This is a genomic window from Serratia ureilytica (genome assembly GCF_017309605.1).
In the GTDB taxonomy this organism is placed as follows: Bacteria; Pseudomonadota; Gammaproteobacteria; order Enterobacterales; family Enterobacteriaceae; genus Serratia; species Serratia ureilytica.
Genome location: NZ_CP071320.1, coordinates 1654414 through 1712084 on the forward strand (window position 1 = coordinate 1654414; position 57671 = coordinate 1712084).

Consider the following 57671-nt stretch of genomic DNA (forward strand, 5'->3'; position numbering starts at 1 on the left):
TTTTTGCGCAGGTCATGGCCTTCCAACAGTAAAAGGCTGCGAAACAGTACCCGAAACTCCCAGGATTCAGCCTGCAGGCCGACAAACAGCAGCGCGCTGCTGTTCAGCCTGGCACGGACGTAAAGGGGAATGGCGTCTTGGGCGGAAGAGACTTTGGTCAGGTAGTCAAAAAAATGATCTTCGGTTAACACCAGCGATTTTGGCGTGGATAAATCCCCGAAGAGCTTGAACACGATCGGATGGGTCGCAGTGCCTTCGTCCGCCGGGCTGGCGGGGGCTCGGCTGACATAATTGGCATCGCAAATTTCAGCGTGTATATTCCACCTCAGCAGGCGGACTGTCGGCGTCGCGCCCTGTTCTTTGAGGGCATCGACCAGTAGATCGCTGGGATCGGTGGTGATGTAAACCGGGAGTTTATAGCCGGCCAAGATCCGCAGCGGATCAAGAGGGGTACGGGCGCGAATTTTTTGCCCCACCACTGAAACCAGTTCTCCTAGTGATGTGTAGATCTCCATTTGATCTAAACCTTTTAGCCGGTCCGGCACATCGTCAGGATATTTCTCAAGAATTCGCTCATAGACGTACTTGTAAAATTCCTGACGGGGGTATTTGTCTTGCCGCATCACGGCAAGATATTGTGCAATCTGCGGCAGACCCGCCACGTCGTGCCCACCTAACGGATAGTGGTAGATTTCCCCCCATTCACGTGCCAGTTCACGCCGCGAGCCGAACAGCGCTTCGTTCATGCTCGGGCCGAGGATAGGAGTGCTGTCTTGGCTGGTAATATTGTCGACGATCAGAGCCCAGGGATCCTTATTTTCGTCGGAAACACCGAATCCGGGTGGATACCAAATACGTGCATTATTCAACCGGGTAAAAACGACCGGGATCCACCAGTCCGGTGAGTCCATGATTTTTGCCCGCGCACTGGCGGTAGCGCGATCGACTTCGCCATGCTCCGCCAGCTGTCTGAAAAACTCCGGGATAAATTGCGTTGCCGCAGACATCGAAAGCTTGCCCTGCATCGCCAATACCGCCGGCACGCCCTCTTTGGCTAACAGGGGGCCCAGAGCGACCAGCGCGTCGCGTGCGGGATTGCCGGCACCGGCGCTTTGGCAGGAGCATAGGACGACCAAGCTGGGAATTCTCTCCAGCGCGCCCAAACGCGCGGCGAAATCTTCGCCGGTGACGCTGGCGGCATTCCCGGTCTCATCCTCCAACCACAACACGGCGCCTTGCTGCCCGACAATGCCGTGACACATGAGATAGAGAATGTCGGCTCCCTCTTCTATGCCTTCGATAATCGCCTGGAGCGTCGCGCTTCCGCGCCGCGTGAGCGTGGTTAACGGAACATGACGCAGCGCATTTTCAGCGAGCTCCTGCTCATGAGGAACGTTGATGGGCGGGAAGGTTTCCGACAGGTCCTGAGGATTGGCGATGGCTAATAGTGCCTTAATGCCTTGTTTAGGGCGCAACATTGGGAGGCGGTAAGTTCGGGCCGCCAGATAGCGCGAAAAAACGCACTGATTGCTGCGTAAGAGATGTGTGGCCGTATCGGTGGGATCAACCAGCGTTTCCCAAGGGAGGCTGTGTAATATGGATGCATTTGAATCGATAAGCAGGCGTATTTTTAGCGGGCTTTGCTGATGGTCGGAAAATGCCCGTGCGGACGTGAATGCATCACGCAGTGCGGGCTGCATAAACAGTGATTCCGATAATAACCGGCCCATTCTTTGCGGGTTGCGGGAGTAAAATGTCGGATCGTGGATGTTTAATGCCAACGGGATGAAAGGGGTAATATTTTCGCTTTCGTCAAAGCGCTGGCGAAAACTGGCTTGAAATTCATCGAGTGAATTCCGCTGAAACACGATCTCAAGTTCCGCATAGCCTTTCATGAACGTACCCCCGACAGTAGCGTTGTCGACAGCATTGACGACCAAAACGAGAGAGGGAGGCGGGAGTCTACCCAGCGTATTTCAGCACGTAGTTATTTAGATAACTGATTTTTTTATTTAATATTTTGCTGAGACACTGGGTGTTCAGAGCGTCGCCGACCAGTTCGTGACGGTATAATATACATCTAGCTTGAATAAGGATTTCTGTCCAATATGGCGCGGTGTTGATGAGGAGCGCTTCGCTACTGAAATAAAATAAGGGCGAAAATTAATAGATAAATAACGATAGGATGCGTTGTATCGATTTTTGCGCACAGCCATGCAACGCAAAAAGCAAAAAGCAAAAAGCAAAAAGCAAAAAGCAAAAAGCAAAAAGCAAAAAGCCCGCTCGGGTTTCCCTGCGCGGGCTTCTCTAAATATGGCTCCTCTGACTGGACTCGAACCAGTGACATACGGATTAACAGTCCGCCGTTCTACCGACTGAACTACAGAGGAATCGTGTGAACGGGGCGAATAATAGCGGGGCATCCGGGGTTTGTCAAAGCGCTAAACTGCAAAAAAAGCGCGTTTGCTGAGGGAATGAGCACCTTGCGCTGTTTTTCGGCATTTTCCATCGCTATGCGTTGATTTTTGCATCCCCAATCGTTTTGACGCCGCTTGCACACGCCTTTGCACGGCGATGGTGCAGGGCCGTTCTCCCACCCATACTTCCACTCGCGCTAACCGTATTGGCCAGACCCTGGTTAACGGCGCCACACGCCGCGCCGCAACTGATATGTAGGATGAATAAGCAAACAATATGTATTCGTCGTCACAATGGCTGGATTTTTGCTTACCCATTTTTGGGGAATGCGACTGCGCTCTCAAGAAAATTATTTTCCCCGTCTACACATAAAGTGACTGATCCGCGCCCCAGGGCGTTTCGCTACAACAGTGCTGAGGAAGATAACAATGTCATCGAAATTGATAAAAAGTCCGCTCGCTGCTTTGCTCATCGGTTGTTTAGGTACGGCGTTTTCCGCGCAGGCCGATATCGTCATCGGCGTCGCTGGGCCGTTCTCCGGGCCGAACGCCACCTATGGCGATCAGTATTGGCGCGGGGCTTCGCAGGCGGCGGCGGACATCAACGCCGCCGGCGGGATCAAAGGGGAAAAAATCAAACTGGTGCAGGGGGATGACGCCTGTGAACCGAAACAGGCGGTCGCGGTTGCTAACCGGCTGGTGGATCAGGACAAGGTGTCGGCGGTGGTCGGCCACTTCTGTTCCTCATCCACCATGCCCGCCTCCGAGGTGTATGACGAGGCCGGCATCATCGCCATTACCCCCGGCTCCACCAACCCGCAGATCACCGAGCGCGGCATGAAGACCATGTTCCGCATGTGCGGGCGCGACGATCAGCAGGGGGTGATCGCCACCAACTACATGCTGGATACCCTGAAGGCCAAACGCATCGCGGTGATCCACGATAAAGACACCTACGGCCAGGGGCTGGCGGACGCCGCCAAGGCGGCAATGAACAAGCGCGGGGTTAAAGAGGTGCTGTATGAGGGGCTGTCGCGCGGCGAGAAAGACTTCAACGCCCTGGTGACCAAGATCGCCTCGGTCAAGCCGGACGTGGTCTACTTCGGCGGTTGCCATCCCGAAGCCGGGCCGCTGGTGCGCCAGATGCGCGAGCAGGGCGTGACCGCCAAGTTCTTCTCCGGCGACTGCGTGGTGACCGAAGAGCTGGTGACCGCCGCCGGCGGGCCGCAGTACACCAACGGCGTGCTGATGACCTTCGGCAACGATCCGCGCCAGATCGCGGAAGGCAAGGCGGTGATCGCCAAGTTCCGCGCCAGCGGCTTTGAGCCGGAAGGGTACACCCTTTACTCCTACGCTTCGATCCAGGCGATCGCCGCCGCCTTCAACGCCACCGGCGGCAAAGACAGCGCCAAGGCCGCCGAATGGCTGAAGTCGCACGATGTTGACACCGTGATGGGTAAAAAAGCCTGGGATCAGAAGGGCGATCTGAAGGTCTCGGATTACGTGGTCTATCAATGGGATGACAAGGGCAAATATCACCAACTGTAAACGGCCGAACATTGAGGGTGTGACCCTATGACCGACGGGCCGCCGCCTTGGCGCGCCCGTTCCGCGACTACCTTTGGGCCGCGTCGGACTGCGTTGGCGGCCTTACCAGGCGAGACTGCTCATTATGGATGTATTCTTTCTGCAACAGCTGATCAACGGCCTGACCCTCGGCGCGGTGTATGGCCTGATCGCCATCGGCTACACCATGGTTTACGGCATCATCGGCATGATCAACTTCGCCCACGGCGAGGTGTACATGATCTCCGCCTACCTGTGCGCCATCGGTCTGGCGCTGCTGTCGTTCTTCGGGCTGCAATCGTTCCCGCTGCTGATCCTCGGCACGCTGGTATTCACCATCGTCATCACCGGGGTGTACGGCTGGGTGATCGAGCGTATCGCCTACAGGCCGCTGCGCAACTCCACCCGCCTGGCGCCGCTGATCTCCGCCATCGGCATGTCGTTAATCCTGCAAAACTATGCGCAGATAAGCCAAGGGCCGCGCCAGCAGGGCATCCCGACGCTGCTGAGCGGCGTGTTCCGCCTGGAATTCGACGGCGGCGTGGTGCAGATCACTTATACCAAGGTGTTCATTCTGGTGGCGTCGCTGCTCGGCATGGCGATCCTCACCTACATCATTCAGCGCACCCGGCTGGGGCGCATCTGCCGCGCCACCCAGCAGGATCGCAAAATGGCTTCGATTCTCGGCATCAATACCGATCGGGTGATCTCGCTGGTGTTCGTGATCGGCGCCGCCATGGCCGGGCTGGCAGGGGTGCTGATCACCATGAACTATGGCACCTTCGATTTTTACGTCGGCTTTATCATCGGCATCAAGGCCTTCACCGCCGCGGTGTTGGGCGGCATCGGCTCGCTGCCGGGCGCGATGCTGGGCGGGCTGCTGCTCGGCGTGGCGGAGGCGCAGTTCGCCGGCATGGTGAATTCGGATTACAAGGACGTGTTCTCCTTCGGGTTGCTGGTGGCGATCCTGATCTTCCGCCCGCAGGGCCTGCTCGGCCGGCCGCTGGTCGCCAAGGTTTAAGGAGAACGCCATGTCGCAATCCGTAATCAACGGCGGGCTGAACGTCAAACGCAGCCTGCTGGATGCCGTTTTGGCCGGGCTGATCGCCCTGATCGTGTTCGGGCCGATCGTCGGCATCGTGCTGAACGGCTACAGCTTTAACTTCGAGCCGCACCGGCTGGTGTGGATCATCGTCGCGGTGATGGCCGGGCGGCTGCTGCTGAGCCTGTTCCTGCAAACCGCGCCGGGCCGCAAGGTGCTGGCGCGCTTCGACGGCGGCAACGACGGCGTGTACGTACGTCCGCTGGGCTATAAATCCAATCTGCGCTGGTTCCTGCCACTGATGGCGGCGATCGCGCTGCTGTTCCCGTTCGTCGCCACCAAATATCTGCTGACGGTGGCGATCCTCGGCCTGATCTACGTGCTGCTCGGACTGGGGCTGAACATTGTGGTCGGGTTGGCGGGGCTGCTCGATCTGGGGTACGTGGCGTTTTACGCCATCGGCGCCTACGGGCTGGCGTTGGGCTACCAGTATCTCGGGCTCGGTTTTTGGGCGATGCTGCCGCTCGGGGCGCTGATGGCGGCGTTGGCAGGCGCGCTGCTGGGCTTTCCGGTGCTGCGCATGCACGGCGACTATCTCGCCATCGTCACGCTCGGGTTCGGCGAGATCATCCGGCTGGTGCTGAACAACTGGATGTCGCTCACCGGCGGGCCGAACGGCATTTCGGTGCCGGCGCCGACAGTGTTCGGCCTGGAGTTCGGCCGGCGCGCTAAAGACGGCGGGGTGCCGATCCACGAGTTTCTCGGCATCGATTACAATCCTAATCTCAAGTTCATCTTCATCTACGCGATGCTGTTTTTGGTGGTGCTGCTGGTGCTGTACATCAAGCACCGGCTGACGCGCATGCCGATCGGCCGCGCCTGGGAGGCGCTGCGCGAGGACGAGATCGCCTGCCGCTCCCTCGGGCTGAACCACGTGCTGGTGAAGCTATCGGCGTTTATGCTGGGCGCTTCCACCGCCGGGCTGGCGGGGGTGTTTTTCGCCACTTACCAGGGGTTCGTCAACCCGACCTCGTTCACCTTCTTCGAGTCGGCCCTGATCCTGGCGATCGTGGTGCTGGGCGGCATGGGCTCCACCCTCGGCGTGGTGCTGGCGGCCTTTGTGCTGACGGTGGCGCCGGAGCTGCTGCGCAGCTTCGCCGAATACCGGGTGCTGCTGTTTGGCGTGCTGATGGTGGCGATGATGATCTGGCGGCCGCGCGGTCTGGTGCGCATCAGCCGCGCCAGCTTTGCGGAACGCAAGGGGGTGGCGCCATGAGCGACGCCATTTTGCGGGTGGAACACCTGATGATGCGCTTTGGCGGCATCAAGGCGCTGAACGACGTCAATCTGGAGGTGGAGCGCGGTTCCATCACCGCCCTGATCGGCCCCAACGGCGCCGGCAAGACCACGGTGTTCAACTGCCTGACCGGTTTCTATCGCGCCACCGGCGGCGCGATCCTGCTCAATACCCACAAGCGGCCAACCGATGTGATCCAGGTGCTGGGGCAGAAGTTCCGCGCCGGCGACTGGATACGCCCGAAGCGGCTCGGTTCGCGCCTCTATTACAAGATGTTCGGCGGCACCCACCTGGTCAACCGCGCCGGGCTGGCGCGCACCTTCCAGAATATCCGCCTGTTCCGCGAAATGTCGGTGGTGGAGAACCTGCTGGTGGCGCAGCACATGCAGAGCAACCGCAATCTGATCGCCGGGGTGCTGAATACGCCGGGCTACCGTCGGGCGGAAAGCGCCGCGCTCGATCACGCCTTCTACTGGCTGGAGGTGGTGGATCTGGCGGACTGCGCCAACCGGCTGGCGGGGGAGATGTCCTACGGCCAGCAGCGGCGGCTGGAGATCGCGCGCGCCATGTGCACCGCGCCGGAGATGATCTGCCTCGACGAACCGGCCGCCGGGCTGAACCCGGTGGAGACGGCCGCGCTGAGCCGCATCATCCGCTTCCTGCGCCGGGATCACGGCATCACGGTGCTGCTGATCGAGCATGACATGGGCATGGTAATGGAGATCTCCGATCGGGTGATCGTGCTCGATCACGGCGATGTGATCGCTCGCGGCACGCCGCAGGAGATTCAGCACAACGAGGCGGTGATCGCCGCTTACCTGGGCGCGGACGAAGAGGAGCTGGCGGGATGAGCGAAGCGATGTTGGAATTTCGCGAGGTCGATGTGTTTTACGGGCCGATCCAGGCGCTGCGCCAGGTGTCGCTGCAGGTGAACGCCGGGGAGACGGTGGCGCTGATCGGCGCCAACGGCGCGGGCAAGTCCACGCTGTTGATGTCGATCTTCGGTCAGCCGCGCATCGCCGGCGGGCAGATCCTGTTTCGCGGCGAGGACATCAGCCGCCGCTCCACGCACTTTGTTGCCAGCAGCGGCATCGCGCAGGCGCCGGAGGGGCGGCGCATCTTTCCGGACATGAGCGTGGAGGAGAACCTGCTGATGGGCACCATCACTGTCGGCAATCGCTACCTGGAAGAGGATTTACCGCGCATGTTCGAGCTGTTTCCGCGCCTGAAAGAGCGGCGCAACCAGCGGGCGATGACCATGTCCGGCGGCGAACAGCAGATGCTGGCGATCGCCCGCGCGCTGATGAGCCGGCCGAAGCTGTTGCTGCTGGATGAGCCGAGCCTGGGGCTGGCGCCGATCGTGGTGCGGCAGATCTTCGGGGTGCTGCGCGAACTGACCCGCAGCGGCATGACGCTGTTTCTGGTGGAGCAGAACGCCAACCATGCGCTGAAACTGTCCGATCGCGGCTATGTGATGGTCAACGGCCAGATCCGCCTCACCGGCAGCGGGGAAGAACTGTTGAACGATCCGCAGGTGAGAAAGGCGTATCTGGGCGGCGGCTGACAGCCGCCTGCGGGCAGGGAAGCCCGCGTTCATTTTTCGGCGTCGCGCTCTTGGCCATCGTAGTGCGAGCGGGCTGCCCTGAAGGCGTCGGCGGAGGAGATAATCCACGACCAGAGCGGTAGCATGTTGAGCAGCATTTCTTCCCCCGCCTCGGTGATGGTGTAAACCACGCGGGGCAGTTTTTCCTGATAATCGCAGCGCGATATCAACCCATCCCGCTCGAGATGGCGCAGCGTCCGCGTCAGCATTCTCTGCGTCACGCCCGCTAATTGGCGGCCTAGTTCGCCGTGGCGCAGCGGCCCGTGGGTGCCCAGGAGATGCAATACGCCCAGCGACCAACGGTTGCCCGCATGCGCGAGGATCTCGCGCTTCAATCCTTCATCGTCGTTGCTCAATGCTTCACAGAACGCTTGCGAAAATTGCAGCAGCGCTTCCCGATCGCTCGTCATATTCCTCCCCGGTATCACGCGTGTACCTAATTGAACCCGTTTTTGTCAGCTGTCAGGATGACGCAGTGTCAAGACAGGAGGCAAGCATGAAATCCACAAATCCATCCATCAATACCGTGCTCATACTCGGCGCCGGCGAACTGGGGCTGCCGGTACTGCGAGCGATGAGCCGGCAGGCTCGGTTATCTCCATCTTTAAAAATCAGCGTACTGCTCCGGCCGGAGGCCGCCCGCGCCGTGAGCGGCCCGCTCCGGGCGCGGCGGGATGAGCTGGCGCGGCTCGGGATCGCCGTGGTGGAAGGCGATCTGCAGCAAAGCGGGGTGGAGGCGCTGAGCGTGCTGCTGCGTGGCTTTGATGCGGTAATCAACTGCAGCGGCTTCGTTGGCGGGGCGGGCACGCAGATAAAGATCACCCAGGCCGTTTTGCAGGCCGGCGTGGCGCGCTACTTCCCGTGGCAGTTCGGCGTGGACTACGATGTCGTCGGTAAAGGCAGCGGGCAGCCGGTGTGGGATGAACAGCTCGAGGTGCGTCACCTGCTGCGCGCGCAGAGCGCAACGGAGTGGGTGATTGTTTCCACGGGCATTTTCACCAGCTACCTGTTTGACTCGGGTTTTGGCGTGGTGGATGCGGAACGCAAAACCGTGCGCGCGCTGGGCGATTGGCAGTATGCGGTGACGCTGACCACTCCCGAGGACATTGGCCGGCTGACGGCCGCGATTTTTTTCCATCGGCCCGCGTTTCGCAACCAGGTGGTCTATATCGCCGGGGACACGCTGACCTACCGTGAGCTTGCCGATCTTATGCAGGCGCACTGGGGCGTGGAGGTCAACAGAGTCCTGTTGGACAAAGAGCGGCTGCAGGCGGAGGTGCGGAATCATCCGCATGACGTCGGCGCGAAATACCGGTTGGCTTTCGCCCGACCCGACGGCGTGGCCTGGGATAAGGCGAACACCTTCAATGCGCGCCAGGGCATGGCCGCCACCACCGCCGGCCAGTGGCTGGCTTCTCAGGGTGGTTAATCGCCTGTGCGCCGCAGTCAGAACTGGCGCTGCATCCAGCGCACGTTCAGCCGCACCAGCGCGATGATGGCTCTGGAGAGCAGCCGCAGCCCGCCGGGCATGTCGCGGCGGCGAATGTCCAGCAGCAGCACGGTGCGCACCTGCGGGCTGTCGTTCCATACCTCGTGTTCGAAGGTATCGTCCCACAGCATGAACTCCCCTTCGCGCAGCCGGTATTCGCGGCCATCCACCTTCAGCACCGCCGCCGGCGCGCCGTCGGCGCGTTTGGGCATGTCCAGCACCAGATAGCCGCGCAGAATGCCGCGGAACGGGCCGCGATGGGGCGGCACCTGTTTGCCGGGCGCCAGGAAGGAGAGCGACGCGGACAGCACGTCCGGCGAGGAGGCGATCAGCGCCGCCAGCGTCGGGCAGCGTGCCAGGTTGCGGGGGATGGGCTGGCCATAGGCCTTCATGATGAACATGCGCCAGTCGCGCGCGTCGTTGGCGGAGATGGACGCCTGCTGGCTCATGATCTCGTGGAAGCGCGGGATATTGTGCAGATCGTGGGCGACCGTCAGCGCCTCTTCGCGGATCTGCCGCCATTGGGCGGTAAAGCGTTCGGCGTCGGGGAAGAGGGCCGCGCTGTCGAGCACCGGCTGGCCCTGGATGCGGCGATCGTAAACATTGCGCAGGGCAAGTACGGACCAATCATAAATCGCGGACATCATAATGACCTCGCCTCAGGAAACGCCAAAGGGACACTGCGCGGGTCTTCGGCGCGGCGCGTGGACGGCCGGGGAAGAGCGGCAGGAAAAATTGGTACGCTTCAATAGATTAGCACAGCATTTTGGCAACCGTGCGTCGGTGAGCGTGTCGATGGGCGGTGAAAAAAACCACACAATTAAAATGTGACGCGTATCGCATTTAGCGGGCCGGTTGGTTAAAATATCGCGACTTGCCCGCACCTGTCCGGATTTTTTTTACCATGGAACACGCTCCCGTTTCCCGCTCAACCGCCTGGTTGCGCGTGGTCATCCTCGCCGTCTCGGCCTTTATATTCAACACCACCGAGTTTATTCCGGTCGGTCTGCTGAGCGATATCGCCGCCAGCTTTTCGATGCAAACCGAACAGGTCGGCTTGATCATTACCATTTACGCCTGGATCGTCGCCGCCGCCTCGCTGGCGTGCATGCTGCTGACCAGCAAGATCGAGCGCCGCAAACTGTTGATCGGCGTGTTCATGCTGTTTATCGCCAGCCACATACTGACCGCCGTGGCCTGGAACTTTACCACGCTGGTTATCTCGCGCGCCGGCGTGGCGCTGGCGCACTCGGTGTTCTGGTCGATCACCGCCTCGCTGGCGATCCGCGTGGCGCCGCCGGGCAAGAAAGCCCAGGCGCTGAGCCTGCTGGCGGGCGGCACCGCGCTGGCGATGGTGCTCGGGTTGCCGCTCGGGCGGGTGGTGGGGCAGTTGCTCGGCTGGCGCATGACCTTTATCGGCATCGCGGTGTGCGCCACCCTGGCGCTGGTGCTGCTGTGGCGCCTGTTGCCGGTGCTGAAAAGCGAGCACTCCGGTTCGCTGGCCAGCGTGCCGCTGCTGTTCAAGCGCCCGGCGCTGATGGCGCTTTACATGCTGACCATCATTGTGGTGACGGCGCACTTCACCGCCTACAGCTACATCGAGCCGTTTATCCAGACCGTGGCCGGGCTGTCGGATAACTTCACCACGCTGATGCTGTTGCTGTTCGGCGCCGCCGGCATCGTCGGCAGCCTGCTGTTCAGCCGCTACAGCGAGCGTTTTCCTTCCGGCTTCTTTATCGGCGCCATTACGCTGCTGGCCTTGAGCCTGCTGCTGCTGTTGCCGGCCGCCGGCAGCGAAAGCCATCTGACGGTGCTGTGCATCTTTTGGGGCATGGCGATCATGGCGATCGGCCTGTCGATGCAGGCCAGGGTTTTGAGCCTGGCGCCGGACGCCACCGACGTGGCGATGGCGATCTTCTCCGGCCTGTACAACTTCGGCATCGGCAGCGGCGCGCTGCTGGGCAATCAGGTGAGCCTGCATCTGGGCATGGGCAACATCGGCTTCGTCGCCGCGCCGCTGGCGCTGATCGCCCTCGGCTGGTGCTTGCTGAGCGCCTACCGCAGCGAACGGCTGCAGCACCACCACAGCCGTTAACCTGCCGATTCGGGATGCCGCTGCGGCATCCCGCGCTACATTTTCCTGCTATAAAACAGGCTGCTGCAGCGTTTTATGCTTAACTTTTTTTCATAGTCTGCTAATTAAAAATTTAACTCCGACGCCGCTTCGCTAGCATAGAAAGTCATCAAAAATGTTAATGCGAGGTTAACGGTGAGTGACTCTGTAGCGGCGTCGCCGATCCATGCGCGGGATTTGGCGGCCAGAATCGACGCCTTGCCCGCGTCGGCCGGCCTGTGGCGCTTTATCATTCTGCTGTCGCTGGGCGGCTTTTTCGAACTCTACGATCTGTTCCAGACCGGCTATATCAGCACCGGCCTTATCGCCGACGGCATTTTCCACACCGGCGCGCAGGGCGTCTTCGGCGTGTCGGATCAGGCGGCCTTCGCCTCCGCCACCTTTCTCGGCCTGTTCGTCGGCGCCAGCCTGCTGAGCCCGTACGCCGATCGCTTCGGCCGGCGCGCCACCTTCATGTTCGCCCTGATCTGGTATGGCGCCTTCTCGCTGCTGCTGGCGTTTCAACAGCAGGCGGAGTGGGTGATCTTTCTGCGCTTTCTGGTGGGCGTCGGGCTCGGCATTGAGCTGGTGACCATCGATACCTACCTGACGGAGTGGGTGCCCGCGCATCTGCGCACCCGGGCTTTCGCCTTCGCGTTCTTCGTGCAGTTCCTGTCGGTGCCGGCGGTGGCGCTGATGTCCTGGTGGCTGGTGCCGCAGACGATTTGGGGCCTGAGCGGCTGGCGCTACGTGGTGATCGCCGGCGCGCTGGCTTCGCTGGTGATTTGGCTGGTGCGCAAGGGGCTGCCGGAGTCGCCGCGCTGGCTGGTGCAGCAGCGGCGCTATGCGCAGGCCCGGCAGGTGATGCGGGATATGGAGCGGCGCTGCGGCGTGGCAGCCACGGACTTCCCGTCGCGCCCGGTTGACGATGCCGAGGGCGCGCCGCTGCGCGGCCGCTTTCGCGATATCTGGGCGCCGCAGTATCGCGATCGCACGCTGATGCTGGTGGTGATGAATTTCTTTCAGGCCATCGGCTTCTTCGGCTTCGGCAACTGGCTGCCAGCGCTGCTGTCGGGCAAGGGCGCTTCGGTCACCCACAGCCTGCTGTACGCTTTCTTCATCACGCTGGCCTACCCGCTGGGCTCGCTGCTGTGCAGCTTCTACGCCGACAAGATGGAGAATAAGTGGCAGATCGTGTTGTCTTGCCTGGTGACGGTGATCTTCGGCTCGCTGTTCGCGCTGCAGAACAACCCGCTGTGGCTGATCCTGTGCGGCTTCTTCATCACCTGGTCCAACGCCTGGCTGACCTACAGCTACCACTCCTATCAATCCGAGATCTTCCCGACCCACATCCGCGCCCGCGCCGTCGGTTTCTGCTACTCCTTCAGCCGGCTGTCGACGGTGTTCAGCAGCATCATTATCGGCATTATCTTGCAGTACGGCGGTTCGCTGGGGGTGATCGCGTTTATCGTCGCCAGCATGCTGATCGTGATGCTGGTGATCGGGCTGTTCGGCCCGAAAACGCGCGGCATCGATCTGGAAAACATCTGACGTTTTGCGCCGGCGGCGACGCCGGCCTCTTCAGCAAAAAAACTCGCGATCATGCGAAAATTATTCCGTTATCACTGCCTTTGCGCCTGCCGTACTGTTAACCCGTCCAAAATCCAATTCGATACCGAGCGGGGAACACGTCATGAGCACTCTTACCGCGCCCGATGGCGCACGCATTTTCTATAAGGATTGGGGCCGCGGCCAGCCGATCCTGTTCTCGCACGGTTGGCCGCTGTCCGCCGATGCCTGGGACAACCAGATGCTGTTTTTCGGCCAGAGCGGGTTCCGCGTGATCGCCCACGATCGCCGCGGCCACGGCCGTTCTGATCAAACCTGGCACGGCAACGACATCAACCAATACGCCGACGATCTGGCCCTGCTGATCGAAACGCTGGATCTGCGCGATCTGATCCTGGTCGGCCATTCCACCGGCGGCGGCGAAGTGGCGCGCTACATCGGCCGTCACGGCAGCGATCGGGTGGCGAAGGTGGTGCTGGTCGGCGCCGTACCGCCGCTGATGCTGCAGACGCCGGTCAACACAGAGGGCACGCCGATGGCGGCGTTCGACGGCATTCGCAGCGGCGTGGCGGGCAACCGCTCGCAGTTCTTCAAAGAGCTGGCGGTGCCGTTCTATGGCTTCCACTGCGACGAGGTGGAGAGCAACGCGGGGCTGATCGACAGCTTCTGGCTGATGGGCATGCAGGGCGGCGTGAAAGGGCAATACGACTGCGTGCGCGCGTTCTCCGAAGTGGATTACACCGCCGATCTGCTGGCGATCGACAAGCCGACGCTGCTGGTGCACGGCGACGCCGATCAGATCGTGCCGATCGGCGCCTCGGCGCTGAAAGCCGCTAAGCTTATGCAACAGGCGGAGCTGAATGTTTACGCCGGCGGCTCTCACGGTTTGGCGCAGGCCGATCCCGATCGCTTCAACGCCGATCTGCTGGCCTTCATCCAGAATTCGCCGTTTTAAGGGGGCGCGATGAACCTGACTGTTATCGTCGCCCGCTGCGCGCAGCGGCTGCACGCGCCTGCGGTGCGCTGGGTGCTGCTGCTCGCGATCTGCGCCGCCTATATTCAGGGCGGGCTGGTCAAGGCGCTGAACGTTGAGGGCGCCATCGCCGAGATGGCCCACTTCGGCCTGCAGCCGGCGGCGCTGTTCGCCGTGCTGGTGACGCTGCTGGAACTGGCGGCGTCGGCGCTGATCCTGAGCGGTTTTTATCGCTGGCTCGGCGCGTTGGCGCTGGCCGGTTTTACCCTGATGGCGACGCTGATGGCCAATCCGTTCTGGCAGTTCGACGGGGCGGAGCGCGGCCAGATGATGAACGGATTTTTTGAACACCTCGGGCTGGCCGGCGCGCTGTTGCTGGTGGCATTTAACGATTTGAAGGAGCGAACGGATGGCTGAACAGACGGAAAACAAGGCGGCGGCGGGCGGCTTCGCGCCGCTGAAAATTCCATTATTTGCGGTGCTGTGGGGCGCCACGGTGCTCGGCAACGTCGGCAGTTTCATGCGCGACGTCGCCAGCTCGTGGCTGATCACCGACCTGTCGAGCAACCCTTCGGCGGTGGCGTTGATGCAAACCGCCGCCACGCTGCCGGTGTTCCTGCTGGCCATCCCGGCCGGGGTGCTGTCGGACATTCTCGATCGGCGACGCTTTCTGATCTTCGTGCAAATTCTGCTGGCCTGCGTCAGCGGCAGCCTGTTGCTGCTGTCGCAGACCGGCGCGCTGACGGTGGAATACCTGCTGGCGCTGACCTTCGTCGGCGGTATCGGCGCGGCGCTGATGGGGCCGACCTGGCAGGCGATCGTGCCGGAGCTGGTGCCGCGCGCCGAGCTGAAAAACGCCGTGGCGCTGAACTCGCTGGGCATCAACATCGCCCGCTCCATCGGCCCGGCGGCCGGCGGTTTGCTGCTGGCCAGCTTCGGTGCCGGCGCGGCCTACGGCGCGGACGTGATGAGCTATGTGCTGGTGATCGCGGCGCTGCTGTGGTGGAAGCGGCCGAAGGTTGAGGACAGCGGCCTGTCGGAACACTTCTTCGGCGCCTTCCGCGCCGGGCTGCGCTATGCCCGTTCCAGCCGCGAGCTGCACGTGGTGCTGCTGCGGGCGGCGGTGTTCTTCGCCTTCTCCAGCTCGGTTTGGGCGCTGCTGCCGCTGGTGGCGCGCCGCATGCTGGGCGGCAGCGCCGGTTTTTACGGCGTCCTGCTGGGGGCGGTGGGCGCCGGGGCGATCCTTGGGGCTATTGTGCTGCCGCGTCTGCGCCAGCGGCTGAACGCCGACGGGCTGGTGTTGCTGGCGGCGGTGCTGACGGCGGCGGTAATGGCGGCCCTGTCGCTGGCGCCGCCGCAGTGGTTGGCGGTGGTGCTGCTGCTGGTGCTGGGCGCCGGCTGGATTATTGCGCTGACCACGCTCAACGGCGCGGCGCAGGGCGTGCTGCCTAACTGGGTGCGCGGCCGCGGCCTGGCCATCTATCTGATGGTGTTCAACGGCGCGATGGCGGCGGGCAGCCTGTTGTGGGGGCTGGTGGCGCAGGAGCTGGGCGTGGCCGCCACGCTGCTGGTCGGCGGCGTCGGCCTGTTGGCGGCGGGGCTGCTGTTCCACCGCCTGCGTCTGCCGACCGGTGAGGCCGATCTGCAGCCGTCGAACCATTGGCCGGAGCCGTTGGTTAACACGCCGGTCGAGAACGATCGCGGCCCGGTGATGATTCAGGTGGAGTACCGCATTCGCGAGCAGGATCGGCCGCAGTTCTTGCGCACGCTGCTGATGCTGGAGCGGGCGCGTCGCCGCGATGGCGCTTACGCCTGGGGCATCACCGAGCACACCGGCGATCCGGAATGCATCATGGAGTGGTTCCTGGTGGAATCCTGGGCGGAGCATCTGCGGCAGCACCAGCGGGTATCGCACGCCGACGCCGATCTGCAGCAGGAGGCGCTGCGCTTCCATATCGGCCCTGAGAAACCGGTGGTGCATCACTTCCTGTCGCTCGACCGGCGTCAGGTGAAGCATTAACTGCACGGCCAGGCGGTGAGAAGGTGCTATGCTTTTGGTCGGTTCGGCGGCGCGGCCGCCGTAAGACGAATGTAGTCAGCACAGGGAGACATATTGATGACGGCACCTTCTGCTTTTGCCCGCGAGCTTGGGCTGCGCTATCCGATCGTTCAGGGGCCGATGAACGGCGCGTCGCCGCCGGCGCTGGCGGTGGCGGTGAGCAACGCCGGGGCGCTGGGATCGTGCGCGGCGGCGCTGTTTTCCCCGGCGGTGATCCTCGAGCGCGTGCAGCAGATCCGCGCGCAGACCGCCGCGCCGTTCAACATCAATCTGTTTCTGCTCGATGAGCAGCACCCGGATCTCGCCGAGCTCAAGCGCGCCCAGCACCTGCTGCGGCCGTTCCGCGAAGCGCTGGGGCTGAGTGAGCCGCCCATGCCGACCCAATTCGCCGAAAACAACCGCGAACAGATCGCGGCCCTGCTGGAGGCTGCACCGCCGGTGGTCAGCTTCACCTTCGGCGTGCTGCCGCGCGCGACGGTCACGCAGTTCAAGAAGGCCGGTTCGCGGGTGATCGGCACCGCCACCACGGTGGCGGAAGCCCGCGCCTGGGAAGAGGCGGGCGCCGACTTCGTCTGCGTCTCGGGCGCGGAGGCGGGCGGCCACCGCCCGACCTTCCTTGGCGATATCGAACAGTCCTGCGTCGGCCTGATGGCCCTGCTGCCGCAGGTGGTGGCGGCGGTGAAGATCCCGGCGATCGCCGCAGGCGGCATCATGAACGGGCGCGGCATCGCGGCGGCACAATTGCTGGGCGCGCAGGCGGCGCAGCTGGGCACCGCGTTTCTGTGCAGCCCGGAGTCGGGCATCGCCGAAGCCTGGCGAGCGGCGCTGCGCAACGCCGGCGATGACAGCACGCGCCTGACGCGTGCCTTCAGCGGCCGCCCGGCGCGCGGCATCGTCAATGATTTCATGCGGCAGATGCGCGCGGAAGAGGCGCAGATCCTGCCTTATCCGGTGCAGAACGCGCTCACCGGCGATATTCGCCAGGCGGCGGCCAAGGCCGGACGCGCGGAGTTTATGTCGCTGTGGGCCGGGCAGGGCGTGGGCCTGGCGCGGCCGATGCCGGCGGCGGAGCTGGTCGCCACGCTGGCGGCGGAGCTGGAAGCGGTGTGACCTCGTCGGCGCGATTTATTGCTGTGGCAATGTAAAAAGACGCCGGGGTGAGGCCTGAGAGAGATAAACAGTCCGGCGTGAAGGCCGGACTGCGGGTTTGCCTTGGCTAGACGAGAATATCGGCGGAAGCGTCGACATGCCCAATGATTTTGACAAGGAAATCAGGCAATTGATTGCCGGAGAGATTGATGGCCAGATCGGTGACATTCTGCTGCGCGTCATAATTCAGCGCCGCTTCATACAACGAGCCGCTTAAACTATCCACGAAGTGCAATTCGCTCCCTTCGGCCTTAGCCGTCTGGTTGAGCCACGACAGGTCGATTTTATCCACCGCCGTCTGGAAATCGCGGATCCAATCCGGCGCGGCGGCTTGGCTGTCGCCGGCTTCGCGGAAGACGAAGGTGTCCGCGCCTGCATTGCCCCAGAGCTGATCGGCGCCGCCGGCACCGTAAATGATGTCGTTGCCTGCACCGCCTTTTAACGTATTGTTCAGCGCGTTGCCCACAAGAATGTCGGCGCCGCTGCCGCCGATGATATTTTCAATCTGCGCGCCGTAGGCGATGGCGATATTCGCCTTCAAGCCGCCGACATCAGAGAATGCGCCTTCGTTAATGTTGATGCGCTGATCCTGGCTGTAGCCTGAAAAATCCAGCGTGTCATTGCCGCCGGCATCCCAGATAGCCGCCACGATTTTGTCCGTGGACGCCTTAACGCTCAAAAAGTCTCGGTCCGTATTCGAGTTGAAACCATAGGTGGTATCGCCGGTGCGCGTGGTGGTATTCGCGCCGTAAAGCTTCTGTATGGCGGTAATATCATCCAGCTGCGGCCCCGATGGCCAAACGCCTTTATAGTCAGCGCTGGTGTATTGTTCGTTAAAATAGCTCATCAGAGAATATTGATGGTCGTCTTCATAATACTTCGCCGAGTTGGCGTAGGTGGGGTAGGTGGCATTTGACGCATCATAATTGCCGGGATGAGAAAGCCCCAACGCATGCCCTATTTCATGAGTCAGCGTATCCCTGGCGTAGTTATTGGTTTGCGGATTGGAGGCGTCGTAGCCGTTATTGCCGCTGATCCAAATGGTGCTTTTTAGATTGCTCTGCGTACTTTCATACGAGGTGTAATTGCCCCCGCTGGCCGCCTTATAAAAACCAAACTTGATATCTGCATTTTTCGCGTCGTTGCCTTTAACCTCGGTGAACGTGATGTTGGCCACATCCGACCAGGATTGCAATGAAAGCTTGGTTTGGGCTTGCTGGGCGGCGGTAAGCTGCGCGGCGCCCGTCTTGTCGCTGCCCGTATAGACGGGGAAAGAGTAGGTCAAGGTAGCCGCATGGTCGGTCACGCCTTTGCCATTGGCGGAATAATGGCTCCTCAGCAGCAGATCTGAAACCTCTTGCGTGGTATATGACGGTTTACTGCTCCCCGCGTGATCGCCTCTTTCATAACGGGTTAAATAATCGGAAATCTTATCGGTCGCTAATGACATATCAAACTCCTTTGGACGTTGACAATATTGCACCTAACGCTCTATATGCTCGTACACAGGTTTGAAAATCAGGGGGTAATTAAAGTGATATCATTGGCTTGCCTCCTTGGTCCGGCTTGAATATTGCGTTCAAGCGGAATATATCCTTATCATTAATCACGGTGAGGAATTAATTGTGCACTGTGATTGAGTTAAAGCAGTATAAACACAATTATTTTATTAATGAGTTATTCTTATATGAATCTTTTACATAAGATATGAGTAAAAGACGTGTTTAAATAACTCGTTGGAATTAAATCTTTATTTAATATTTCTCTGTAATCGGCGCGCGGCGTTTGCGTCGCTGATTTATCTTTCTGCTTTTCCAGCTTTTTATCTGTGAAATGCGGTGAGTAGCCGCCATTGCCGTAACGCATAGAGGCGGCCGCACGCCGGCTGTCGTCATTAATCGGATACGGGATTATTGAGGGCGCCCGCGTACACCGATTAACTTGCCTGATACTTAAAAACTGTAGGTGCCCTGCGCCAGGACGAAGTTCATGTTTTTTAGCCCGGCATGGTGCTGCAGGCTGTTGCTGACGTCGAAGTAGACATAGGCCACCTTGAACTGAAGATCGCTGCGCGGTGTCCAGGTTGTTTCGACCTGATACTGGTTGCCGATAAAGCGCGAGCCTTGCGCGCTGCCTTTCACCGGGCGCATCGGCCCGAGGTATAAGGCATCCTCGCGGCGTTGCCGCCATAACGCGTCCCAGCTGAAGTCGATGGACAGAGTTTGCCACGGCGTGATCGTGACCGAAGGATGGATGGCGATCAGGTTCGCCGGCGCCACCAGCCCGTTCTCGGTCAGGTAGGGCAGCTTGGGGTACATGGCGTTAAAGGTATTGAGCTGCCCGTCGTGACCGTTTTTGTCGCCGCTGGCGATACCGATTTTGCCGCCAAAGCGCGGCCGCCAGCGCCAGTCGTTCGCCGTATAGCCGGCGTGCGCCGACGCCGACCAGGCGCGGATGTCGCGCTGTTCCGCGCTGCCGAACTGCCAGGCGGCCTCATTGTCCCAGTCGAAGCCCTGCGCCGCGCCGAAAATGCGCGCGCCGACGGTGTAGCGCCGCTCTTGCCCGCTGAGCTGCGCGTAGTGAGCGTCGTTATCTTCAAAGCCGAAGGTATAAAGATCGAGCGAGGAAGCCAGCGGCGTCAGCGGTGTGGTGCCGTACAGCCCCCATACCTTTTGGCTGTTGTCGGTATCGTCGTCGAAACTGCCGGTTTTGAGCGTAATGGGGTGGCCGATAAAGGCGTCGAGGCGGTTTTTGTCCTTGACCCAACTGGCGCGGATAGCGTCGAAGGAGCGGCGTACGTTGGGCCCGTCGCGGGTGCCCAGCAGGTGCAGCGAGCCCAGCGCAATCTCTTGGCGGCCGATCCGCAGGGTGCCGAGGCCGTAGGCGGTGGGCAGTTTCATATCCACATAGCCCTGGCCGAGGTAGGCATGATCTTCGTCGGTCGGCTTGCGCCCGCGGTCGCGCGGCGTGGCCAGCGACGATCCCACCTGCACATAGGCGCCGATATAGTCGCCGTAGTCGAGGCGCGCGCCAACCAGCAAGCGCTGCATGAAGGTGTCGTCGCGTCCGCCGTTCAGATCCCGCTGATCCGTCCATTCATAGCGCTCGCGCAGTGAACCGTCGAAAGACAACGTGGCCGCATCGCCCAACGGGATGTTTTTCCAGGGGGAAGCGGCGGGCTCCGCCGCCAGCGCGGGGAGCGTGGAGAACAGCAACAGTGCGGGTAGCGTGCGTTTCATCATGGATATCCGAAGAAAAAAGCGCGCCGCAGCGCGCCTTGGGTTTATTTAGCCGTCTGGTGAATTTCGGCGATATAGCCGCCGGGGAAGCTCACCAGCGCCGAGGCGCGGCGTTCCGCCGCCGTCGAACGCCACAGCACCTGCGCGCCGCTGGCCGTCGCTTTGGCCAGCGTGGCCGACAGATCGTCGACGCCATAGCCGGTGCGCTCATGGCCGAACGGATAAGGCAGATGCCCGTCGGTGACGAAAATGCGCGTTTTGCCGAAGCGGGAGTCCAGTTCGATCTGGCGGATCTTGCCGTTGCCGTTACGGCCGATCGCCGCATCGCTGACTTGCGCGTCGCTCGCCACCTTGGCGTGCGAGAATGCCCGATAGCTGTTAAGGAAGTCGTCGACGCGATAGGCGGAGAGGTACAGGCGGTTTTCCGGCACGCTCAGCAGCGGCTTGTAGTTGGGCGCTTTGGTGTGCCAATAAAGCTGCATGTTGACGCCGCCGGGCCACTGGATCACCGCGTCGCGGCCAATCGGATCGTCGAAGGGTTCGACCTGCACATCGGCGCCGGCGGCCTTGGCTTGCTGAATGGCGGCGTCCATATCCCTGACCAGAAAACCGTTGCGCTCAGCGCCAAACGGATGCGGGATCGGCGTTTTGAAATCGAACACCGAGAAGCTGCCGGCCGGCGTCAGTATCAGCTGGGAGTAGGTTTCGCTGGGCGTGGGCGTGACGTTGACCAGCACGCGTTCGGTGCGGGTGCCGCCGAAGGTTTTCAGGATGCTGTCGACAAAGGCATCCATCTTGCCGCGTTCGACGTAGACATGGGTGGTGTCATACTGCGGCCCTACGGCGACAGACGCCGTATCGGCCGCCCATGACATCGCCGGGAGCAGCAGAGCAAGGGCCGATATTCTCAGCCGACGAGAAGAAATGCCGATAATATGTTGCATGTTGACCTCCAGGTAGCGGTTATATTCCTGAGTGAAGCGTAATTTTCCATGAGCTTTCCCGTCGGCTGAAAAATAAAAACCAAAAGCGCAATGCGCGCCGTGAAACATTAACGAAGGGCAAACGTCAGGCGCCCAGGCGAATATCGCGCAGGTGCAGAACATCTATTTTTATGGCGTAAAACGATGGGGCGCCTTTGCCGGCCAAACCCGCTGCCGCTAAGGGACGGCGATGATGAGACCCGCCTCGTCGCGTGTTGAGGTGTATCGAGGATAATCCATAACGGTCATCTCCTTGATGGGATATATCGCATTAACGATGTGAGTTTACGCTCTTCATTGCCCTCTAAATATAAATACAGCATTAAAAGAATTGCCGCCCATCAAATTTTTATATGACTTGTTGAGTAAATACGAATAAGCGGGAAAAGAGAATATCGCGGCGCCTGACAGGGCTGACGGAGAGGGGGAGGCGGTGTTTATCTCGGGAGAGAAAACGGCCTGCCGAAGCAGGCCGTTGGAGGGCGTTACGCCAGATCGAAGCGATCGAGGTTCATCACTTTGTTCCAGGCGGCGACGAAGTCGTGGGCGAACTTCTCTTGCCCGTCGGCGCTGCCGTAGACTTCGGCCAGCGCGCGCAGCTGCGCGTGCGAACCGAACACCAGATCGACGCGGGTGCCGGTCCATTTGACCGCGCCGCTGCGGCGATCGCGGCCTTCGAACAGGCCGTCCTCACCCGCCGGATGCCAGGTGGTGCCCATGTCGAGCAGGTTGACGAAGAAGTCGTTGGTCAGCGCCTGCGGGCGGTGGGTGAACACGCCGTGCTGCGTGCCGCCGACGTTGGCGCCGAGCACGCGCAGCCCGCCGACCAGCACCGTCATTTCCGGCGCGGTCAGGGTCAACAGCTGCGCCTTGTCGACCAGCAGCGTTTCGGCCGGCACGCGGTATTTGCCCTTCAGGAAGTTGCGGAAACCGTCGGCGAGCGGCTCCATCGCCTCGAAGGAGTCCACGTCGGTCTGTTCCTGCGAGGCGTCCATGCGGCCCGGGGCGAACGGCACCGTCAGGGTGAAACCGGCGTTCTTCGCCGCCTGTTCCACGCCCGCCGCGCCGGCCAGCACGATCAGATCCGCCAGCGAGACGCGTTTGCCGCCGGTCTGCGCATCGTTGAAGGCGCGTTGGATACTCTCCAGCTTGGCCAGCGTCGCGGCGAGCTGCGCAGGTTGGTTGACCGCCCAGTCCTTTTGCGGCGCCAGGCGAATGCGCGCGCCGTTGGCGCCGCCGCGCTTGTCTGAGCCGCGGAAGCTGGAAGCGGAAGCCCAGGCGGTGGAGACCAGCGCCGACACCGACAGGCCGGAAGCCAGCACGGCGTTTTTCAGCGCGGCGATGTCCTGCTCATCGATCAGCGGATGATCGACCGCCGGGATCGGATCCTGCCAAATCAACGCTTCCTGCGGCACTTCCGGGCCGAGGTAGCGCGCGCGCGGCCCCATGTCGCGGTGGGTCAGCTTGAACCAGGCGCGGGCGAAGGCGTCGGCCAGCTCCTCCGGGTGCTCATAGAAGCGGCGCGAAATCTTCTCGTAGGCCGGATCGAAGCGCAGCGACAGGTCGGTGGTCAGCATGGTCGGGCGGCGTTTTTTGTTGGGATCGAAGGCGTCGGGAATGGTTTCACCGATGTCTTTCGCCACCCACTGGTGCGCGCCGGCCGGGCTTTGGCTCAGCTCCCATTCGTATTCGAACAGGTGGCGGAAGAAGTCGTGGTTCCACTGGGTCGGGGTGGTGGTCCAGGTGACTTCCAGGCCGCTGGTGATGGCGTCTTTGCCGACGCCGGTGCCGAAGGTGCTGTGCCAGCCGAGGCCCTGCGCTTCCAGTCCGGCGGCTTCCGGATCGGCGCCGACGTGAGACGCCGGGCCGGCGCCGTGGGTCTTGCCGAAGGTGTGGCCGCCGGCGATCAGCGCCACGGTTTCTTCGTCGTTCATCGCCATGCGGGCGAAGGTTTCACGGATGTCGCGCGCGGCGGCCACCGGATCGGGATTGCCGTCCGGGCCTTCCGGGTTGACGTAAATCAGGCCCATCTGCACCGCCGCCAGCGGGTTTTCCAGATCGCGGTCGCCCGAGTAGCGGCTATTCGGCCCGCCGCTCAGTTCCAGCCAGATCTTCTCAGAGCCCCAGTAGACGTCGTCCGGCTCCCAGGTGTCGGCGCGGCCGCCGGCGTAGCCGAAGGTTTTGAAGCCCATCGATTCCAGCGCCACGTTGCCGGTCAGGATAATCAGGTCGGCCCAGGAGATGTTGCGGCCGTATTTCTGCTTGATAGGCCACAGCAAACGGCGCGCCTTGTCGAGGCTGACGTTGTCCGGCCAGCTGTTGAGCGGGGCGAAGCGCTGCTGGCCTTCGCCTGCGCCGCCGCGGCCGTCGCCGATGCGGTAGGTGCCGGCGCTGTGCCAGGCCATGCGGATGAACAGGCCGCCGTAGTGGCCGAAGTCCGCCGGCCACCATTCCTGCGAGTCGGTCATCAGGGCGTGCAGATCCTGTTTGACCGCCGCCAGATCGAGGCTGTTGAAGGCATCGGCGTAGTTGAAGTCTTTATCCATCGGATCGGACAGGGGGGAGTGCTGGTGCAGCGGTTTCAGGCTGAGCTGATTAGGCCACCAATCCTGATTGGTGGGGCCGTTCTGCGGTGCGGGCTGCTTGCCGCCCGAAAACGGGCATTTGCTTTCAGTTGTCATAATGCGCTCTCTGCTTCCGTAAAGATGCTCCAGCCGCCGGGCGTGGAGCGGTTAACAAGGCATGCGGGTAAGGCTTGCGTCGGGTGTTGCGCTAAATAACTGAACTCAATCGATTGACGTCACCCTCGCCGCCAACGGTCAAAGGGGGACATAGGGCTAAGCTTAGTCAGCGGCGGCGGAGAGATAAAATAGGAATGAGTGAATATTGTGATAGCTTGCGGCGATTTATGGGTGTGCTATTGATAGTCAACACGCCGCGTTATCGGCGCCGCAACATGACCGCGAGCACCGCGTCCGCCAGCTTGCCGAACGGCGCGCGCAGCAGGTCGGTAAAGCGCCAGCGGCTCTGGATGAAAACGCCTTTGGCGTGGCTCAGCGCCCGAAATCCTTCGATGCCGTGACAGGCCCCCATGCCGCTGGGGCCGATGCCGCCGAACGGCAGATCGTCCTGGGCGAAGTGCAGCAGGGTGGCGTTGATGCTGACGTTGCCGGAGGCGGTGCGCGCCAGCAGCCGGTCCCGATCCTCGCCCGGCGGGCCGAAGTAGTAGAGCGCGAGCGGGCGGGGCGCGGCGTTGATAACGTCGATCGTTTCATCAAAGGCGGCGTAGGTGCGTACCGGCAGCAGCGGCCCGAAGATCTCTTCTTGCATGATCGCGCTGTCATCGGGGGCGCCGACGATAAGCGTGGGGGCCAGCGTGTTCGGCCGTTCAGACGCCGAGTCGGGGCGGTGGCCGACCGGATGGATTTTCGCGCCGCGCGCCTGGGCGTCGGCAAGCAGCGCTTGCAAGCGGCGATAGTGCCTGTTGTTGATGATGGCACCGTAGTCGTCGCCGGTTGGCCCGTCGGGATAAAAGCTTTTAACCGCCGCGTCATAGAGCGCCATGAAGCTTGCCAGATCGTCCTGATGAATCAGCAGGTAATCGGGCGCGATACAGGTTTGGCCCGCGTTCGACAGCTTGCCGAACGCCACGCTCTTGACGTTTCTGGCGTTAACCGCGCCGCGCGCCATAACGGCAGGGCTTTTGCCGCCCAGTTCGAGCGTTAACGGCACCAGATGTTTGCCGGCCGCCTGCATGACCTGACGGCCGATCGCCGTGCTGCCGGTGAACACCAGATGGTCGAACGCCAGCTCGCTGAATCTGGCCCCGACGTCCGGCCCGCCGGTCACGACGGCGACCTCATCGGCGGGAAACAGCGCCGCCAGCATCGTTTCGATCAGGCGGCTGGTATGCGGCGTGAGCTCCGAAGGTTTCAGCATCACGCGGTTGCCGGCGGCCAGGGCGGTGGCCAGCGGGATGAAGGTCAACGAGAAGGGATAGTTCCACGGCGCCATGATGCCAATCACGCCCTTGGGCTGATATTGCACATAGGCGCGTGCGGCCTGATACGGCAGGGCGACGTGGCGGCGCTCCGGCTTCATGAAGCGTTTCAGGTTGCGCAGCAGGTAATCGATCGCCTGAACGGTGACCAGAATCTCCAGAATGTCGGTTTCGTAAGGCGAACGGTGGCCGAAGTCCGCGCTGACGGCCGCCGCCAGCGCGGCGCGCTGGGCCAGAATGGCGCTCCGCAAGCGGCGCAGGGCGGCCTTGCGCTGTTGCATCGTCGGCGCGCCGTCGCGCAGGAAGGCGTGGCGCTGGGCGGCAAGCCGCGGCTCCATCGTCATGAGGATGTCATCTCCCTGCACTTGAATTCTCCTGATGCCGAGTGAAAGCGGGAATGCGGTTTGCCGAATTGTGTTTGACCTTAAAGTGAACTTTAAACCTATACTCGTTAAACGATCAACGCAAGATCGTCGGCCAACCGGGATGAGGGAGCCAGAGATCCCGGCGCCGTGCGCAGTATAAACCTTCTTTTTTAACCAGAGTGTAAATGGGAGAAACGACATGGGTTATGTAACGACCAGCGATGGCGTCGAGATTTTCTACAAGGATTGGGGCCCAAAAAACGGCAAGGTTATCTACTTCCACCACGGCTGGCCGCTGTCCAGCGATGACTGGGATGCCCAGATGCTGTTCTTCGTGAACAAAGGGTTCCGCGTGGTTGCGCACGATCGCCGCGGCCACGGCCGCTCCAGCCAGGTGTGGGAAGGGCACGACATGGATCACTACGCCGATGATGTCGCCGCGGTGGTAAAACACCTCGGCGTACAGGGCGCCATGCACGTGGGCCACTCGACCGGCGGCGGCGAGGTGGTGCGCTACATCGTGCGCCACGGCGAGGACAAGGTGTCCAAAGCGGTGCTGATCAGCGCGGTGCCGCCGCTGATGGTGAAAACGGACAGTAACCCGCAGGGCACCCCAAAATCGGTATTCGATGATTTCCAGGCGCAGCTGGCCGCCAACCGGGCGCAATTCTATTACGACGTGCCCGCCGGCCCGTTCTACGGCTATAACCGTCCGGGCGCCAAACCGTCGGAGGCCATTATCTGGAACTGGTGGCGGCAGGGCATGATGGGCGGCGCCAAGGCGCACTATGACGGCATCGTCGCCTTCTCGCAGACCGATTTCACCGAAGATCTCAAGAAGATTGCCATTCCGGTGCTGGTGATCCACGGCGACGACGACCAGGTGGTGCCTTATCAGGATTCCGGCGCGCTGTCGGCCAAGCTGGTGCAAAACGGCACGCTCCATACCTATAAGGGCGCGCCGCACGGCATACCGACTACCCATGCCGATCAGGTCAACGCCGATCTGCTGGCGTTCGTGAACAGTTAAGCGCGAACAAGCACTTTTGCTCCGCCCTGAGTGGGCGGAGTTTTTTTCATTGCGATGAGGAACGCCAATGCAAACGATCCTGGGCGCCAGTGGCCAGATCGCCCAAGAGCTGGCGCGTGAACTGAAGCGCGCGTACACCGATGATTTAAGATTGGTCAGCCGCAACCCGAGGAAGGTCAACGACAGCGATACGCTGGTCGCGGCCGACCTGCTCGATGCACAGCAGACCCTGGCGGCGGTGAAGGGCAGCGACGTGGTGTATTTCGCCGCCGGCCTGCCGCCGGATTCGGCGCTGTGGGAGCGGCAATTTCCGACCATGCTGCAGAATGCGTTGGACGCCAGCCGTACCGCGGGCGTGCCCTTTGTTTATTTCGACAATACCTATATGTATCCGCAGAACGGCGAGCCGCAGACGGAATCGACGCCGTTCGCGCCTCGGGGGCGCAAGGGACGGGTGCGCGCTCTGATGACCGAGAAGGTGCTCGACGAGATGGAGCGCAAGCAGATCCCCGTGCTGATCGGTCGTGCGCCCGAGTTTTATGGGCCGGGAAAAACGCAGAGCTTCACCAATGCGCTGATCGTCGACAGGCTGAAAGCGGGGGAAAAACCGCGCGTGCCGGTTCGCGACGACAGGCTGCGCACGCTGATCTGGACGCCCGACGCCAGCCGTGGGTTAGCCCGGCTCGGCAATACGCCCGACGCGTTCGGCCAGACGTGGCATCTCCCGTGCTGCGACGAGCGGCTCACCTATGCGCAGTTCGCCGCGTTGGCCTGCGAGGTGTTTGGGAAGGAGATTTCATATTCCGTTATCGGCAAATGGGCGTTGATCGCCGCGGGGTTGGTTTCGTCCGGGGCGCGAGAGATGCGCGAGCTGCTGCCGCGCTACGAGCACGATAACCTGTTCGACTCGACCAAGTTCAAACAGCGTTTTCCCGACTTCGCCGTCACGACGTATCGCGCCGGGCTGGAAACGATTTGGCGGGAGTGGAAAAACGCGCAAGCGCCGCGCTGAGGCGTCCGTCGCGCCATGAGCAGGCGCATTCGGCACCCTGTCATCACTCTGCCCTCATGATCCTCTCGCACCGTCTCGATCGGCGCGAGCGAGCCTCGCCCTTCACCGGGCGGGGCTTTTTATTGGCTGCGGCAGCGCGTCACCAGTGATAGCTGATGCCCATATCGAGTTTGTCCGACGCATCGACGCCGGGAGCGTGGCGAGAAAGGTTATTGAATTCATAGTTAATAAACACCTGCATGTTGCTATTGAGCAACCAGGTCACGCCCAACTCCTCGTAGTTCAATAAGTCGGTGTTGCGGCCTGCCCGGGCCTGTATCAAACGGGTATAGCCGATGTTGGGTTGGATGTGGTCCGTCAGCCGGTATTTGGCGAGCGCTTCATAACTGGACGCCGAGCCGCGGTTAGCGGTTTGTTGCGGGCTGATGGCGTTGTCGCTTTGGGTGAACACGGCCGCGAGATAGATTTTTTTCGACGCATAGAGAACCCCCTCGGCCAGCGTATCGATGCGCCGACGATAGCCGGCGGCGCGTTGCTGCCGCTGCGTGGTTTGAGACGCCGAAGCGGCGGCGATGAGGCTGAGCGTCGGCGTCAGCGCATAGCGGAAGGAGGCGCCGAACCCGTTGCCGTTTTGTTTGCCCAGCGCCTGTCGATCGTCGCCGTCTTTGAACTGATACTGCAGCGCGAGGGCGGCGTGCCGCTGAAACAGGCTGAAAGGTTTGCGGTAAGTGAGCAGGTTGTGCGCCCGGCCGCGCATAAAGTTGTCGATGTAGTTGTAGGCCATTTCTCTGAACAGCGGGGAGCGATCGGTCAGGGCGGTCACATCATAGAGCACGCCCCAGTTGCGGCCGATATCGAGGCTGCCCAGGGTGGCGTTCTGCACGCCGAGGTAGGCGAGCCGGGTGCTGTTTCGGGTGGCGTCGGCGAAGCTGACGGTATATTCCCAATGGGCGTAGGCCCGCCAGCGCGGCGCGATCTTTTTTTTGCCGATCAGGCCGAAATAGAGATAGCTGCGGTCGCCGTCGTCGCGTTCGCTTTGGCCGCTGTAGCGTCTGGCGATAATCGTGCCGTAGAAATTCAGGCTGCTGTGTTGCGATACCGTCAGCGGCACGGCGAAGGCGCTGCGCGGCAACAGGGCCAGCAGCGGGAGCCACAGGCTCGCCGAAAAAGCGCGAGGATTGCATTTTATCATGATGACGCCGTCCCTGTGCGCGGCAAGCCGGCCGGCTTGCCGTCCTGGTGAAGCTTAAGCGTGCGTGACGTGTTTAAAGTAGCTGACGATCCCCTGCGTGATGGCGGTGGCGATTTTATTTCGGAATGCAGGGGTGCCCAGCAGCCTTTCTTCCTCGGGGTTGGTGATGAACGAGGTTTCTACCAATACCGAAGGAATGTACGGGGATTTCAACACCACGAAGGCCGCCTGTTCGGTATTTTTGGCATGCAAATGATGGATGGGCGCAATATGTTGGATCAGGTGCGAGCCCAGCGTCAGGCTTTCTTTGATGGTTTCCGTTTGTTCCAAATCAAACAGTATCTTCTGCAAATAGCGATCTTTCTTGATGACGTGGGGGCCGGCGAGATCGTCCGCCGCGTTTTCACTGTTCGATAAATATTTCGCCATCGCGCTGCTGGCGCCCTTAGTGGAAAGCGCAAAGACCGAAGCGCCGCAGGCGCTGGGGCAGGTAAAGCCGTCGGCGTGAATCGACATGAAAAGATCCGCGCCATGCCGGTGCGCGATCTCCACCCGATCGTACAGCGGAATAAAAACGTCGCTGTCGCGCGTCAGGCGGGCATCGATGCCGTGTCGATCGAGCTGCGCCCGCACGTTTCTGGCGATCGCCAGAACGACATGTTTTTCCAGCGAACCGGTGTGGCCAATGGCGCCGGAGTCGATGCCGCCATGGCCGGGATCCAACATGACCAGGAATCGTTTCCGCGCACCCTGAGGGCCCGCCTGTTTTTTGGGGCGTGGCAAGCCGTGGGCGCTAGCCAGCGGAGAAACGGCGCTATTGAGCGCCAGAGCCGCCAGCCCGGCCAGCATCATTCTGCGGCGGGACAAGCGCGTGTTCAAAAGGTCCTTCTTAGCCATAAGGTTAACCCGCATAAAGGGAAGGTCGTTGTGTTATAACATAACAACTTATGCTGGCATCATCGTCGTCTGTTAGCGCCTGTTACTTTTAATGTCATTCTATAAATCAACAGGTTTTTTATACTGAATATGGTTATTTGATTGGGTATTTATATTGTGATTTATTTGTATTTGATTTGTTAATTCTTATTTTGAAACACTATGCAATCCAATATTTCAAATGAGATTTATTACCATCCAATAATGATATGTTATAACGTAATTACAAAAATTGATAAAAACGGCGTCTTTGCCGCCGGCATGCCGGCATAAAGACACCCACGTTTTTGGAGCGTTAACATGACTTTTAAACACCAGGAAAAAGAGACGCTAAATCTATTCGCGGTTCTCGCCGTCTCGTTAAGCACGGTCATCGCCATGCTCGACAGCACCATCGCTAACGTAGCGCTGCCGGTGATCGCGAAAGATTTCGCCGTTTCCGAATCGGCTTCCATCATGATTATCAATGCCTACCAGTTTGCCGTCGTCGCGTCGTTGATGCCCTTTGCGGCGCTGGGCAGAGCGGTGGGCAATAAAAAAATCTTTATGGCCGGGGTGGTGCTGTTTGCTTTCTCCTCGTTGGGCTGCGCGCTTTCCGACACGCTGGCGATGCTGACGGCGTTCCGAGTGATACAGGGCTTCGGCGCGGCGGCGGTGCTCAGCGTCAATGCGGCGCTGATCAAGGAGATCTACCCGGCAAGGCTGCTGGGGCGCGGCCTGGGGATTAACGTGATGGTGGTGTCGGTTTCCGCCGCCGCCGGGCCGTCCATCGCCTCGGCGATACTTTCTCAAACGAGCTGGAACTGGTTGTTCACCATCAATGTTCCCATCGCCTGCCTGTCGCTGCTGCTGAGCATGATATTTCTGGGCTCCCGCGAGCGGCGCAGCGTTGGCTTCGACAGCGGGGGCGCCCTGTTGGTGTTTGTGCTGTTTATCGCTTTCTCGCTCAGCACGATGAGCATGACCACCCGCCATCTGCCGGCGGCGGCGCTGAGCTTTGCGGTATTCGCCGGACTGGCCGGGTGGCTGTACATCAATCAGAAAAGAAAGGCCAACGCCGCGCTGATCCCGGTCGCGATGCTGCATAACCCGACGCTGTCATTGTCTTTGCTGATGTCGATGCTGTCTTACAGCACCCAGCTTTTGGCTTTTGTATCGCTGCCTTTTTATTTCCACAATGTCCTGCAAAGAAACGTGGTGGAAATCGGTCTGCTGCTGACCGCCTGGCCGCTGGCCACCATGGTGTCGTCGTTGATTTCCGGCGATTTGACCAAGAAATACGATCCCAATCTTGTCGCCCTGTCAGGCCTCGCCTGCTTGTTGGCCGGCATGCTGCTGATGGCCAACCTGCCGGCCGATCCGTCGAATGGGGCGATCGTATGGCGTGTGGCGCTGTGCGGCATCGGTTTCGGCCTGTTTCAATCACCGAACAACCTGCTGATCATGACTTCGGTCTCTCATGAAAACAGCAGCATCGCCAGCGGTCTGTTGGGCAGTTCCCGGTTGATCGGGCAAATCGTCGGTTCGGCGTTAGTGGCGATTTTCTTCAATATGCGCGGCGCGCAAGCGACGACTATCAGCTTAATGGCGGGGGCGGCGTTCTCGTTTCTCTCTCTGGCCGTGAGCTATATGCGCTTCAAGTCCGCCGTTACGTTAAAAACCAGCAAATAAGCACGTTCGAGGTTTCCCATGCGATTCACCCACCTGGCGCCGCTCATTATCGGGATGGCGGCGTTTTCCCTCAGCGGCTGCTCGACCTACCACGACGTGGCGCTGCAACAAAAAGAGGCGGGGCTCAATAGCCCGTATTATCTGTTGCAGCCGCCGGTGTATGTCGGCGATCGGCTGAAATACGGCCTGAAGGACGGCAGCGGCGGCGAGCTGACGGTTGCGAAGGTTGAACCGAAAGACATCGTTGCCGACAGCGGAAAAATCATTCCCCTGTCGCAACTCTCTTTCCTGCAGCGAAAAGAGATTTCCGAAGGAAAAACCGCCGCGTTGGTCGGCGGCGGCGCGGTCGCCACCGCGGCGATCGTTTTCGTTGCCGGGATCACCATCATGGCCGCCGGCATCGCCGCCTCGGCCTGACACCATTCATCGACGCGCGCCATTGCGCGTGCGCGCAGGAGGCCTCATGGCCGTAAAACTGACATTCATCGCCACCGCCTTGCTGGCGATAGCCGTTTTGCCGATGCTGCCTTGCGCCGGCGCCAGCCAGCCGGTAGCGGCCGCGCTGCCGCAGAGCGCGGCGGCGCAAACGCTGCCCGGCAGCTACCCGCGGATCGTCATCACCGGCAACTGCCCCTTCGGCGTGATCCTGGCCAACGAGGCGGCCTATCGGCACGTCGTCGGCGTCGGCCCCTGGGCATTCATGCATGCCGATAGGCATGTGTTGAAAGACATGAAGCCTGACATCGGCAGGATCACGTCCGATTTCATCAATAAGGACTATCGGGTCAACATGGAGTCGTTGATGAATCTGCGGCCCGACATCATTTATTACTACGGCAAAAGCCAGGACGATCGGCTGGAAAGGGCGGGCGTGATGACGGTCGATCTGGACGCCGGCGGGAAGACCAAATACCAGCCGATGGTCACCCAGGTGTATTGGGAAAATACCTTCGCCGACACCCTCGGCCTGCCGCGCACGCATAAATTCAAAGACGCCTGGGAAAGGACCCTGAAGCAGATCCGCCCCTATGCCGCAGCCATCCGCGCGCAGCACGTCAGGGCGTTATATCTGGAAGAAAGCGACGGCAGGCAACTGAAGGTGAGCGGCCCGCACACCTACGGCGACACCTATCTGAAAATGGCCGGCATGGATAACGTCGCCGGGGATTTGCCGGTGAAGGGCGATGCCGGCAGGTACATCAACGTGTCGATGGAGCAGATCATGGCCTGGGATCCGGATGTGATTTTCGTGGTGTTCGGCAGCGCAAAAGCGCTGCTGCACGGGGGGATCCCCGGCCAGGCGTGGGAGACGCTCAGGGCGGTGAAAAACGGCAAGGTTTTCTCGACGCCGGTGGGCATTCACAACTGGGGGGGCCTGTCGGCGGAAACGTCACTGTTGCCGCTGTTCATGATCAACCGATACGCGCCCGAAGACATTAGCGACAAGACGCTGCGGCAGGAGACGCGTCGTTATTATCAGACGATGTTCTCCTACGCGATCCCGGATCGGTTGCTGGATGAGGTGCTGGCGCAACGCTAGCGCCACGGTTGAATAGCGTTAATCCATTGGAGGAGCTTGGGGATGCCGGGCAGAGGAAAATATGCGGCGATCATGGCGGGATTGTTCATTTCGCTGTGTGCAGTCGCCTTCGCATCGCTGTTTGCCGGCCGCTACGCCTTGTCGGCCCATGATGTGGCGCAGATTTTATGGCAGGAGAACATGCCGGGGGAAAACCAGGCCCGCTATTCGGTGATTTTTAACCTGCGCGCGCCGCGGGTAGTGGCGGTGATGCTGGTGGGCGGCGGGTTGGCGGTCGCCGGCGCGACCTTTCAGGCGGTGCTGAAAAACGCATTGGCCAGCCCGGACGTGCTGGGTACGTCTTCTGCCTCCGCCTTTGGCGCTGCGCTGGGCATTCTATTGAGTTTGCCTTTTGCCCTGAGTTCGCTGCTGTCGTTTCTTTTCGGCGTGGTGAGCCTGTTGCTGGTGCTCGGCATCTGCCGCCTCAAACGCCGGCAGGATGCGCTCACCACGCTTTTGTCCGGCATGATTATCGCGTCGCTGTTTATCGCGTTTGTCTCGGTCATAAAATATGTCGCCGATCCGCAGGATACCTTGCCGGCGATCGTCTTCTGGCTGATGGGCAGCTTCGCTTCGGTAGCGAAAGCGCAGGTTTATTGGCTGATCCCGCTGTTTGCGGCGTGTTACCTGACTATCTACCGGCTCAGGTGGAATATGAACATTCTCTCTCTTGGGGACGACGAGGCGCGTATCGCCGGTCTGAATCCGCCCCGGCTGAAGATCCTGTTGCTGATCGCCGCCTCTCTGCTGGTTTCCGCCTCGGTGAGCTTGGCCGGCGTGGTGGGGTGGGTCGGCTTGGTGATCCCGCATTTGGTGCGAAGCGTATTGGGGTATAACCACGGTCGCCTGATCCCGGCTTCGGCGCTGAGCGGGGCGCTGTTTTTGCTGGTGATCGACAATATCGCCAGAGGCGCCACCTACGCTGAAATCCCGATCGGCATCCTGACCGCGCTGATCGGCGCGCCGCTTTTCGCCCTCCTTTTTATTATGAGCAGCAAACATGATCACCGTTAGCCAGTTGACCCTGGGGTTCAAAGGGTGCGAGCCCATTCTCGACAACGTCAGTTTTCATCTGAAACGCGGTGAGATCCTCAGCGTGCTCGGGCCGAACGGCGCCGGTAAAACCACGCTGCTGAGACATGTCGCGGGCCTGTGCCGGCCCTTGTCAGGCGTGTGCCAGATCGGCCATATCGACAATCGGCCCGCCCGACTGGCCTATGTGCCGCAGGCGAAAACGCCGCATTTCGCGTATGGCGTGCTCGATTTTGTCACTTTCGGCTGCGCTCGCCAGGCGGGGTGGTTCGCCGGGCCGCGGCGGCAAGATTTCGCCAAGGCGCAGGCGGTGTTGCACGCGCTGGAGATCGCGCCGCTGGCGCAGAAAAACATCAATCAGATCAGCGGCGGGGAACTGCAGATGTGTTATTTCGCCAAGGCGCTGGCGGCGGACCCCGACGTCATGATCCTCGACGAACCGGAGTCGAACCTGGATTTTTACAATCAGGCTAAAATGATCGAGATGCTCTGGCGCCTCGCCAAAGAGCGGCAGATGACGATCGTGCTGAATACGCATTTTCTGCATTACGCCGATCGCATCTCCGACAAGTGCCTGCTGATGAATAAGCGACAGTGCATGTTTGGCGATAAAAACGCCTTGCTGCAAGAGGATATCCTGGAGCGCTACTTCCAGGTGCCGGTGAGAAAGTGCCGGTACGAATATGCCGGCGTCAGCGAAGAAACGTTCATTGTCGCGCTACGGCACCCCGCTTGAGCGCCGCCAGTGCGAGGACGATTGAGGGATATCCCTCATTGCGGCCCCGCCGGCGGTTATTTAAGCTGAAAGAGAAATGCAACGGTGAATATGGAGATAATCATGACTGATTCAGTATCCAACGATCGTAATCCCACCCCGGATGTGGCGGAAGACAACGCGTTCTTCCCATCACCTTACTCCCTCAGCCAGTACACCTCGTCCAAAACCGACTTCACGGGCGCCAGCTACCCGAACGCCTATCGCGGCGGCAAGTGGAAGGTGCTGATGATCGCCTCGCAAGAGCGCTACCTGCTGATGCAAAACGGCAAGTTCTTCTCCACCGGCAACCATCCGGTCGAGATGCTGCTGCCGATGTATCACCTGGATCTGGCCGGTTTCGAGATCGACATCGCCACGCCGTCCGGCGATCCGGTGAAGCTGGAGATGTGGGCGTTCCCGCATGAAGACCCAGCGGTCAAGGCCACCTATGAGAAGTACCGCAGCCAACTCAAGCAGCCGAAAAAGCTGACGGAAGTCGTGAAGGAGCTGGATGGCGGCAACTATCTCGGCGTTTTCATTCCCGGCGGCCACGGCGTGCTCAACGATATCCCGTTCAGTGAAGAGGTGAAAAAGACGCTGCACTGGGCCCATGACAACGATCGCTACGTGATCTCGCTGTGCCACGGGCCCGCCGGTTTGCTGGCGGCGGGCATTGGCGAGAGCAAAGACGATTTCCTCTATCGCGGCTATGAGATGTGCGTGTTCCCGGATGCTCTCGATACCGGCGCCAACATCGACATCGGCTATATCCCCGGCCCGATGCCCTGGCTGGTGGGCGAACGCCTGCGTGAGCTGGGCGTGAAGATCGTCAATGCCGACATCACCGGCAAGGTGCATAAAGATCGGCGCCTGCTGACCGGCGACAGCCCGCTGGCTTCCAACAATCTCGGCAAACTGGCGGCAGAGACGCTGCTGGCCGACGTCGCCGCGCGATGAGCGACGAGATCGCGCAGCGCGCTTTCCAGACGGCGCTGGCGATGGACCACGAGCGAACCCTGTCCGCCATTCAGGGGCGGGTTCGCGCCTTCGCCGCGCCGTTCGGCTTCGATCGCTTTGTGCTGTTTTCCGCTTCCGCCACGGCGGAGGCGGGGATCGAGCATATCTATTGGGTCGAGGGCGACTGGTTCGGCGACGGCGAGGCCGTCGATGCGTTGACCTACGTGCGGCACTGCCCGGTGACCCGGCACATGCTGCGGGTCAGCGAGCCGTTTTTCTGGACCAAGACCCGGGCGCAGCAGGGAGAGCGCTACCGGATTGTGCGCACGCCGCGCGGCGCGGGCCTGCACGGCGTGCAAATCCCGGTGTTCGGCCCCGCCGGCCTGGAGGGTGCCGTCAGCCTGGGAGGCGAGCGCATCGACGCCTCGCCGCCGGTGCGGTTGGCGCTGTCGCTGGTGGGCACGGCGGCCTTTTTGGCGGCGCGGCGGCTGTTTGAACCGGCGGCCGGCAAAGAAGAAGGCCGGCTGTCGGCGCGCGAGCGTGAGGTGCTGAGCTGGACCGCCATCGGCCGGCGGCAGGCGGATATCGCCGCGATGCTCGGCCTGTCTGAACGCACGGTGGAAAACCACCTGCGCCGCATTCGCCGGCGCCTTGGCGCCGCCACCACCGCGCAGGCGATCAGCGTGGCGATCCGCCTGGGCGAAATTGCCCCCGAGAGCCGTTAGCCTGCCGCCATTTGCCGCAGCAGCCACTCGCGCAGCGCAATGATATCGGGGCGCTGCGCGGTCTCTTCGGTGGCCACCAGATAGTAGTTGGCGCCGGGTAACGCCATCTCGAACGGCGCGGCCAGCACGCCGCGTTGCAACAAATCGCGCGCCAGCAGCCGGCTGGCGATCACCACCCCCTGGCCGGCCACCGCCGCCTGCAGCGCATGGGTTTCGTCGCTGAAGGTCAGCCCGGCTTCCACGTTCAACCCTTCCGGCCCGTAGCGCCGCCGCCAGTTCTCCCAGGTCGGCGAGTCGGCGGGCACCTGCCGATGCGCCACGTGAAACAGCGTCACCCGCTGTAAATCCTCGATGTGCGCCAGCGCCAGCGCCGGGCTGGCGACCACGATAAAGCGATCCTCATGCAGCAGGGTGCAGTGCAGATCGCTTTCCGGCGTTTCACGGTAGCGGATGGCGACGTCCACGGTGCGTTGGCTGAGATCGACCCGCTCGACGCTGGTGTGCAGGCGCAGATCGATGGCGGGAAACTCCGCCTTGAAATCCGCCAGGCGCGGCACCAGCCAGTGGGTGAGAAAATTGGAGGTGGTGGTGACGGTCAGCGCCGGCGGCTGCCGGGCGCGGGTGATTTGGGCGACGGACTGTTCCAGCGCGGCAAAGGCGCGCTGGGTGCCGGCATACAGGATCTCGCCGGTCTCGGTCAGGCTGACGCCCTGCGCGCTGCGCTCGCACACCCGGCATTCCAGCACCGATTCCAGCAGCTTGATCTGGTGGCTGACCGCCGTCGCGCTCACGCCCAGCGCCTCGGCGGCCAGTTTGAAGCTGCGGCAGCCGGCCACGGCGTGGAAAGCGCGCAGCGCGCCCAGCGGCGGCAAACGGGGTTTTCTCATGGCTGAGTTATTCTCATCTAAGGCTGAAAACTATGAGTTTGTCTGACCGATTATACAAGAGATAGGCTACTGACATGTGAACAGGGAAATGAATTTATTTCATCATTTCCACCCTATCGGGAGTGAGCGATGAGCCTTTCTATCAACAACGGCGCCCTGGGCGCCATGACACACACGGGAACGGCGGCGAGCGCCCTGGCGCTCAGCGTGCCGGTCGCGGCGGGCGCTTTGCTGCTGGAGGCGGAGAGCCTGCAGGGCATCGGCGCGACCCTGATGCTGCTGACGGCATTGGCGCTGGCGTTTCTCGGCGGCGCCGCACTGGCCCGCTGGCAGCCGCTGCGGAACCGGCTTGCGCTGGCTATGCTCCGCCACGGCTTTTTGCTGGCGGCGGCGGGATGGCTATTCACATTGCTGATGCTGTTCGGCGGCCATGACTGGCCGGCTCTGCTGGCGGGCATCGCCCTCGGCGGCCTGGGGCAGGGCGTTGCCTACCGCACGGCGGTGGAGGAGAAAGCGGCGTTCGCTGTGGCGTGCAGGCTGACGACTGTGGTGACTATCGTGGCCGTAGTGATTGCCGCTTCGCTGGTGCAAACCTACGCCGCGCCGGGCGTGAGGGGAAGCTGTTTCGCGCTGGCGTTGCTGGTCGATCTGGCGTTGCTGGGGGCGTTGCTGGCGCGGGTGGCGGAGCGGGATGGGGCATGAGCCGTCGCGCTGCAGGTAAACAACCCGCCGGTAAACCGGCGGGCTTCGCTTAGGCGGCCGCCAGTTCTTGCGGCGTAACGGTTTGCAAACCGACAAGCTGAATGGCCGGCTGCTCCAGATTGATGCCAAAGTATCCTTGATCCCAATTGTAGATATTGACGACGTGCTGATTGAGTGCGCTTTCGCCCTGCATGAATATCGACAGATCCTGCGTATGGGTTTGCGCGTTGTAGTTCAGTGAGAAGCTGCTGTTTGATCCTTCGGCGCCGAAGGCCAGCAGGTGGTTGTCGATAGACAGAGAGGAGGCCTGTAAAAAACCCAGCTCGAAGCTGTCGTCGATGTAGATATTGTGGGTCTGCTTCACGGGAATATTCAGCAGGCTGTTGGGGAAGGGCACATCGTTGGACAGCATGCTCAGGTTCACGCCGAGATAATCCTGCGGCGCGCTCCCTCCCGGCGCAGTGGTATAACCGTGCTCGAAACGAATCTCGCTGGAGCCTTTACCCAGGCTGACCTCCAGGCCGTTGGCCGGCGTCAGCACCCGATCGTTAAAGGTGACGTTGTCCTTAAAGTCGGTCAGTTTCACCGCTTCGATGTTGTACAGCCCGTCCTTAAAGCCATACAGCCCGATGCCGTTTTTCTCGATCACCCCGCGTCCGCCGTAGCTGCCCTGGGCGTCAAACTTCAGGTTTACCCCGTGCGACAGGCTGGAATAATCGACCGTATCATGGCCGCTGCCGCCGTCGATCACCGTCCAGCCGTAGTTGCCGGCGTTGTTTTGCCAGCCGCGCGGCACGCTGATGGTGTCGTCGCCGCTGCCGGTGTTAACGGCGATATTGCCGAACGCCAGCGTGAAATCATCGTCATGCAGCGTACCGACGCGGTACAGATTCGGCGTGGACAGCACGTCGGCAATGTCGTTGAAAATCGCCGAGCCGATATCCAGCTTGCCGGGAATGAGGCTGCCGCCGCCGGTCACGCTGCTGCCGTAGGATTCGGTGTAGAAATCACGCGCCGCTTCGGCGGCCAGGCGGATGGTCTCGTGGCCAATGCCGAGGGTGGTCAAATAGGTGGGCACTTCGCCTGCCAGCAGCGTTTCAACCACGTAACTGAGGTTTTTCATCTGCATGGAGACCTGCGCCGCCGCAATCAAATCGTAGGTGCCGCTTTCGACCTTAAAAGGCGAGGTGTCGTTGGTGGCCACCCATTCGGTAAAGAACGAGGTATCGCCTAAATAAGAGAACAGCGTGGTGCCGGCCCAGGGGGAATAGTTGGGGGCGCCGGTCGAGGAGGCGTCGGTGAACACTTCGGACGCCGCCGCGCCGGCGTCGATCAGGCCGACCTCGTGAATGTCCGGCACTTTGGCGCTGCTGGGCGGGGCATCCGGCAGCGGCGCGTTGGGATCGCTGCTCAGATCGACGCCAAACAGCGTTTTGGCGAAGTTTTTGGCGATGTTGTCGGAGGCATTCTGAATGCGCGCCTCCCAGTCATCGGGCACATGCCCGGTGCGCAGCTCATACTGCAGCTTGGTTTGGTCGCGAATGTAATGGGCAAACGCCCCCTGATTCGAGTTCACGCCATAGGCGCCTTTGATCCAGGTATACACCGCGATATCCACGCCCTCAATGGGTTGGTTTGCATGGTTGGGATCGGTGAGCGCATCGACGGATGCGGCATATACCGCTGGCCAGTCGCCGGCTTTGGCGGCCTCCCAAATCGCTTGCAGTTTTTCTCGGTCGGTAATGACGTAAGCCATATAAACACTCCTTGTTGCTGAGAGATTGCTGTGAAATTCAACATGATGAATGGAAGCGCGCGATGGAATAAAACCGAAACCCGAACAGCCAGAAACGCGCATGCCGCGATCTGCAGCGAACGATGGGCGGCAGGCGCCCATAGCGAAAGGATAGACGCAACTTGCTGAGCGAGAGAGTTTGGCTTATCGATTGTTTTTTCAGGATTATTGCTGTAAATCGGCGGGTAAATCCGCGTATTGGCGTCAGGAAGGCATTTTCGTCAGCTCGGTTAGGAATCTTCTTAGGTAAAAGAGTGGGTTTCGCTAGGGGGAGGGGCCGGATAGTTTCCGACAGCTGCGTTTATCTCCTTGCCGCCGTATCATTTACCTTGGCGCCCGCTTATCCTGCATCAGCATTAGCGCGTAACAGAAACCGCGGGCTGATGAACGGTTAATCCAACCTGGAGGACTCGCTATGTCCGATCGCCCTACTATTGCGCTTATCGGCCCCGGCGCCATCGGCACCGCCATCGCTGCGGCGCTTCATGAAGTGGGCCGCACGCCGCTGCTTTGCGGGCGTACGGCCCATCCGCAATTAATTCTGCGCCACGATGAGGGAGAAGTGGTGGTGCCGGGGCCGGTTTTAAGCGATCCGCGTACCGTCGCCCATCCCTACGATCTGGTTTTTGTCGCCGTAAAAACCACGCAGGTGGCCGACAGTGCGGGCTGGCTGGCGGCGTTGTGCAATAAAAACACCGTCGTGTGTGCGCTGCAAAACGGCGTCGAGCAGCAATCTCTGCTGGCGCCTTACGTCAATGGGGCGACGGTGCTGCCCTCCGTGGTGTGGTTTCCGGCGCAGCGCGAGCAAGATGCGTCCGTCAGGCTACGCGCCACGCCGCGCCTGACACTGCCGGATGCGCCACAGGCGCAAGCGATCGCCGACGCGCTCAGCGGTTCACGCTGTGCGGTTGAGCTGTCATCGGATTTTCTCTCGATTGCCTGGCGTAAGCTGTTGCAGAATGCGGCTGCGGGGCTGATGGTGCTGGCCAATCGCCGCGCAGGCATGTTTTCGCGCGCCGACATAATGCAACTGGCCCTGGCTTATCTGCGTGAATGCCTGGCCGTCGCGCGCGCGCAGGGTGCGGTGCTTCACGATAACGTGCCGGAGGCGATCGTGGACGGCTTTCAGCGTGCGCCCGCGGATTTGGGCACCTCTATTCTTGCCGACCGGCAGGCCAACCGGCCACTGGAGTGGGACATACGCAACGGTGTCGTGCAGCGTTATGGGCGCTTGCAGGGCATCCCTACGCCGATTAGCGATATCCTGGTGCCGCTGCTGGCGGCGGGCAGTGAAGGGCCGGGGTGATAGCCGGCGGCGCAGGCGTTCGTCGGGCAAGGGTATTTTCGCTGTCAATACGGTTGGCATTCAGACAGCCGGTTGCCTGCCGCAGCCCAAACCCGCCAACAGCAAAAAGCCCGCTCAGGTTTCCCTGAGCGGGCTTCTCTAAATATGGCTCCTCTGACTGGACTCGAACCAGTGACATACGGATTAACAGTCCGCCGTTCTACCGACTGAACTACAGAGGAATCGTTTGAACGGGGCGAATAATAGCGAGGCGCCGTCGGCATGTCAAAGGCGGATTACACATTCTGTGACTGTTTGCTTACAGAATGCGCAACCCGTTGAGTTTTTTGGCAGATTTAGCCCTCTGGCGCCCGCTGCAGGCGCAGCTGATAGCGGTAAACGCCGGCGGTGAGCAGGTAATCCCGGTGCACGCTCGGGCTCCAGGAGTCGTCACCGCCTACCCCCATATGGAAACCGTCCAGGTGCAGCCAGGTGCCTGCTTCCGGCTGCAGCAGATGCTGGTGGCTGCAGGCCATCAGCTGTTGCAGGCCGAAGCGGCTGAGCGAGAAGTGGAAGCGGCCGTCGATGCGCCAGCCGCCGTAGCGCAGGCTGCGGGTGTCGCAGCGCAGGCCGTTTTCGCCGGGGAAAATATACGGCGTGTGCAGATCCGCCAGCGGCAGGCGCCAGCGCCCGTGCTGCGCGGCCAGGCGGCGATCCGGGTAGTTCTCGTGCGGGCCCAGACCCAGCCATTCCGCCTGCGGCTGCACCGTCGCCAGTTGGCAGTGCAGGCCGATGCGCGCCGGCGGCGGCAGGGCGTCGGCCACCTCGACCTCCACGTTCACGCTCACCGCGCCCAGCGCGTCGAACAGCCACTGCTTGCGGCTAATCAGCAAAATCTGCCCGTCCACGCCGAACTGGTGTTCGCTCACCACCCGCACGCCGTTTTGCAGCGCATCGGCCTGCAACTGCGTGCAGCGCTCTTCCAGCCGGTACAGGCCCGCCAGCTTCCAGCGTTCGATCCAGGCGTTGGGATCGATATGGTCCGCTTCGCTGACGCCGATGTCGTTATCGATCGGCGCGCGCGCAAAACCGTCGCGCAGCGGCGTCAGCAACTGCGGCTGCTCATTCTGCCACCACTGCGTCAGGTGGCCGCTGCTGCGCTCGAAGCGCCAACGCTGGTCGCCGTGGGTGAGCGTCAGCCCCTGATCGTCTTCAATCAGCATTGGCGGCACGCCCTGCGCCGGCGGCGGCGCGGGATGCAGCGCGCGCGGCACCCGCCACTGATCCCAGGCGCAGCGGTGGTGCGCTTCGGACCAGTCGGTGGCCTGCGGCTGCACTACCTCCACGTTCAGCCACAGCTCGCCGGGCTGATGCAGCATCGGCAGCCGGTCGAGCAGGGTGAAGCGAGTGCTGCCCTGCGGCGGCAGCGCCAGATCGAAGCTGCCGCTGGCGCGTTCCACGCCGTCCAGCTCCAGCCGCCAGTTGAGCTGTTCGTTGTCGGTGTGGCGGAACAGGTAATCGCTGGTGACGGTCAGCGTCAGCGAGGCGGCGTCGAAGGCGAAGCGGAACAGCTGCTGTGCCCGCTGCGCTTCGAACAGCGCCGGGTGCGGGGTGCGATCCGCGAACACCAGCCCGTTCAGGCAGAACTGGCGATCGTTGGGGGTGTCGCCGAAGTCGCCGCCGTAGGCCCAGAACTCTTGGCCGTGCTCGTCGCGTTTGATCAGCGCCTGATCGACCCAGTCCCAGACAAAGCCGCCCTGCAGGCGCGGATGTGCGTGGAACGCGCGCCAGTAGCGCTCGAAACCGCCGAAACTGTTGCCCATCGCGTGGGCGTATTCACACAGGATCAGCGGGCGCGGCTCCTCCGGCAGGCCGATCCACTTGCCGATCGCCCATTTGGGCACTGCCGGGAACGGCTGATCCTGATCCACTCGCGCATACATCGGGCAGATGATGTCGGTGGCGGCGGTGTCGGCGCCGCCACCTTCATATTGCACCGGGCGGGTCGGATCCTGGCTTTTCACCCAGCGGTACAGCGCGTCGTGGTTCGCGCCGTGGCCGGACTCGTTGCCCAGCGACCAGATAATGATGCAAGGATGGTTGCGATCGCGTTGCACCATGCGGGTGACGCGCTCGCTCATCGCCGGCAGCCACAGCGGATCGTCAGCCAGGCGGTTCATCGGCTGCATGCCGTGGGTCTCGATATTGGCTTCGTCCACCACGTACAGCCCGTAGCGATCGCACAACCGGTACCAGAGCGGGTGGTTGGGGTAATGCGAACAGCGCACCGCGTTGAAGTTGTGCTGCTTCATCAGCAGGATGTCGTGGCGCATCGTCGCCTCGTCCATCACCTGGCCGTGGCGCGGATGATGCTCGTGGCGGTTAACGCCGCGGATCAGCAGCGGCTGCCCGTTGAGCTTCAACAGCCCGCCGCTGATTTCCACCTGGCGGAAGCCGACGTCATAGGCCTCCACCTCGATAATCTCCCCTTCGGGTGAGAGCAGGGCGACGGTGGCGCGATACAGCGCGGGCGTTTCGGCGCTCCACAGCGCCGGGCGTTCCACCGGCAGGCGCAGGGTGACGCGATCGTCATAGGCGCCGCGCTCGTCCACGATCTCGCTGCCGAGCGGCTGGGTGCGTTCGGCCACCCGCGTGCCGTCGCGCCACAGCTGAACCTGCACCTGCAGCGGGCCGGGCCGGCTGGCGCGCGCCGTCACCACCAGTTCGCCGCGGGTAAAGCGGTCATGCAGCGGCGTGGTGATGCGCACATCGCTCAGGTGGGCGGCGGGTTTGTGCAGCAGGCTGACGTCGCGGAAGATGCCGCTCATGCGCCACATGTCCTGATCTTCCAGGTAGCTGCCGTCGCACCAGCGCAGCACCATCACCGCCAGCCGGTTTTCACCCGGCCGCAGCCACGGGCTGAGATCGAACTCCGCCGGCAGGCGGCTGTCCTGCGAATAGCCGACCCAATGGCCGTTGCACCATAAATAGAACGCCGAGTTGACGCCGTCGAAGATGACGCGCGTCTGGCCGGCGGCCAGCCAGGCCGGATCGACGCTGAAGGCGCGCGAGTAGCAGCCGGTCGGGTTGTCTTCCGGCACGCGCGGCGGATCGACCGGGAACGGGTAGCGCACGTTGGTGTAGATCGGCGCGTCGTAGCCGGCAAGCTGCCAGTTGCCCGGCACCGCCAGCGGGGCGGCGTCCGGCAGATCCTGCTGCAGCCAGCTCTCCGGCGCGGCCTCTGGGCGCGGGAAATAGCTGAAGCGCCACTCGCCGTTCAGCGATCGGCGGCTGGCGCTGGGGGCGTCGTCGCGCGCGTCTTCCACCGTGCGCCAGCTGGCGAACGGCGGGTGGGCGTCCAGCCGGCGGTAGTGGGTGCAGGCGGGGTTTTGCCAGTCACGGCGGGCGAGGATCTCGGTCAGGGAAGCTAGGGGCGCAGCAGGCATCGGCGATCGTCCAGTCGGCTAGGTGATGCTCACCAAGATGCTGACCGGCGCATAAAAAGTAAAGCGGTTACACGCAACCTTGCAAGGGCGATCAAATAACCGTTAATGCGGCTCGTCGGCGCGATAGATCCGCTGTGGGCGGCCTACCTTGCCGTAAATGATCTCGGCGCGCAGCTGCTGCGCGGCGGTGCAAAACTCCAGATAACGGCGCGCGGTGGTGCGGCTGAGCCCCATTTTTTGCGCAACGCTTTCAGCGGTGTGCCGCGCGGCGGGTTCGGCGAACAGCGCGCGGACCTTGCTCAGCGTCAGCTCGTCGATGCCGGCGGGCAGCGCCGCCTGCTGCTCGCTGCGGGCGTAGGTATTGAACATCTCGTCGATGCGGCGCTGGTTGAGGCGCGCTTTGTCCTTCAACGCTTCGCGGCGCTGGCTGAAGCGCAGCAGCGTCTGGCTCAGCCGGTCATAGGCCAGCGGTTTGATCAGGTAGTCGAACACGCCGTAGCGCAACGCCTCGGCCACGGTGGCCATGTCGCTGGCGGCGGTGATGAACACGATGCCGCCGCGATACCCGCTCAGCGTCAGTTCGCGCAGCAGGGTGATGCCCTGGCCGTCCGGCAGAAAGTTGTCCAGCAGGATCAGATCCGGCTTGAAGCGTTCGGTCATGGCGCGCGCCTGCGCCAGCGTGCCGGCCAGCCAAATCTGGCGGCAGCCGCCGTTCTGGCGGATAAACTCCGCGTGCATCTCCGCCAGCGGCGTTTCGTCTTCAACGATCAGGATGTTCAGCCATTCCATAGTGCGACCCGTAATTGCAATAAAAATGCTAAGTGAATGTAAGTGAATTGCGGCGCCAAATAAAGATTATCTCAATAATAAACACCATAAGATTAATTAAGCAAATAAAGAACATTAAATAACTTATTAACCGGGATCGGTTTGTGAAATAGGTCAATAATCCGCGTTTTTTTTCTGCTTACCATGGGTTTATCGAACGAGGGGATGATTTTATCTTCATGGTTTTTAAGGTTTTAATTGCCATTTCTGATGTTAATTAAAATGCCTTTTTGTATTTCATTTGTTGTTTGCCAGTTAACCCAGAGAGCGTGTTATGTTAGGCGATGCCGTATTTAATCGGGTAAAGCGATCGGATCATAAAGCGATTTCGGAAATAAGCGCCTTCTTGCGCAGTAACGATCTGAATATCGATACCACGGTTGAAATATTTATTACCGTTACCCAGCACGACAAATTGGTCGCCTGCGGCGGCATCGCCGACAATATTATCAAATGCGTCGCCATCAGCCCGCTGATGCGCGGCGAAGGGTTGGCGCTGGCGCTGGCGACCGAGCTGGTGAACCTGGCCTACGAGCGCCACCACACCCAGCTGTTTATCTACACCAAGGTGCAGAACGAGCCGCTGTTCCGCCAGTGCGGTTTCTACCCGATCGCCACCGTGCCGGGCATCGTGGTGCTGATGGAAAACAGCCCGTGCCGCCTGAAGCGCTACGCCGCCCAGCTGGCGAGCCAGCGCCGGCCGGGCGACACCATCGGCAGTATCGTGATGAACGCCAACCCCTTCACCCGCGGGCATCAGTATCTGGTGCGTCAGGCGGCCAAGCGCTGCGACTGGCTGCACCTGTTTCTGGTGAAGGAAAACACCTCGCGCTTCAGCTATGAAGACCGGCGCCGGCTGGTGCTGGCCGGCACCGCCGACATCCCCAACCTCACGGTACACGAAGGCTCGCAGTACGTGATCTCGCGCGCCACCTTCCCCTGTTACTTCATCAAGGACCAGGGCGTGGCCGACGACTGTTACACCGAAATCGATCTGAAGATCTTCCGCCAGTATCTGGCGCCCGCGCTGGGCATCACCCACCGCTTCGTCGGCAACGAGCCGTTCTGCGCGGTGACCGCGAAATACAACCGCGACATGCGCTACTGGCTGGAAACGCCGGCGCTGCCCAGCCCGCCGATCGCGCTGGTGGAAATCGAGCGTTTGCAATATCAGGGCACGGCGATCTCCGCCTCCTGGGTGCGCAAGCTGCTGGCGGCGGGGGACTTCCACGCCGCCGCGCCGCTGGTGCCGCCGGACACCCTGTACTACCTGCAGGATCTGCAAACGCAGCGCCGGGCCAAGGCGGCCCCGCATCCTTTTGAGTCCGCACAATCAGGTGAATGATGAAAATTATCCGAGAAGCAATGGCCGGCACGCTGGAATCCAGCGATGTCATGGTGCGCATCGCGCCCGCCGAGGGGCCGCAGCACGATCTGTTGATCGCCAGCAGCGTGGAAAAACAGTTCGGCGCGGCGATCCGCCGCACCCTGCTGGAGGTGCTGCAGCGTTATGAGGTGGAGCCGGTGCAGGTGATCGTCGACGACAAAGGGGCGCTGGACTGTGTGCTGCGCGCCCGGCTGGAAACCGCGCTGATGCGCGCCTGCGAGAGCGGCCAACTGCCGTGGGAGGCGAAAGATGAAAACGCTGAATAAAACCCGGCTGCGCCGCAGCATGCTGTTCGTTCCCGGCGCTAACGCGGCGATGGTCAGCAACGCCTTTATCTATCAGGCCGATGCGCTGATGTTCGATCTGGAAGACTCGGTGATCCTGCGTGAAAAAGACGCGGCGCGCCGGCTGGTGTACCACGCGTTGCAGCATCCGCTGTACCAGGAGGTGGAAACCATCGTGCGCGTCAATGCGCTCGATTCCGCCTACGGCCTGGCGGACCTGCAGGCGGTGGTGCGCGGCGGCGCGGACATCGTGCGCCTGCCGAAGACCGACAGCGCGCAGGACGTTGTTGACATGGAGCGCGAGATCGCCGCCATCGAGGCGGCCTGCGGCCGGCCGGTAGGCAGCACCGGGCTGCTGGCGGCGATCGAATCGGCGCAGGGCATCACCAACGCGGTGGCGATCGCGCACGCTTCGCCGCGTCTTATCGGCATCGCGCTGGGGGCGGAAGACTATGTGCGCAACCTGCGCACCGAACGCTCGCCGGAGGGCATTGAGCTGCTGTTCGCCCGCTGCTCGCTGCTGCAGGCGGCGCGCGCCGCCGGCATTCAGGCGTTCGACACCGTCTACTCCGACGCCAACAACGAGGCCGGTTTCCTGCAGGAGGCGGCGCTGATCAAACAGCTCGGCTTCGACGGCAAATCGCTGATCAACCCGCGCCAGATTGAGCTGCTGCACAACCTGTACGCGCCGACCGCCAAAGAGGTGGCGCACGCGCAGCGGGTGGTGGACGCCGCCGAAGCGGCGGAGCGGGAAGGGCGCGGCGTGGTGTCGCTCAACGGAAAAATGGTCGACAGCCCGGTGATTGAACGCGCCCGGCTGGTGCTGGAGCGCGCCGCGCTGTCCGGCTTACGGGAAGAACCGGCGCAGCACGGGGAGGAAGCATGATGAACCGCCAACAACGATTGATGACCTTCGCCAACCCGGCGGATCTGCCGGGCTATCAGGACGTGTCCAAAGCCAATCTGCAGGCGCGTAAACCGCGCGATCTCAAGCTGTGCGACTCCTTGCAGGAAGCGGTGCGCCGCAGCGGGCTGCAGGACGGCATGACCATCTCGTTCCACCATGCGTTTCGCGGCGGCGATCTGGCGCTCAATCAGGTGATGGAGACGCTGGCGGCGATGGGGTTCCGCAACCTGACGCTGGCCTCCAGCTCGCTGACCGACTGCCATGCGCCGTTGGTTGAGCATATCCGCCACGGCGTGGTGAGCCGCATTTACACCTCCGGGCTGCGCGGCCCGCTGGCGGACGCCGTATCGCGCGGCCTGCTGGCGGAGCCGGTGCAAATTCACTCGCACGGCGGCCGGGTCAATCTGATCGAATCCGGCGAGCTGAAGATAGACGTGGCCTTCCTCGGCGTGCCGGCCTGCGATGAGTTCGGCAACGCCAACGGCTACAGCGGTGAAGCCTGCTGCGGCTCGCTCGGCTATGCGCGGGTGGACGCCGAGGCGGCGGGCACCGTGGTGCTGCTGACCGAGCAGCTGGTGCCGTATCCGCATCATCCTGCCAGCCTGGCGCAGGATCGGGTGGATCTGATCGTGCAGCTGGAGCGGGTGGGCGACGCCGACAAGATCGGCGCAGACGCCACGCGCATGACCTCGAACCCGCGCGAGCTGCTGATCGCCCGTCGCGCCGCCGAGGTGATCGCCGGTTCCGGCTACTTCACCGAAGGGTTCTCGCTGCAAACCGGCACCGGCGGCGCCTCGCTGGCGGTGACCCGTTTCCTGGAGGACAAGATGCGCGCCCGCGGCATTCGCGCCGCGTTCGCCCTCGGCGGCATCACCTCGACCATGGTGGATCTGCACGAGAAAGGGTTGATCGGCAAGCTGCTGGACGTGCAGAGCTTCGATCGGGCGGCGGCGACCTCGCTGGCGCGCAACCCGCGCCATATCGAAATCAGCGCCAATCAGTACGCCAACTTCAGCTCCAAGGGCGCGTCGGTCGATCGGCTCGACGTGGTGGTGCTGAGCGCGCTGGAAATCGACACCGGCTTCAACGTTAACGTGCTGACCGGCTCCGACGGCGTGCTGCGCGGCGCGTCCGGCGGCCACTGCGACACCGCCGCCGCCGCGCGGCTGGCGATCATCGTCGCGCCGTTGGTGCGCGGGCGCATCCCGACGCTGGTGGAACAGGTGACCACCTGCGTCACGCCGGGCTCCAGCATCGACATTCTGGTGACCGACCACGGCATCGCCGTCAACCCGGCGCGGCCGGAGCTGGCGCAGCGCCTGCGGGAGGCCGGGCTTGAGGTGGTGAGCATCGACTGGCTGCGCGCCCGCGCGCTGCAGCTGACCGGCGAACCGCAGCCGATCGCGTTTACCGACAAGGTGGTAGCGGTGGTGCGCTACCGCGACGGCTCGGTGATCGACGTGGTGCATCAGGTGGCGGAGTAAACGATGGCCGCCGTCGATCCTCAACTGGCCGCCGAACGTGCGGTCAGCCTGCCGGAGCTGCTCACCAGCCGCGAATGCCGTCAGGCGCGCCAGCAGGCGTGGCTGGCGCAGCACGAGTGCACGCTGCTGGTGCTGACGCTGGTGGTGCCCGGCCCGGTGAAGGACAGCGCGCTGACGCGCGGCATCTTCAACCTGGGGTGGGCGACGCTGCTGCGACTGTGCGCCGAACAGGGTTGGCCCAGCCCGCAGGCCGAGGCGCTGGCGCTCGCCACCGGTTGCGAAGGGTTTGTGGCGCTGCGCGCCGATGCCCAGCGGGTGAAGGACTGCGCCATGCAGCTGGAGGTGAGCCGCCCGATCGGCCGGCTGTGGGATATCGACGTGCTGGATACGCAGGGGCGCATTTTGTCGCGCCGCGACATCGGCCTATCGGAACGGCGCTGCCTGCTGTGCGGCCAACCGGCCAAGATCTGCGCCCGCCAGCGGCGGCACAGCAGCGAGCAGCTGCTGCATGAAATGGAAAGGATGTTCAACGATGCGATCTCTGCCGATTAACCTGCCCGCCCACCGTGCCGAACCGGCCTGCGATTTCGCCCGCGCCGCTTTCCGCGCGCTGCTGGTAGAAGTCAACCTCACGCCCAAGCCGGGGCTGGTGGATCGCCATAACACCGGCGCCCACCGCGACATGGATCTCGGGCACTTCTATCGCAGCGCCCGCGCCATCGGCGTGTGGCTGCCGCGTTTTATCCAGCGCGGACGGGAAGACGCGGCTTTGCCGGCAGAGCGGCAGCTGGCGCGGCTGCGGCCGCTCGGCCTGGCCTGTGAAAACCAGATGTTTCGCGCCACCGGCGGCATTAACACCCACAAGGGCAGCGTGTTCTCACTCGGTTTGCTGTGCGCCGCCTTCGGCCGCCTGCAGCAGCAGGGCCGGGCCATCAGCGCCGCATCGTTATGCGCCGAAGTGGCGGCGATGTGCCGAGGGCTGGTGGACAGCGAACTGCGATGCAACAACGCCGGGCAGACCGCCGGCCAGCGCTTGTTCGCTGCGTATGGCCTCAGCGGCGCGCGCGGCGAGGCGGAATCCGGTTTTCGGTTGGTGCTTGACGGCGCGCTGCCGCTGTATCGGCAACGGCTGGCCGCCGGCGGCGACGAACAGCGGGCGCTGCTGGACAGCCTGCTGTGGCTGATGGCCCACAACGATGACACCAACGTCGCCTCGCGCGGCGGCCTGCGCGGGCTGCGCTGGCTGCGGCGCCGGGCGGCTTTACTGCTGGCGCAGGGCGGCTCGGCGGGGGAGGCGGGCCTGGCGCGCCTGCGGCGCTTCGATGCCGATTGCATTGCCCGCAACCTCAGCCCCGGCGGCAGCGCCGACTTGTTGATAGTGACCTGGCTGCTGGCGCAGCTGGGTGCCCAAGAATAATAACCAAGCCTTCAGGAGAGTCCCTATGTCCCAAACCCAGGAAAAGATCTGGAAAGCGATAGCGCCGCTGGCGGTGCTCGCGATCCTGTTATTGATACCGGTGCCCGACGGCATGCCGCCGCAGGCGTGGCACTATTTCGCCATCTTTGTGGCGATGATCGTCGGCATGATTCTGGAGCCGATCCCGGCCACCGCCATCAGTTTTATCGCGGTGACCGTCAGCGTGCTGAGCGCCAACTGGGTGCTGTTCGGCGCGCAGGAACTGGCGGAGCCGGGCTTCAAGGCCGGTAAAGAGGCGCTGAAATGGGGGCTGGCGGGCTTCTCCAGCACCACCGTCTGGCTGGTGTTCGGTGCTTTTATCTTCGCGCTGGGCTACGAGGCCACCGGGCTGGGGCGGCGCATCGCGCTGTTCCTGGTGAAATTCATGGGCAAGCGCACGCTGACGCTGGGCTATGCGGTGGTGATCATCGATATCCTGCTTGCGCCGTTCACGCCGTCCAACACCGCGCGCACCGGCGGCACGGTGTTCCCGGTGGTGAAAAACCTGCCGCCGTTGTTCGATTCCTTCCCTAACGATCCCTCTTCGCGCCGCATCGGCGGCTACCTGATGTGGATGATGGTGGTCGGCACCAGCATCAGCTCCTCGATGTTCGTCACCGGCGCCGCGCCGAACGTGCTGGGCATCGAGTTCGTCGGCAAGATAGCCGGGGTGCACATCAGCTGGATGCAGTGGTTCCTGGCATTCCTGCCGGTCGGCCTGCTGCTGCTGATCATCGCGCCGCTGATCTCCTACTACCTCTACAAACCGGGCGTGACCCACAGCAGCGAAGTGGCCGCCTGGGCGAATACCGCGCTGGGGGAAATGGGCAAGCTGACGCGCAAGGAGTACACCCTGATCGGCCTGGTGCTGCTCAGCCTGTGCCTGTGGGTGTTCGGCGGCAAGGTGCTGGACGCCACCGCGGTGTGCCTGTTGGCGGTGTCGCTGATGCTGGCGCTGCACGTGGTGTCGTGGAAAGACATTACCAAATACTCCAGCGCCTGGAATACGCTGGTTAACCTGGCGACGCTGGTGGTGATGGCCAACGGCCTGACGCGCTCCGGCTTTATCGACTGGTTCGCCCAGACCATGAGCACCCACCTGGACGGCTTCTCGCCGAACATGACGGTAGTGGCGCTGGTGCTGGTGTTCTACTTCGCCCACTACCTGTTCGCCAGCCTGTCGGCGCACACCGCCACCATGCTGCCGGTGATCCTGGCGGTCGGCAAAGGGTTGCCGGGCGTGCCGATGGAGCAGCTGTCGATGCTGCTGGTGCTGTCGATCGGCATCATGGGCGTGCTGACGCCGTACGCCACCGGGCCAGGGGTGATCATCTACGGCTGCGGCTATGTGAAGTCGAAAGACTACTGGCGCCTGGGGGGCATTCTCGGCGTGGTGTACATCGCCGCGCTGCTGCTGATCGGCTGGCCAATCATGAGCCTGTGGTACTGAGTTGACGCACAGCGGCCGCCGCCCGGTGGCCGCTGGTACGATCTTTTCCCGTGAACCCTGTCACACACTTGTCACACTAACCCCGCCATCATACGCAGGCAAACGCTAACACCTTAAAAATAATCATTTTCCGGGAGCCTCTGCGGATGAGAAAAAAAACGTTATTGCTGTGCCTGCCTTTGTTATTCACCGGGAACGCGCTGGCGGACGCCGGCGGTTATCAACTGGAACAGGTGCTGGTGATGAGCCGCCATAACCTGCGTGCACCGCTGGCCAACAACGGCAGCGTGCTGGCGCAGTCCACGCCGAAGGCCTGGCCGGCCTGGGAAACGCCGGGCGGCCAGCTGACCACCAAGGGCGGGGTGCTGGAAGTGTATATGGGGCACTACTTCAACGCCTGGCTGAAGCAGACCGGCCTGTTGCCGCAAGAGGGCTGCCCGACCGCCGGCAGCGTATACGTTTACGCCAACAGCCTGCAACGCACGGTGGCCACCGCGCAGTTCTTCAGCAACGGCGCGTTCCCCGGCTGCGACGTCAGCGTGCACCATCAGGACAAGATGGGCGAGATGGATCCGACTTTCAACCCGATCATCACCGACACCGGCGAAGCCTTCAACCAGCAGGCGCTGGCGGCGATGAACGCCGCGCTGGGATCGCTGAAGCTGGACGCTTCTTACCAACAGCTGGCGAAGATCATCGACTACAAGGATTCCGCCGCCTGCAAGACCGACAAACACTGTGACCTGACCAAAGAAGCCAGCGTGATGAGCGCGGTGCCGGGCAAAGAGCCGGGCGTCTCCGGCCCGCTGCGGGTGGGCAACTCGCTGGTGGACGCCTTTATGCTGCAGTACTACGAAGGTTTCCCGATGAAAGAGGTGGCCTGGGGCAAAATCGCCACGCCGCACCAGTGGCAGCAGCTGGCGCAGTTGAAAGACGGCTATCAGGATTCGCTGTTCACCTCGCCGGTGGTGGCGCAGAACGTCGCCAAGCCGCTGCTGACCTACATCAACAACGCGCTGCTGGGCGAGCGCAAACCGGACGCGCCGAAGCTGACGGTGCTGGTGGGCCACGACTCCAATATCGCCTCGCTGCTGTCGGCCATGCAGTTCCAGCCGTATCAGCTGCCGCAGCAGTACGAGAAAACGCCGATCGGCGGCAAACTGGTGTTCCAGCGCTGGCGCGACGCGCAGAACGACCGTGAATTGCTGAAGATCGAGTACGTCTATCAGTCCACCGAGCAGTTGCGCAAGGCGACGCCGCTGACGCTGCAAACCCCGCCGCAGCGCGTGACGCTGGCGCTGAAAGGCTGCCCGATCGATAAAGACGGCTTCTGCGCCTGGAGCGATTTCGAGAAGACCATGAAAGGCATCTTGTAATGCCCGGCCTCTCTCCCGAATGCGGGGGAGAGGCCTTTTCCCACTTCGCCCAACGCGCCGCCGCGCGGGACTTAACGCCATTTATTTTGCCCAGGGTCATTGTTGCAGGCCGTTTCGGGGGCTAACATCATCAGCCTGCCTGCTTATCATGGATACCGCCGTTGCCTACTTTTATCCGCAATATCGAATTTTTCACGCCGGACGGCTATCCGGGCCAGGTGGCGCGCTGCCAGTTTGCGCTGGCGGAGTATCGCGACGACAGTTTTCCCGAGGCGGGCTTTACGCTGCCGGACCACCTGGCGCGCGCGGTGCCGAAACGCCGTGCGGAGTATCTGGCCGGGCGTGTGCTGGCGCGACAGCTGCTGGCGCCGCTCGGTTTCGCCGATTTCACCCTGGCGCGCGGCGAAGATCGCGCGCCGCAGTGGCCGCCGGGCATCGCCGGGGCGCTGAGCCATAATTCGCATACCGCGCTGTGCGCCGTACACCGAGAGAGCGGGCTGGGCGGCGTTGGGCTGGATGTGGAGACGCTGCTGTCCGTGGCGCGAGCGGAGGAGCTGTGGAACGCGATCGTTTCACCGGTGGAGCGCGAGACGTTGCTGGGCGAAACGCTGCCGTTCAACGAGCTGCTGACGCTGACGTTTTCCGCCAAAGAGAGCCTGTTCAAAGCGCTGTACCCGCAGGTGCGCCGATATTTCGATTTTCTTGATGCGCGGATGGTGGCGGTGGATGCGCAGCGGCAGACGTTCGAATTGGCGCTGCTCACCACGTTGACGCCGCATTGCTGCGCCGGACGGCGTTTCGCCGGGCGGTTTTGGCGTGAAGGTGACGATGTCACGACTTTTATTTTTTGCTAAAACACAATAATAACAGTGTGTTATTTCTTGTTGTGGCGTAACGCGAATTTGCCGCGGCGTGCGGAAAGATTCATTCATCGGAGATTGACCGACGGTGGGGATCCGGTGTAATTTACCCACCCTTTACAGCTAATGATAATTATTCGCATAAACATTATCATTGGTGAGGCGCAACAAAGGAGTGGTCTTGTGGCGACACTGACGACAGAAAACCAAACCTTCTCCGGGTTTGAGTACGCCGAACAATCGACCTTTTTGTACCGGTCTGAATTCCGTTCCCTCTCCGCCCACGGCGTGTTTGAGCGTATCGAGACGCCGGCGTTCGGCGGCGAGCAGGAAGGCAGCGCGCTGGCGCAGCATATTCGCCAGGCGCTGGCGCGCGCCAAAGCCGCCGGCCAGGCGGCCCCGGTGGTGGTGGGCGCCATTCCGTTCGACACGCGCCGGCCTTCCTGCCTGTATATACCTGAAGAAAGCCGATTCGTCGCCAACGACAGCTTTATCCGCGCCGCGCGCCCGATGCTGCAACAGCCGCATCGCCTGGTCGCCTGCACCAGTATTCCAGACGAACCGCGATTCAAACACGCGGTCGCGGAAGCGGTCAGCCGCTTTAAACAAGGCAAGCTGGACAAGGCGGTGCTGTCGCGCATCCTCGATATCGAGCTGGAGCAGCCGGTGGCCGGCCACCGGATCCTCAATAACCTGATGGTGCAGAACCCGACCGGTTACCACTTCTCCCTGCCGCTGGCCGATGGCAGCGTGTTGATCGGCGCCAGCCCTGAACTGCTGATCCGCAAGCAGGGCGGCGAGATCCACACCAATCCGCTGGCGGGCTCGGCGCGCCGACAGGACGATCCGCAGCAGGATCGCCTCGGCAGCGAGCGCCTGATGCGCTCGACCAAAGACAAATACGAACACAAGCTGGTGATCGACGACATTCGCCGCCACCTGGCGCCATTGTGCGCCACCCTGAGCGTACCCAGCGGCCCGTCGCTGCTCAGCACCGGCACCATGTGGCACCTGTCCACCCGCATTCGCGGCGAGCTGCTGAACCCGAATCTCAACGTGATGCAGCTGGCCTGCCTGCTGCATCCGACGCCGGCGCTGTGCGGCTTCCCGACCGAAAGCGCCCGCCAGCTGATCGCCGCTCTGGAACCGCACGATCGCGGCTTGTTCAGCGGCATTGTCGGCTGGTGCGACGCCAACGGCGACGGCGAGTGGGCGATCGTCATCCGCAGCGGGCTGCTGCGCGGCAACCGGGTGCGGCTGTTCGCCGGCGCGGGCATCGTCGCCGCCTCGACGCCGCAGTCCGAGTGGATGGAAACCACCGCCAAACTGGGCACCATGCTCAACGCTTTCGGCCTGAACAGCGGCGCGCTGTAGGCCTCTTTGCGGCGCAGTCCGCGCCGCGTCATAGCCTTTCGCAGGAGACAACGATGAACAACAACATGACCCGGCGGTGCGCCCGGATGGCGGTGCGCGCATGAGCATTCAGATGGATTTCACCGGCAAACGCGTGTGGGTGACCGGCGCGGCGCGCGGCATCGGCGAGCAGATCGCCCGCCACTTTTTGACCCAGGGCGCCGAGGTGGTGGGGTTTGACCGAGAATTCGCCAATCCGGATCTGCCTTACCCCTGCGTGACGTTGGACATCAGCCGGCCGGAGCTGGTGGAGGCGGTGTGCCGCCAACAGCTGGCGGAGAACCCGCGACTGGACGTGTTGGTCAACGCCGCCGGTATTCTGCGCATGGGCAATACCGAAGATCTGAGCGTGGATGACTGGCACCAGTGCATCAACGTCAACGCCTCGGGGGCGTTTTACCTGTTTCGCGCCGTGCTGCCGCACTTCAAGGCGCAGCGCAGCGGGGCGATCGTCAGCATCGGCTCCAACGCCGCGCACGTGCCGCGCGCGCAGATGGCGGCCTACTGCGCCTCCAAGGCGGCGCTGACCAGCCTGAACCACTGCGTGGGGTTGGAGATGGCGCCGTTCGGCGTGCGGTGCAATCTGGTGTCGCCGGGCTCGACCGACACGCCGATGCAGCGCGGCATGTGGCAGACCGACGATGCGCAGCAACGCACCATCGCCGGCTTCCCCGAGATGTTCAAGCTGGGGATCCCGCTGGGTAAAATCGCGCGTCCGGACGAGATCGCCAACGCGGTGCTGTTCCTGGCCTCGGATTTGGCCAGCCACATCACCATGCAGGACATCGTGATCGACGGCGGCGCCACGCTGGCCGCCTGAGTCAGACCCGCTGGCGGCGCAGCAGGTGCCGCGCGCCCTCCGCCGCCAGCAGCAGCACCGCCAGCCAGATCGCCAGATAGGTTGGCCATTCGCTTTGGCTGATGCTCTCGCCGAGCAGCAGCGCGACGAGCACCAGCAGCACCGGTTCCACATAGCTCAGCAGGCCGAACAGGCTGAACGGCAGCATGCGGCTTGCGAGGATGTAACACACCAGTGCCACGGCGCTGATGACGCCGAGCAGCGGAATGCGCCAATACAGCTCGGCATTGATCTGCAGCGCCGCCGCGCCGCCGTCGCCGAAGGCGAACCAGGCCGCCGCCGGCAGCATCAGCGTCAGCTCGCACCACAGGCCGCCGAGATTGTCGGTGCCGAAACGCCGCCGCAAAATAAAGTAGAGCGGATACCCTAGCGCTACCACCAGCGTCGGCCACGATACGCCGCCCGCCTGATACAGCTCATTGCCCACCCCCGCCACGGCGCACGCCACCGCCAGTTTTTGCAGCAGCGACAGCCGATCGCGGTAGATCAAACGGCCC

The 57671-nt window shown here is 62.2% G+C and carries 49 protein-coding genes and 2 tRNA genes (2 of these 51 only partly in view); 34 read left to right on the forward strand and 17 right to left on the reverse strand.

Annotation, left to right across the window (positions count from 1 at the left end):
• Both J0X03_RS07675 and J0X03_RS07680 read right to left on the reverse strand, forming a co-directional pair.
• A protein-coding gene (locus J0X03_RS07675) for a CHAT domain-containing protein (protein ID WP_033644322.1) crosses the window boundary here: on the reverse strand, positions 1-1895 show its 5' portion. Its footprint begins 169 nt before the window's first position; the window shows 1895 of its 2064 coding nt (coding positions 1-1895); its start codon is at positions 1893-1895; the stop codon falls past the left edge of the window.
• Positions 1896-2314: 419 nt separating this feature from the next.
• Positions 2315-2390, reverse strand: a tRNA-Asn gene (locus J0X03_RS07680).
• Positions 2391-2846: 456 nt separating this feature from the next.
• On the opposite strand from J0X03_RS07680, the gene J0X03_RS07685 reads away from it, so the two are divergent.
• From J0X03_RS07685 to J0X03_RS07705, 5 genes are all read left to right on the forward strand, one after another.
• Positions 2847-3965, forward strand: coding sequence for a branched-chain amino acid ABC transporter substrate-binding protein (locus J0X03_RS07685; protein WP_016927040.1), 1119 nt, complete (start codon positions 2847-2849; stop codon positions 3963-3965).
• 124 nt (positions 3966-4089) lie between these two features.
• On the forward strand, positions 4090-5004 hold the full coding sequence (locus J0X03_RS07690) for an ABC transporter permease subunit (protein WP_033643752.1): 915 nt from the start codon (positions 4090-4092) through the stop codon (positions 5002-5004).
• Between the two features lie 10 nt (positions 5005-5014).
• A complete protein-coding gene (gene livM / locus J0X03_RS07695; RefSeq protein WP_033643751.1) occupies positions 5015-6301 on the forward strand; it encodes a high-affinity branched-chain amino acid ABC transporter permease LivM in 1287 nt (428 codons plus the stop codon).
• On the forward strand, positions 6298-7173 hold the full coding sequence (locus J0X03_RS07700; protein WP_033651873.1) for an ABC transporter ATP-binding protein: 876 nt from the start codon (positions 6298-6300) through the stop codon (positions 7171-7173). Before livM ends, J0X03_RS07700 begins: the two co-directional genes overlap by 4 nt.
• Positions 7170-7886: an ABC transporter ATP-binding protein gene (locus tag J0X03_RS07705; RefSeq protein ID WP_033651872.1), complete on the forward strand. Its 717-nt coding sequence runs from the start codon at positions 7170-7172 to the stop codon at positions 7884-7886. Before J0X03_RS07700 ends, J0X03_RS07705 begins: the two co-directional genes overlap by 4 nt.
• Positions 7887-7915: 29 nt before the next feature.
• On the opposite strand, the gene J0X03_RS07710 is transcribed toward J0X03_RS07705, so the two are convergent.
• Positions 7916-8335, reverse strand: coding sequence for a winged helix-turn-helix transcriptional regulator (locus J0X03_RS07710; RefSeq protein ID WP_042785014.1), 420 nt, complete (start codon positions 8333-8335; stop codon positions 7916-7918).
• An 86-nt stretch (positions 8336-8421) separates the two neighbouring features.
• Here J0X03_RS07710 and J0X03_RS07715 point away from each other — a divergent pair, with 86 nt between their 5' ends.
• Positions 8422-9354, forward strand: a complete 933-nt coding sequence (locus tag J0X03_RS07715) for an aromatic alcohol reductase (RefSeq protein WP_089192010.1) — start codon at positions 8422-8424, stop codon at positions 9352-9354.
• Between the two features lie 17 nt (positions 9355-9371).
• Here J0X03_RS07715 and J0X03_RS07720 read toward each other — a convergent pair whose 3' ends face one another.
• On the reverse strand, positions 9372-10058 hold the full coding sequence (locus J0X03_RS07720; protein WP_046688516.1) for an aspartyl/asparaginyl beta-hydroxylase domain-containing protein: 687 nt from the start codon (positions 10056-10058) through the stop codon (positions 9372-9374).
• A gap of 260 nt (positions 10059-10318) precedes the next feature.
• On the opposite strand from J0X03_RS07720, the gene J0X03_RS07725 reads away from it, so the two are divergent.
• From J0X03_RS07725 to J0X03_RS07750, 6 genes are all read left to right on the forward strand, one after another.
• Entirely contained in the window at positions 10319-11509 is a 1191-nt protein-coding gene (locus tag J0X03_RS07725) for a sugar transporter (protein WP_160204416.1), read from the forward strand.
• Between the two features lie 174 nt (positions 11510-11683).
• Complete coding sequence (locus J0X03_RS07730) at positions 11684-13078, forward strand: MFS transporter (RefSeq protein WP_170852885.1); 1395 nt, start codon at positions 11684-11686, stop codon at positions 13076-13078.
• A gap of 142 nt (positions 13079-13220) precedes the next feature.
• The gene (locus J0X03_RS07735; RefSeq protein ID WP_160204415.1) at positions 13221-14051 is read left to right on the forward strand and encodes an alpha/beta fold hydrolase; all 831 of its coding nucleotides are present in this window, start codon (positions 13221-13223) and stop codon (positions 14049-14051) included.
• A 9-nt stretch (positions 14052-14060) separates the two neighbouring features.
• Positions 14061-14486, forward strand: coding sequence for a DoxX family protein (locus J0X03_RS07740; protein WP_160204414.1), 426 nt, complete (start codon positions 14061-14063; stop codon positions 14484-14486).
• Positions 14479-16089, forward strand: coding sequence for an MFS transporter (locus J0X03_RS07745; protein ID WP_033643743.1), 1611 nt, complete (start codon positions 14479-14481; stop codon positions 16087-16089). The genes J0X03_RS07740 and J0X03_RS07745 overlap by 8 nt, the downstream gene beginning before the upstream one ends.
• 96 nt (positions 16090-16185) lie before the next feature.
• On the forward strand, positions 16186-17238 hold the full coding sequence (locus tag J0X03_RS07750) for an NAD(P)H-dependent flavin oxidoreductase (RefSeq protein ID WP_160204413.1): 1053 nt from the start codon (positions 16186-16188) through the stop codon (positions 17236-17238).
• A 106-nt stretch (positions 17239-17344) separates the two neighbouring features.
• Here the strand turns inward: J0X03_RS07750 and J0X03_RS07755 are convergent, their stop codons facing one another.
• The 5 genes from J0X03_RS07755 to J0X03_RS07775 all read right to left on the reverse strand — a co-directional run bounded on the left by J0X03_RS07755 (position 17345) and on the right by J0X03_RS07775 (position 25843).
• Entirely contained in the window at positions 17345-18727 is a 1383-nt protein-coding gene (locus J0X03_RS07755; RefSeq protein WP_160204412.1) for a serralysin family metalloprotease, read from the reverse strand.
• 502 nt (positions 18728-19229) lie between these two features.
• Positions 19230-20519: an alginate export family protein gene (locus J0X03_RS07760; RefSeq protein WP_160204411.1), complete on the reverse strand. Its 1290-nt coding sequence runs from the start codon at positions 20517-20519 to the stop codon at positions 19230-19232.
• Positions 20520-20560: 41 nt separating this feature from the next.
• Positions 20561-21460: a VOC family protein gene (locus tag J0X03_RS07765; protein ID WP_160880172.1), complete on the reverse strand. Its 900-nt coding sequence runs from the start codon at positions 21458-21460 to the stop codon at positions 20561-20563.
• A 524-nt stretch (positions 21461-21984) separates the two neighbouring features.
• Complete coding sequence (gene katG / locus J0X03_RS07770) at positions 21985-24180, reverse strand: catalase/peroxidase HPI (protein ID WP_069100327.1); 2196 nt, start codon at positions 24178-24180, stop codon at positions 21985-21987.
• Between the two features lie 259 nt (positions 24181-24439).
• Positions 24440-25843 carry a coniferyl aldehyde dehydrogenase gene (locus tag J0X03_RS07775; protein WP_230358704.1) on the reverse strand — a complete coding sequence of 468 codons (1404 nt, stop codon included), beginning with the start codon at positions 25841-25843 and terminating at the stop codon, positions 24440-24442.
• A 220-nt stretch (positions 25844-26063) separates the two neighbouring features.
• Between J0X03_RS07775 and J0X03_RS07780 the strand changes: the two genes are divergently transcribed.
• Both J0X03_RS07780 and J0X03_RS07785 read left to right on the forward strand, forming a co-directional pair.
• A complete protein-coding gene (locus tag J0X03_RS07780; protein WP_033643735.1) occupies positions 26064-26894 on the forward strand; it encodes an alpha/beta fold hydrolase in 831 nt (276 codons plus the stop codon).
• Positions 26895-26961: 67 nt separating this feature from the next.
• Positions 26962-27906 carry an NAD-dependent epimerase/dehydratase family protein gene (locus J0X03_RS07785; protein WP_033643734.1) on the forward strand — a complete coding sequence of 315 codons (945 nt, stop codon included), beginning with the start codon at positions 26962-26964 and terminating at the stop codon, positions 27904-27906.
• A 139-nt stretch (positions 27907-28045) separates the two neighbouring features.
• Here J0X03_RS07785 and J0X03_RS07790 read toward each other — a convergent pair whose 3' ends face one another.
• A complete protein-coding gene (locus J0X03_RS07790; RefSeq protein ID WP_160204410.1) occupies positions 28046-29098 on the reverse strand; it encodes a porin in 1053 nt (350 codons plus the stop codon).
• Between the two features lie 54 nt (positions 29099-29152).
• A complete protein-coding gene (gene amiA, locus J0X03_RS07795) occupies positions 29153-29995 on the reverse strand; it encodes an N-acetylmuramoyl-L-alanine amidase AmiA (RefSeq protein ID WP_033643732.1) in 843 nt (280 codons plus the stop codon).
• Positions 29996-30334: 339 nt separating this feature from the next.
• Between amiA and J0X03_RS07800 the strand changes: the two genes are divergently transcribed.
• The 7 genes from J0X03_RS07800 to J0X03_RS07830 all read left to right on the forward strand — a co-directional run bounded on the left by J0X03_RS07800 (position 30335) and on the right by J0X03_RS07830 (position 36755).
• Positions 30335-31705 (forward strand): MFS transporter, encoded by a 1371-nt coding sequence (locus J0X03_RS07800; protein ID WP_042785000.1) that lies wholly within the window; start codon positions 30335-30337, stop codon positions 31703-31705.
• An 18-nt stretch (positions 31706-31723) separates the two neighbouring features.
• Positions 31724-32122, forward strand: coding sequence for a hypothetical protein (locus J0X03_RS07805; protein ID WP_230358702.1), 399 nt, complete (start codon positions 31724-31726; stop codon positions 32120-32122).
• 46 nt (positions 32123-32168) lie between these two features.
• Positions 32169-33245, forward strand: coding sequence for an ABC transporter substrate-binding protein (locus J0X03_RS07810; protein ID WP_230358701.1), 1077 nt, complete (start codon positions 32169-32171; stop codon positions 33243-33245).
• A gap of 42 nt (positions 33246-33287) precedes the next feature.
• Complete coding sequence (locus J0X03_RS07815; RefSeq protein ID WP_142075765.1) at positions 33288-34298, forward strand: FecCD family ABC transporter permease; 1011 nt, start codon at positions 33288-33290, stop codon at positions 34296-34298.
• Positions 34285-35052 (forward strand): ABC transporter ATP-binding protein, encoded by a 768-nt coding sequence (locus J0X03_RS07820; protein ID WP_033651856.1) that lies wholly within the window; start codon positions 34285-34287, stop codon positions 35050-35052. Before J0X03_RS07815 ends, J0X03_RS07820 begins: the two co-directional genes overlap by 14 nt.
• Before the next feature lie 102 nt (positions 35053-35154).
• A complete protein-coding gene (hchA, locus tag J0X03_RS07825; RefSeq protein ID WP_160204409.1) occupies positions 35155-36030 on the forward strand; it encodes a glyoxalase III HchA in 876 nt (291 codons plus the stop codon).
• Positions 36027-36755, forward strand: coding sequence for a PA1136 family autoinducer-binding transcriptional regulator (locus tag J0X03_RS07830; protein WP_046687426.1), 729 nt, complete (start codon positions 36027-36029; stop codon positions 36753-36755). The genes hchA and J0X03_RS07830 overlap by 4 nt, the downstream gene beginning before the upstream one ends.
• Here the strand turns inward: J0X03_RS07830 and J0X03_RS07835 are convergent.
• A complete protein-coding gene (locus J0X03_RS07835; protein ID WP_046687425.1) occupies positions 36752-37642 on the reverse strand; it encodes a LysR substrate-binding domain-containing protein in 891 nt (296 codons plus the stop codon). The genes J0X03_RS07830 and J0X03_RS07835 overlap by 4 nt on opposite strands.
• Before the next feature lie 129 nt (positions 37643-37771).
• Between J0X03_RS07835 and J0X03_RS07840 the strand changes: the two genes are divergently transcribed.
• Complete coding sequence (locus tag J0X03_RS07840) at positions 37772-38344, forward strand: hypothetical protein (RefSeq protein ID WP_160204408.1); 573 nt, start codon at positions 37772-37774, stop codon at positions 38342-38344.
• Between the two features lie 49 nt (positions 38345-38393).
• Here the strand turns inward: J0X03_RS07840 and J0X03_RS07845 are convergent, their stop codons facing one another.
• The gene (locus J0X03_RS07845; protein ID WP_142075756.1) at positions 38394-40100 is read right to left on the reverse strand and encodes a hemolysin; all 1707 of its coding nucleotides are present in this window, start codon (positions 40098-40100) and stop codon (positions 38394-38396) included.
• Between the two features lie 454 nt (positions 40101-40554).
• Between J0X03_RS07845 and J0X03_RS07850 the strand changes: the two genes are divergently transcribed.
• Positions 40555-41445 (forward strand): oxidoreductase, encoded by an 891-nt coding sequence (locus J0X03_RS07850; protein WP_160204407.1) that lies wholly within the window; start codon positions 40555-40557, stop codon positions 41443-41445.
• 145 nt (positions 41446-41590) lie between these two features.
• On the opposite strand, the gene J0X03_RS07855 is transcribed toward J0X03_RS07850, so the two are convergent.
• The 3 genes from J0X03_RS07855 to dpiA form a co-directional block, all read right to left on the reverse strand.
• Positions 41591-41666 (reverse strand) — tRNA-Asn (locus J0X03_RS07855).
• 114 nt (positions 41667-41780) lie between these two features.
• A complete protein-coding gene (locus tag J0X03_RS07860; RefSeq protein WP_160204406.1) occupies positions 41781-44870 on the reverse strand; it encodes a beta-galactosidase in 3090 nt (1029 codons plus the stop codon).
• Positions 44871-44972: 102 nt separating this feature from the next.
• Positions 44973-45659 carry a two-component response regulator DpiA gene (gene dpiA / locus J0X03_RS07865; RefSeq protein ID WP_160204405.1) on the reverse strand — a complete coding sequence of 229 codons (687 nt, stop codon included), beginning with the start codon at positions 45657-45659 and terminating at the stop codon, positions 44973-44975.
• Between the two features lie 313 nt (positions 45660-45972).
• On the opposite strand from dpiA, the gene citC reads away from it, so the two are divergent.
• The 11 genes from citC (at position 45973) to dhbA (ending at position 57135) form a co-directional block, all read left to right on the forward strand.
• Complete coding sequence (gene citC / locus J0X03_RS07870) at positions 45973-47043, forward strand: [citrate (pro-3S)-lyase] ligase (RefSeq protein WP_004940809.1); 1071 nt, start codon at positions 45973-45975, stop codon at positions 47041-47043.
• The gene (citD, locus tag J0X03_RS07875; protein ID WP_046687418.1) at positions 47043-47351 is read left to right on the forward strand and encodes a citrate lyase acyl carrier protein; all 309 of its coding nucleotides are present in this window, start codon (positions 47043-47045) and stop codon (positions 47349-47351) included. The genes citC and citD overlap by 1 nt, the downstream gene beginning before the upstream one ends.
• Positions 47335-48255, forward strand: coding sequence for a citrate (pro-3S)-lyase subunit beta (gene citE / locus J0X03_RS07880; RefSeq protein ID WP_016927085.1), 921 nt, complete (start codon positions 47335-47337; stop codon positions 48253-48255). The genes citD and citE overlap by 17 nt, the downstream gene beginning before the upstream one ends.
• Positions 48255-49760, forward strand: coding sequence for a citrate lyase subunit alpha (gene citF / locus J0X03_RS07885; RefSeq protein ID WP_028130661.1), 1506 nt, complete (start codon positions 48255-48257; stop codon positions 49758-49760). Before citE ends, citF begins: the two co-directional genes overlap by 1 nt.
• Before the next feature lie 3 nt (positions 49761-49763).
• The gene (citX, locus tag J0X03_RS07890) at positions 49764-50312 is read left to right on the forward strand and encodes a citrate lyase holo-[acyl-carrier protein] synthase (protein ID WP_160204404.1); all 549 of its coding nucleotides are present in this window, start codon (positions 49764-49766) and stop codon (positions 50310-50312) included.
• Positions 50293-51177: a triphosphoribosyl-dephospho-CoA synthase CitG gene (gene citG / locus J0X03_RS07895; RefSeq protein ID WP_103100978.1), complete on the forward strand. Its 885-nt coding sequence runs from the start codon at positions 50293-50295 to the stop codon at positions 51175-51177. Before citX ends, citG begins: the two co-directional genes overlap by 20 nt.
• A 25-nt stretch (positions 51178-51202) precedes the next feature.
• Entirely contained in the window at positions 51203-52666 is a 1464-nt protein-coding gene (locus J0X03_RS07900) for an anion permease (RefSeq protein ID WP_033643712.1), read from the forward strand.
• Positions 52667-52812: 146 nt separating this feature from the next.
• Positions 52813-54042 carry a bifunctional glucose-1-phosphatase/inositol phosphatase gene (gene agp, locus J0X03_RS07905; protein ID WP_049204984.1) on the forward strand — a complete coding sequence of 410 codons (1230 nt, stop codon included), beginning with the start codon at positions 52813-52815 and terminating at the stop codon, positions 54040-54042.
• Between the two features lie 161 nt (positions 54043-54203).
• A complete protein-coding gene (locus J0X03_RS07910) occupies positions 54204-54896 on the forward strand; it encodes a 4'-phosphopantetheinyl transferase family protein (RefSeq protein WP_160204403.1) in 693 nt (230 codons plus the stop codon).
• Between the two features lie 189 nt (positions 54897-55085).
• On the forward strand, positions 55086-56276 hold the full coding sequence (locus J0X03_RS07915) for an isochorismate synthase (RefSeq protein ID WP_103100979.1): 1191 nt from the start codon (positions 55086-55088) through the stop codon (positions 56274-56276).
• A 100-nt stretch (positions 56277-56376) separates the two neighbouring features.
• Complete coding sequence (gene dhbA, locus J0X03_RS07920) at positions 56377-57135, forward strand: 2,3-dihydro-2,3-dihydroxybenzoate dehydrogenase (RefSeq protein ID WP_033643707.1); 759 nt, start codon at positions 56377-56379, stop codon at positions 57133-57135.
• A 1-nt stretch (position 57136) separates the two neighbouring features.
• Here dhbA and rarD read toward each other — a convergent pair whose 3' ends face one another.
• Positions 57137-57671: the 3' portion of an EamA family transporter RarD gene (gene rarD, locus J0X03_RS07925; RefSeq protein ID WP_033643705.1), read on the reverse strand. 344 nt of this gene lie beyond the right edge of the window; only the last 535 of its 879 coding nucleotides appear in the window; the start codon falls outside the window, past its right edge; its stop codon occupies positions 57137-57139.

What these genes read in the sequence shown, in the direction of transcription:
- J0X03_RS07785 (WP_033643734.1), top strand. Translation starts at nt 26,962, where the DNA reads ATGCAAACGATCCTGGGCGCCAGTGGCCAGATCGCCCAAGAGCTGGCG.
- J0X03_RS07700 (WP_033651873.1), top strand. Translation starts at nt 6,298, where the DNA reads ATGAGCGACGCCATTTTGCGGGTGGAACACCTGATGATGCGCTTTGGC.
- J0X03_RS07815 (WP_142075765.1), top strand. Translation starts at nt 33,288, where the DNA reads ATGCCGGGCAGAGGAAAATATGCGGCGATCATGGCGGGATTGTTCATT.
- citF (WP_028130661.1), top strand. Translation starts at nt 48,255, where the DNA reads ATGAACCGCCAACAACGATTGATGACCTTCGCCAACCCGGCGGATCTG.
- J0X03_RS07775 (WP_230358704.1), bottom strand. Translation starts at nt 25,843, where the DNA reads ATGACGATGGAGCCGCGGCTTGCCGCCCAGCGCCACGCCTTCCTGCGC.
- J0X03_RS07750 (WP_160204413.1), top strand. Translation starts at nt 16,186, where the DNA reads ATGACGGCACCTTCTGCTTTTGCCCGCGAGCTTGGGCTGCGCTATCCG.
- J0X03_RS07800 (WP_042785000.1), top strand. Translation starts at nt 30,335, where the DNA reads ATGACTTTTAAACACCAGGAAAAAGAGACGCTAAATCTATTCGCGGTT.
- J0X03_RS07840 (WP_160204408.1), top strand. Translation starts at nt 37,772, where the DNA reads ATGAGCCTTTCTATCAACAACGGCGCCCTGGGCGCCATGACACACACG.
- J0X03_RS07735 (WP_160204415.1), top strand. Translation starts at nt 13,221, where the DNA reads ATGAGCACTCTTACCGCGCCCGATGGCGCACGCATTTTCTATAAGGAT.
- J0X03_RS07850 (WP_160204407.1), top strand. Translation starts at nt 40,555, where the DNA reads ATGTCCGATCGCCCTACTATTGCGCTTATCGGCCCCGGCGCCATCGGC.
- J0X03_RS07830 (WP_046687426.1), top strand. Translation starts at nt 36,027, where the DNA reads ATGAGCGACGAGATCGCGCAGCGCGCTTTCCAGACGGCGCTGGCGATG.
- agp (WP_049204984.1), top strand. Translation starts at nt 52,813, where the DNA reads ATGAGAAAAAAAACGTTATTGCTGTGCCTGCCTTTGTTATTCACCGGG.
- J0X03_RS07725 (WP_160204416.1), top strand. Translation starts at nt 10,319, where the DNA reads ATGGAACACGCTCCCGTTTCCCGCTCAACCGCCTGGTTGCGCGTGGTC.
- citG (WP_103100978.1), top strand. Translation starts at nt 50,293, where the DNA reads ATGCGATCTCTGCCGATTAACCTGCCCGCCCACCGTGCCGAACCGGCC.
- J0X03_RS07820 (WP_033651856.1), top strand. Translation starts at nt 34,285, where the DNA reads ATGATCACCGTTAGCCAGTTGACCCTGGGGTTCAAAGGGTGCGAGCCC.
- livM (WP_033643751.1), top strand. Translation starts at nt 5,015, where the DNA reads ATGTCGCAATCCGTAATCAACGGCGGGCTGAACGTCAAACGCAGCCTG.
- hchA (WP_160204409.1), top strand. Translation starts at nt 35,155, where the DNA reads ATGACTGATTCAGTATCCAACGATCGTAATCCCACCCCGGATGTGGCG.
- J0X03_RS07765 (WP_160880172.1), bottom strand. Translation starts at nt 21,460, where the DNA reads ATGCAACATATTATCGGCATTTCTTCTCGTCGGCTGAGAATATCGGCC.
- J0X03_RS07780 (WP_033643735.1), top strand. Translation starts at nt 26,064, where the DNA reads ATGGGTTATGTAACGACCAGCGATGGCGTCGAGATTTTCTACAAGGAT.
- J0X03_RS07705 (WP_033651872.1), top strand. Translation starts at nt 7,170, where the DNA reads ATGAGCGAAGCGATGTTGGAATTTCGCGAGGTCGATGTGTTTTACGGG.
- J0X03_RS07805 (WP_230358702.1), top strand. Translation starts at nt 31,724, where the DNA reads ATGCGATTCACCCACCTGGCGCCGCTCATTATCGGGATGGCGGCGTTT.
- J0X03_RS07790 (WP_160204410.1), bottom strand. Translation starts at nt 29,098, where the DNA reads ATGATAAAATGCAATCCTCGCGCTTTTTCGGCGAGCCTGTGGCTCCCG.
- amiA (WP_033643732.1), bottom strand. Translation starts at nt 29,995, where the DNA reads ATGGCTAAGAAGGACCTTTTGAACACGCGCTTGTCCCGCCGCAGAATG.
- citC (WP_004940809.1), top strand. Translation starts at nt 45,973, where the DNA reads ATGTTAGGCGATGCCGTATTTAATCGGGTAAAGCGATCGGATCATAAA.
- J0X03_RS07860 (WP_160204406.1), bottom strand. Translation starts at nt 44,870, where the DNA reads ATGCCTGCTGCGCCCCTAGCTTCCCTGACCGAGATCCTCGCCCGCCGT.
- katG (WP_069100327.1), bottom strand. Translation starts at nt 24,180, where the DNA reads ATGACAACTGAAAGCAAATGCCCGTTTTCGGGCGGCAAGCAGCCCGCA.
- J0X03_RS07760 (WP_160204411.1), bottom strand. Translation starts at nt 20,519, where the DNA reads ATGATGAAACGCACGCTACCCGCACTGTTGCTGTTCTCCACGCTCCCC.
- J0X03_RS07755 (WP_160204412.1), bottom strand. Translation starts at nt 18,727, where the DNA reads ATGTCATTAGCGACCGATAAGATTTCCGATTATTTAACCCGTTATGAA.
- citE (WP_016927085.1), top strand. Translation starts at nt 47,335, where the DNA reads ATGAAAACGCTGAATAAAACCCGGCTGCGCCGCAGCATGCTGTTCGTT.
- J0X03_RS07740 (WP_160204414.1), top strand. Translation starts at nt 14,061, where the DNA reads ATGAACCTGACTGTTATCGTCGCCCGCTGCGCGCAGCGGCTGCACGCG.
- J0X03_RS07685 (WP_016927040.1), top strand. Translation starts at nt 2,847, where the DNA reads ATGTCATCGAAATTGATAAAAAGTCCGCTCGCTGCTTTGCTCATCGGT.
- J0X03_RS07690 (WP_033643752.1), top strand. Translation starts at nt 4,090, where the DNA reads ATGGATGTATTCTTTCTGCAACAGCTGATCAACGGCCTGACCCTCGGC.
- dhbA (WP_033643707.1), top strand. Translation starts at nt 56,377, where the DNA reads ATGAGCATTCAGATGGATTTCACCGGCAAACGCGTGTGGGTGACCGGC.
- dpiA (WP_160204405.1), bottom strand. Translation starts at nt 45,659, where the DNA reads ATGGAATGGCTGAACATCCTGATCGTTGAAGACGAAACGCCGCTGGCG.
- J0X03_RS07715 (WP_089192010.1), top strand. Translation starts at nt 8,422, where the DNA reads ATGAAATCCACAAATCCATCCATCAATACCGTGCTCATACTCGGCGCC.
- J0X03_RS07900 (WP_033643712.1), top strand. Translation starts at nt 51,203, where the DNA reads ATGTCCCAAACCCAGGAAAAGATCTGGAAAGCGATAGCGCCGCTGGCG.
- citX (WP_160204404.1), top strand. Translation starts at nt 49,764, where the DNA reads ATGGCCGCCGTCGATCCTCAACTGGCCGCCGAACGTGCGGTCAGCCTG.
- citD (WP_046687418.1), top strand. Translation starts at nt 47,043, where the DNA reads ATGAAAATTATCCGAGAAGCAATGGCCGGCACGCTGGAATCCAGCGAT.
- J0X03_RS07810 (WP_230358701.1), top strand. Translation starts at nt 32,169, where the DNA reads ATGGCCGTAAAACTGACATTCATCGCCACCGCCTTGCTGGCGATAGCC.
- J0X03_RS07745 (WP_033643743.1), top strand. Translation starts at nt 14,479, where the DNA reads ATGGCTGAACAGACGGAAAACAAGGCGGCGGCGGGCGGCTTCGCGCCG.
- J0X03_RS07710 (WP_042785014.1), bottom strand. Translation starts at nt 8,335, where the DNA reads ATGACGAGCGATCGGGAAGCGCTGCTGCAATTTTCGCAAGCGTTCTGT.
- J0X03_RS07835 (WP_046687425.1), bottom strand. Translation starts at nt 37,642, where the DNA reads ATGAGAAAACCCCGTTTGCCGCCGCTGGGCGCGCTGCGCGCTTTCCAC.
- J0X03_RS07845 (WP_142075756.1), bottom strand. Translation starts at nt 40,100, where the DNA reads ATGGCTTACGTCATTACCGACCGAGAAAAACTGCAAGCGATTTGGGAG.
- J0X03_RS07720 (WP_046688516.1), bottom strand. Translation starts at nt 10,058, where the DNA reads ATGTCCGCGATTTATGATTGGTCCGTACTTGCCCTGCGCAATGTTTAC.